At 65.0% G+C, this 57,671-nt stretch carries 44 protein-coding genes and 1 tRNA gene (1 of these 45 only partly in view); 16 read left to right on the forward strand and 29 right to left on the reverse strand.

The window, feature by feature from the left end; genetic code table 11:
• Nucleotides 1–72: 72 nt before the first annotated feature.
• The 4 genes from preA to HNQ40_RS03990 form a co-directional block, all read right to left on the reverse strand.
• Entirely contained in the window at nt 73–1,230 is a 1,158-nt protein-coding gene (gene preA / locus HNQ40_RS03975; RefSeq protein ID WP_184676587.1) for an NAD-dependent dihydropyrimidine dehydrogenase subunit PreA, read from the reverse strand.
• A gap of 20 nt (nt 1,231–1,250) precedes the next feature.
• The gene (locus HNQ40_RS03980; RefSeq protein ID WP_184676588.1) at nt 1,251–2,672 is read right to left on the reverse strand and encodes an aspartate aminotransferase family protein; all 1,422 of its coding nucleotides are present in this window, start codon (nt 2,670–2,672) and stop codon (nt 1,251–1,253) included.
• Between the two features lie 16 nt (nt 2,673–2,688).
• Nucleotides 2,689–4,413: a uracil-xanthine permease family protein gene (locus tag HNQ40_RS03985; protein ID WP_184676589.1), complete on the reverse strand. Its 1,725-nt coding sequence runs from the start codon at nt 4,411–4,413 to the stop codon at nt 2,689–2,691.
• Between the two features lie 198 nt (nt 4,414–4,611).
• On the reverse strand, nt 4,612–5,484 hold the full coding sequence (locus HNQ40_RS03990; RefSeq protein ID WP_184676590.1) for a nitrilase-related carbon-nitrogen hydrolase: 873 nt from the start codon (nt 5,482–5,484) through the stop codon (nt 4,612–4,614).
• Between the two features lie 114 nt (nt 5,485–5,598).
• Between HNQ40_RS03990 and HNQ40_RS03995 the strand changes: the two genes are divergently transcribed.
• Both HNQ40_RS03995 and HNQ40_RS04000 read left to right on the forward strand, forming a co-directional pair.
• Complete coding sequence (locus tag HNQ40_RS03995; protein WP_184676591.1) at nt 5,599–7,098, forward strand: CoA-acylating methylmalonate-semialdehyde dehydrogenase; 1,500 nt, start codon at nt 5,599–5,601, stop codon at nt 7,096–7,098.
• A 65-nt stretch (nt 7,099–7,163) separates the two neighbouring features.
• On the forward strand, nt 7,164–8,324 hold the full coding sequence (locus HNQ40_RS04000) for a 5-(carboxyamino)imidazole ribonucleotide synthase (RefSeq protein ID WP_184676592.1): 1,161 nt from the start codon (nt 7,164–7,166) through the stop codon (nt 8,322–8,324).
• A 63-nt stretch (nt 8,325–8,387) separates the two neighbouring features.
• Here HNQ40_RS04000 and HNQ40_RS04005 read toward each other — a convergent pair whose 3' ends face one another.
• From HNQ40_RS04005 to HNQ40_RS04040, 8 genes are read right to left on the reverse strand one after another with little or no spacing between them, the layout of a single operon-like run.
• A complete protein-coding gene (locus HNQ40_RS04005; RefSeq protein ID WP_184676593.1) occupies nt 8,388–9,497 on the reverse strand; it encodes a glycosyltransferase family 4 protein in 1,110 nt (369 codons plus the stop codon).
• Nucleotides 9,497–10,207: a class I SAM-dependent methyltransferase gene (locus HNQ40_RS04010; RefSeq protein WP_184676594.1), complete on the reverse strand. Its 711-nt coding sequence runs from the start codon at nt 10,205–10,207 to the stop codon at nt 9,497–9,499. The genes HNQ40_RS04005 and HNQ40_RS04010 overlap by 1 nt, the downstream gene beginning before the upstream one ends.
• Nucleotides 10,204–10,836, reverse strand: coding sequence for a class I SAM-dependent methyltransferase (locus HNQ40_RS04015; RefSeq protein ID WP_184676595.1), 633 nt, complete (start codon nt 10,834–10,836; stop codon nt 10,204–10,206). Before HNQ40_RS04015 ends, HNQ40_RS04010 begins: the two co-directional genes overlap by 4 nt.
• Entirely contained in the window at nt 10,833–11,489 is a 657-nt protein-coding gene (locus tag HNQ40_RS04020; RefSeq protein WP_184676596.1) for a class I SAM-dependent methyltransferase, read from the reverse strand. The genes HNQ40_RS04015 and HNQ40_RS04020 overlap by 4 nt, the downstream gene beginning before the upstream one ends.
• A gap of 48 nt (nt 11,490–11,537) precedes the next feature.
• Nucleotides 11,538–12,179 carry a class I SAM-dependent methyltransferase gene (locus HNQ40_RS04025; RefSeq protein WP_184676597.1) on the reverse strand — a complete coding sequence of 214 codons (642 nt, stop codon included), beginning with the start codon at nt 12,177–12,179 and terminating at the stop codon, nt 11,538–11,540.
• Nucleotides 12,151–13,422, reverse strand: a complete 1,272-nt coding sequence (locus HNQ40_RS04030; protein ID WP_184676598.1) for a DegT/DnrJ/EryC1/StrS family aminotransferase — start codon at nt 13,420–13,422, stop codon at nt 12,151–12,153. Before HNQ40_RS04030 ends, HNQ40_RS04025 begins: the two co-directional genes overlap by 29 nt.
• 2 nt (nt 13,423–13,424) lie before the next feature.
• A complete protein-coding gene (locus HNQ40_RS04035; protein ID WP_184676599.1) occupies nt 13,425–14,627 on the reverse strand; it encodes a glycosyltransferase in 1,203 nt (400 codons plus the stop codon).
• A 24-nt stretch (nt 14,628–14,651) separates the two neighbouring features.
• Entirely contained in the window at nt 14,652–16,904 is a 2,253-nt protein-coding gene (locus HNQ40_RS04040) for a hypothetical protein (RefSeq protein ID WP_184676600.1), read from the reverse strand.
• A gap of 167 nt (nt 16,905–17,071) precedes the next feature.
• Between HNQ40_RS04040 and HNQ40_RS04045 the strand changes: the two genes are divergently transcribed.
• The 3 genes from HNQ40_RS04045 to HNQ40_RS04055 all read left to right on the forward strand — a co-directional run bounded on the left by HNQ40_RS04045 (nt 17,072) and on the right by HNQ40_RS04055 (nt 22,929).
• Nucleotides 17,072–18,115, forward strand: a complete 1,044-nt coding sequence (locus tag HNQ40_RS04045; protein ID WP_184676601.1) for a PfkB family carbohydrate kinase — start codon at nt 17,072–17,074, stop codon at nt 18,113–18,115.
• A gap of 84 nt (nt 18,116–18,199) precedes the next feature.
• A complete protein-coding gene (locus tag HNQ40_RS04050) occupies nt 18,200–19,630 on the forward strand; it encodes an efflux RND transporter periplasmic adaptor subunit (RefSeq protein WP_184676602.1) in 1,431 nt (476 codons plus the stop codon).
• Nucleotides 19,627–22,929: an efflux RND transporter permease subunit gene (locus tag HNQ40_RS04055; RefSeq protein ID WP_184676603.1), complete on the forward strand. Its 3,303-nt coding sequence runs from the start codon at nt 19,627–19,629 to the stop codon at nt 22,927–22,929. The genes HNQ40_RS04050 and HNQ40_RS04055 overlap by 4 nt, the downstream gene beginning before the upstream one ends.
• A gap of 454 nt (nt 22,930–23,383) precedes the next feature.
• Here the strand turns inward: HNQ40_RS04055 and HNQ40_RS04060 are convergent, their stop codons facing one another.
• From HNQ40_RS04060 to HNQ40_RS04070, 3 genes are all read right to left on the reverse strand, one after another.
• Entirely contained in the window at nt 23,384–24,058 is a 675-nt protein-coding gene (locus tag HNQ40_RS04060) for a response regulator transcription factor (RefSeq protein ID WP_184676604.1), read from the reverse strand.
• Complete coding sequence (locus HNQ40_RS04065; protein ID WP_221435366.1) at nt 24,048–27,170, reverse strand: PAS domain S-box protein; 3,123 nt, start codon at nt 27,168–27,170, stop codon at nt 24,048–24,050. Before HNQ40_RS04065 ends, HNQ40_RS04060 begins: the two co-directional genes overlap by 11 nt.
• A 182-nt stretch (nt 27,171–27,352) precedes the next feature.
• On the reverse strand, nt 27,353–27,580 hold the full coding sequence (locus HNQ40_RS04070; protein ID WP_184676606.1) for a hypothetical protein: 228 nt from the start codon (nt 27,578–27,580) through the stop codon (nt 27,353–27,355).
• Nucleotides 27,581–27,715: 135 nt separating this feature from the next.
• Here HNQ40_RS04070 and HNQ40_RS04075 point away from each other — a divergent pair, with 135 nt between their 5' ends.
• From HNQ40_RS04075 to HNQ40_RS04085, 3 genes are all read left to right on the forward strand, one after another.
• Nucleotides 27,716–28,786 carry a glycoside hydrolase family 130 protein gene (locus HNQ40_RS04075; protein WP_184676607.1) on the forward strand — a complete coding sequence of 357 codons (1,071 nt, stop codon included), beginning with the start codon at nt 27,716–27,718 and terminating at the stop codon, nt 28,784–28,786.
• Entirely contained in the window at nt 28,783–29,484 is a 702-nt protein-coding gene (locus HNQ40_RS04080; RefSeq protein ID WP_184676608.1) for an NAD-dependent epimerase/dehydratase family protein, read from the forward strand. Before HNQ40_RS04075 ends, HNQ40_RS04080 begins: the two co-directional genes overlap by 4 nt.
• Nucleotides 29,485–29,613: 129 nt before the next feature.
• Nucleotides 29,614–30,729, forward strand: coding sequence for a glycoside hydrolase family 130 protein (locus tag HNQ40_RS04085; RefSeq protein WP_184676609.1), 1,116 nt, complete (start codon nt 29,614–29,616; stop codon nt 30,727–30,729).
• A 118-nt stretch (nt 30,730–30,847) separates the two neighbouring features.
• Here HNQ40_RS04085 and HNQ40_RS04090 read toward each other — a convergent pair whose 3' ends face one another.
• From HNQ40_RS04090 to HNQ40_RS04125, 8 genes are all read right to left on the reverse strand, one after another.
• Entirely contained in the window at nt 30,848–31,393 is a 546-nt protein-coding gene (locus HNQ40_RS04090) for a hypothetical protein (protein WP_184676610.1), read from the reverse strand.
• Nucleotides 31,394–31,711: 318 nt separating this feature from the next.
• A complete protein-coding gene (locus HNQ40_RS04095; protein ID WP_184676611.1) occupies nt 31,712–31,972 on the reverse strand; it encodes a hypothetical protein in 261 nt (86 codons plus the stop codon).
• 105 nt (nt 31,973–32,077) lie between these two features.
• Entirely contained in the window at nt 32,078–32,734 is a 657-nt protein-coding gene (locus tag HNQ40_RS04100; RefSeq protein ID WP_221435367.1) for a response regulator, read from the reverse strand.
• A gap of 57 nt (nt 32,735–32,791) precedes the next feature.
• Nucleotides 32,792–33,988 (reverse strand): sensor histidine kinase, encoded by a 1,197-nt coding sequence (locus HNQ40_RS04105; RefSeq protein ID WP_184676612.1) that lies wholly within the window; start codon nt 33,986–33,988, stop codon nt 32,792–32,794.
• Entirely contained in the window at nt 33,985–34,485 is a 501-nt protein-coding gene (locus HNQ40_RS04110; protein ID WP_184676613.1) for a Rab family GTPase, read from the reverse strand. The genes HNQ40_RS04105 and HNQ40_RS04110 overlap by 4 nt, the downstream gene beginning before the upstream one ends.
• A gap of 77 nt (nt 34,486–34,562) precedes the next feature.
• Nucleotides 34,563–36,407 (reverse strand): OmpA family protein, encoded by a 1,845-nt coding sequence (locus HNQ40_RS04115; protein ID WP_184676614.1) that lies wholly within the window; start codon nt 36,405–36,407, stop codon nt 34,563–34,565.
• A 75-nt stretch (nt 36,408–36,482) separates the two neighbouring features.
• Nucleotides 36,483–37,013: a hypothetical protein gene (locus tag HNQ40_RS04120; protein ID WP_184676615.1), complete on the reverse strand. Its 531-nt coding sequence runs from the start codon at nt 37,011–37,013 to the stop codon at nt 36,483–36,485.
• A gap of 204 nt (nt 37,014–37,217) precedes the next feature.
• Nucleotides 37,218–38,006 (reverse strand): sugar phosphate isomerase/epimerase family protein, encoded by a 789-nt coding sequence (locus tag HNQ40_RS04125; RefSeq protein ID WP_184676616.1) that lies wholly within the window; start codon nt 38,004–38,006, stop codon nt 37,218–37,220.
• A 95-nt stretch (nt 38,007–38,101) separates the two neighbouring features.
• Here HNQ40_RS04125 and HNQ40_RS04130 point away from each other — a divergent pair.
• Nucleotides 38,102–38,185, forward strand: a tRNA-Leu gene (locus tag HNQ40_RS04130).
• A gap of 171 nt (nt 38,186–38,356) precedes the next feature.
• A complete protein-coding gene (locus HNQ40_RS04135) occupies nt 38,357–39,328 on the forward strand; it encodes an endonuclease/exonuclease/phosphatase family protein (protein ID WP_184676617.1) in 972 nt (323 codons plus the stop codon).
• Here HNQ40_RS04135 and HNQ40_RS04140 read toward each other — a convergent pair.
• On the reverse strand, nt 39,312–44,297 hold the full coding sequence (locus tag HNQ40_RS04140) for a DUF4011 domain-containing protein (RefSeq protein WP_184676618.1): 4,986 nt from the start codon (nt 44,295–44,297) through the stop codon (nt 39,312–39,314). The genes HNQ40_RS04135 and HNQ40_RS04140 overlap by 17 nt on opposite strands.
• Nucleotides 44,298–44,400: 103 nt before the next feature.
• Between HNQ40_RS04140 and HNQ40_RS04145 the strand changes: the two genes are divergently transcribed.
• On the forward strand, nt 44,401–45,576 hold the full coding sequence (locus tag HNQ40_RS04145) for a lipid-A-disaccharide synthase (RefSeq protein WP_221435368.1): 1,176 nt from the start codon (nt 44,401–44,403) through the stop codon (nt 45,574–45,576).
• Between the two features lie 354 nt (nt 45,577–45,930).
• Here the strand turns inward: HNQ40_RS04145 and HNQ40_RS04150 are convergent, their stop codons facing one another.
• The 5 genes from HNQ40_RS04150 to HNQ40_RS04170 form a co-directional block, all read right to left on the reverse strand.
• Entirely contained in the window at nt 45,931–46,221 is a 291-nt protein-coding gene (locus HNQ40_RS04150) for a hypothetical protein (RefSeq protein ID WP_184676620.1), read from the reverse strand.
• Nucleotides 46,222–46,359: 138 nt separating this feature from the next.
• Nucleotides 46,360–46,659: a hypothetical protein gene (locus tag HNQ40_RS04155; RefSeq protein ID WP_184676621.1), complete on the reverse strand. Its 300-nt coding sequence runs from the start codon at nt 46,657–46,659 to the stop codon at nt 46,360–46,362.
• Between the two features lie 141 nt (nt 46,660–46,800).
• Complete coding sequence (gene fusA, locus HNQ40_RS04160; RefSeq protein ID WP_184676622.1) at nt 46,801–48,891, reverse strand: elongation factor G; 2,091 nt, start codon at nt 48,889–48,891, stop codon at nt 46,801–46,803.
• 369 nt (nt 48,892–49,260) lie between these two features.
• Entirely contained in the window at nt 49,261–49,986 is a 726-nt protein-coding gene (locus tag HNQ40_RS04165) for a glycosyltransferase family 2 protein (RefSeq protein WP_184676623.1), read from the reverse strand.
• The gene (locus tag HNQ40_RS04170) at nt 49,983–51,620 is read right to left on the reverse strand and encodes a hypothetical protein (protein ID WP_184676624.1); all 1,638 of its coding nucleotides are present in this window, start codon (nt 51,618–51,620) and stop codon (nt 49,983–49,985) included. The genes HNQ40_RS04165 and HNQ40_RS04170 overlap by 4 nt, the downstream gene beginning before the upstream one ends.
• Before the next feature lie 78 nt (nt 51,621–51,698).
• Between HNQ40_RS04170 and bioA the strand changes: the two genes are divergently transcribed.
• The 5 genes from bioA to HNQ40_RS04195 all read left to right on the forward strand — a co-directional run.
• Nucleotides 51,699–53,192, forward strand: a complete 1,494-nt coding sequence (gene bioA / locus HNQ40_RS04175; RefSeq protein WP_184676625.1) for an adenosylmethionine--8-amino-7-oxononanoate transaminase — start codon at nt 51,699–51,701, stop codon at nt 53,190–53,192.
• Between the two features lie 310 nt (nt 53,193–53,502).
• Nucleotides 53,503–54,954, forward strand: a complete 1,452-nt coding sequence (locus HNQ40_RS04180) for a circularly permuted type 2 ATP-grasp protein (RefSeq protein ID WP_184676626.1) — start codon at nt 53,503–53,505, stop codon at nt 54,952–54,954.
• A 159-nt stretch (nt 54,955–55,113) separates the two neighbouring features.
• On the forward strand, nt 55,114–56,106 hold the full coding sequence (locus HNQ40_RS04185) for an alpha-E domain-containing protein (RefSeq protein ID WP_184676627.1): 993 nt from the start codon (nt 55,114–55,116) through the stop codon (nt 56,104–56,106).
• 7 nt (nt 56,107–56,113) lie between these two features.
• A complete protein-coding gene (locus HNQ40_RS04190; RefSeq protein WP_184676628.1) occupies nt 56,114–57,100 on the forward strand; it encodes a transglutaminase family protein in 987 nt (328 codons plus the stop codon).
• A gap of 42 nt (nt 57,101–57,142) precedes the next feature.
• On the forward strand, nt 57,143–57,671 hold the 5' portion of the coding sequence (locus tag HNQ40_RS04195; RefSeq protein WP_184676629.1) for a glycoside hydrolase family protein. The gene runs 488 nt beyond the window's last position; 529 of the gene's 1,017 nt are visible here — the first part of the coding sequence; the start codon lies at nt 57,143–57,145; the stop codon falls past the right edge of the window.

Consider the following 57,671-nt stretch of genomic DNA (forward strand, 5'->3'; position numbering starts at 1 on the left):
AACTCGGATTATCCCGTAAACAAGGGGAAGATCAAGGGTGAATTCGCCGCGACGCCATGAGCCACGGCTCGCTTAGCCGCTGACCAGATCATCCGACTGTTGGACGAAGTCGTCTCCGTCCCACTTGTCGTCGACGGTGATGCCTTCGCGTTCCGCTTGCTTGGCGGCGGCTTTGGCGGCGACGGCGGCGCGTTTTTCGGCTTGAGCCTTGGCTTGGCGGGCGACGAGGTCGGCGTGGGTGGTGAAGTAGGGCAGGGCGTGGCCCTTGAAGTCGTCGATGGTTTCGAAGCCGTGGGTTTCCATGAAGGCGAGGAGGCCTTCGATCATGGGCTTGACCATCTTGTAGCCCATCTTCATGACGCCGGTGCAGACCTGGACGGTGTCGGCGCCGAGGAGGATGAACTGGGCGGCGTCTTCGCCGGTCTCGACGCCGCCGATGCCGGAGATGGTGCGGGAGCCTTCGAACTCTTCGCGGATGAGGGTGGCGATCTCCATGACCATGCGGAGGGCGATGGGGCGGACGGCGACGGAGGAGTAGCCGCCGGGGGTGGTGTAGCCCTCGACGGTGGGCATGGGGCGGAGGGTTTTGAGGTCGACGCCGATGACCGAGCGGATGGTGTTGATGGCGGAGATGCCGTGGGCCCCGGCGCGGAGGGCGGCGCGGGTGGGGTCTTCGATGTGGGTGACGTTGGGGGTCATCTTGGCCCAGACGGGGGTCTTGGCGGCGGCCATGACCCAGCCGGTGACCTCTTCGAGGATCTCGGGGTCTTCGCCCATGGCGGCGCCCATCTTGCGCTCGGGCAGGCCGTGGGGGCAGGAGAAGTTGAGCTCGAGGCCGTCGACGCCCGCGGCTTCGCAGCGCTCGACGATCTCGCACCACGCGTCCTTGTTGTACTCCTCCATGATCGAGGCGATGAGGACGTGGTCGGGGTACTGGTCCTTGATGGCTTTGAACTCGTCGAGCCATTGGTCGAAGGGCGTGGTGGAGATGAGCTCGATGTTCTCCCAGCCGAAGACTTCTTTCTTGTTGACGCCGGTGAGCTTGCCGTAGCGGGGGGCAACGTTGATGACCTTGGAGGCGTCGAGGCTGACAGTCTTGGCGATCATGCCGCCCCAGCCTTCGTCGAAGGCTTTGCAGATGACTTTCTTGTTGGTGCCGGGCGGGCCGGAGCCGATGACGAAGGGGTTGGGGAACTTGATGCCGTCGACGGTGGTTTCGAGGGTGGGCATGGGGATTTACTCTCTTCTCTTTAGTGTTTGTTCTGGGCCGTGAGTGCTTCGTCCAGGACGGCGACGATGAAGTCGGCGTCGTCTTGGGTGATGCACATGGGGGGTTTGAGGCGGATGGTGTTGCCGTGGAGGCCGCCTTTGCCCAGGAGCAGGCCGAGGGTCTTGGCGTGTTCGACGATCGATGCGCACTCTTCCTTGGCGGGGGCTTTGGTGGTGCGGTCTTTGACGAGTTCGACGCCGAGCATGAGGCCCAGGCCGCGGACTTCCCCGATGAGGGGTTGTTTGTTTTGCAGTTCGAGCAGGGCGTCTTTGAGGTAGGTGCCGACGGTCAGGGCGTTTTCCTGGATGCCTTCTTCGTCGATGACTTCGAGGGTGGCGAGGCCCTGGGTGACGGAGATGGGGTTGCCGCCGTAGGTGTTGAAGTGGACGCGGTTGGCCATCGTCTTCGAGATGTCGGCGGTGGTGGTCATGGCGGCGAGGGGGGCGCCGTTGCCGATGCCCTTGGCCATGGTGATCATGTCGGGCTGGACGTTGAAGTTTTGGTGGGCCCAGTAGTGGGTGCCGGTGCGGCCGAAGCCGCCCTGGACTTCGTCGGCGATGCAGATGCCGCCGTGTTCACGGACGATGTCGTAGACGATCTGGAAGTATTCGGCCGGAGGTACGACCGCCCCGCCGACGCCCTGGATGGGTTCGCCGATGAACGCGGCGATCTCGCCGGAGGTCTGGTACTCGATGACGTTCTTGACGTCGTGGGCGCACTTGAGGTCGCAGGACGGGTACTCGAGGTTGTAGGGGCAGCGGTAGCAGTAGCCGGGGTGGGTGTGGGCGATGCCCGAGGGATTGTTGGATTTGAAGCGCCAGGTGCCGTGGGCGGTGAGGCCCATGGTGTTGGCGGTGCCGCCGTGGTAGCCGTTGCGGAGGGCGATGACGTCGTGGTTGCCGGTGGTTTCGCGGGCCGAGAGGATGGCGATCTCGTTGGCTTCGCTGCCGGAGTTGGTGAAGTAGGTTTTGTCGAGGGGTTGGCCAGTCGTACCGGAGGTCTGGGGCATCTTGCTCGCGAGCTTCTGGGCGAATTGCGCGATGGTCGGGTGGAGGTAGATCGTGGTGGTGTGCTGGAGCTTGTCGGTCTGGGCCTTGACCTTGTCGATCACGGACGGGTGGCAGTGGCCGACGGAGACGGTGACGATGCCGGCGAAGGCGTCGAGGTAGCGAGTGCCCTTCTCGTCGTAGACGTACTGCATCTTGCCCTCGACGATCATCATCGGCTCGGCGTAGTAGGTCAGGATGCCGGGCGAGAGATATTGGTGGCGCAGCGCGATGACTTCGTCGCGCGTCGGGCCGTCGTAGGGCGCGGGCTGGTGGTCGAACTGCGGCAGCCGGATCGTGCGCGGGGGGTCGGCGTTGCTGCCGGGGTTACTTCCGGGGGTGTTGAGTGTTGTCATAGAGCACCTCTGCTGATTAGTCGGTGAAGACCGACGGTTCATCCGGTCGAGATTTTGCTGCGGGCTCGGCGGGAGAGACGGGTGCGGACGCCACGGGTTCGTCGGCGTCCACGTCATCCGCCTCGGGGATCATGGTCGAGGGCACGCGCGGCCCGGCTTCGAGGCCGCGCTCGGCTTTGGTGCCGGGGATGAGGTTGTCGAGCACGATGCCGAGCACCGCGGCGACGCCCATGCCGTTCTTGCCGATCGCGTTGATCACGTCGGCCACGGCCCGCCAGCGATCGGCCGTGGCTTCAGTCGAGATACCGGCGAAGTACGCGTTGACCGCCTCGACGCCACCGTTGTTGAAGTAGTGCGGCAGACTTAAGCCCATGAAAAGCGCGAAACCGCCGATGAACAGATTGCGGTCGCTGGTGAGGTCGGCCCGAGCGAACTGGCGTACACCAACGGCAGCGATCAGGCCGAACATCGCACAGTACAACCCCCCCACCACCGGCGTCGGGATCGCCGCGGCGAGCGCACCGAACTTGCCGAACAACCCGAGCAGGATCAGCAGCACCGCGCCGATCTGCACGACAAACCGCGAGCCAACTTTGGTCAGGCCGACGAGCCCCACGTTCTCGGAATACGACGTTGAGCTGAACCCACCGAACACGCCGGTGAGCCCGCACCCCACGCCCTCGAAGCCTATGCCCCGGCTGATTTCGGCAGGCGTCGGGTCGGCGTTCGCGGGGTCCTTCACCGCCATCTGCTTGACCGCGTGGTAGTCGCCGAAGCTCTCGATCATGGAGGCGAGGTAACCCGCCAACACCGCCACGATGAACACGGTCTTGAACTCGGGCATGCCCCAGGGGAACACGATGTTGCTGGTGCGCACCCAATCAGCCTGCGCGAACGCCGAGAGGTCGGGTCGCGCCGGGTGCGGATCAATCGCCGCGCCGTCTTCGGCGATGCCCGCCCCGGCGAACACTTCGAGCCCCGCCAAAGCCGAGCACACCGCGACCGCCCCGAGGATCGCGATCAGCATCGGGAACATGCGGAACACGACGCTGAGTTTCCCCAGCACAAACGAGCACAGGATGATGAGCACGATTGTCAGGATCGACACCGGCCAATAGCTCGCCGCCACCGGCGCCCCCGCCTGATACAACGCCAAGCCGATCAGCATGATCACCGGGCCCACGACGACGGGCGACAGGATCTTGCGGATCAAACCCATCAGCCCGCTGAACCCGATCGCCATCTCGATCAACGCCCCGGCGATCACCGCCCCGGCGATGTTGCGCATCGCCGCAGCGCCGTTGTCTTGCCATTGCGTGAGCTGCGCGTTCGCCGCTTCGACGGACGTGCTTGCCGCGGCCCAGTCGATCGGGGTCGCTTCGAGCGTCGCGGCGATGATGCCGAAGAACGCCGCGAGGAAGGAGAACGACACGCCCTGAATGATCGGCAGCCGTGAGCCCAGCGTGGACTGCAGCAGCGTGGCGATGCCCGAACACAGCATCACGCTGGTGATCAGCATCGCGGTGTTGAGCATGCGCTGATCACGCAGCGTCTCGGTCAGCTCGGCCGACAACCCCTCGGGGATCGGCCAGAGCACCGGGGCAAACAGCAGCGGCACCGCGACCGTGGAGCCGAACATGGTGAGCACGTGTTGCAGCCCGAGCACGATGGCTTTGGGCAGCGGCGGCTTGTCATTCAGGCCGTAGAGCAGGGTCGAGGTTGATGAATGCGGGTGAGCCATGGGGATCGCGCCCGAGAGACGGGCTTGTTTTTACCATCGGGTAGCAGGCCGACAGGCGATTGGTTTTTCGCGGTTCGTGAGGTCCGGGTCAAGTAAACCCCAAGACCTACCACAGGGACACGGAGGCACAGAGAAGAAGACTGACACTGGGTTCGCCTTGGCTCAGTGCCTCTGTGTCTCTGTGGTTCAACAAACCACTTACTGAGCAACGATCGCGTCGTACGTGTCGGGCCGACGGTCGCGGAAGAACTGCCAGGTGTTGCGCACCTCGCGGATCATATCCAGGTCCATGTCGGCGATGACAATGTCGTCGTCGACCCGTTTCTCGCTCTGGGCGATGAACTGGCCGCGGGGGTCGCAGAAGTACGACTGGCCGTAGAACTCCCCGATGTTCCAGGGCTCTTCACGCCCGGGGCGATTGATCGCACCGACGAAATACTGGTTCGCCACCGCGTGGGCGGGCTGCTCGATCTTCCAGAGGTATTCGCTCAGCCCCGCAACCGTTGCGCTGGGGTTGAACACGATCTCCGCGCCGTTCAGGCCGAGGCAGCGTGCGCCATCGGGGAAGTGGCGGTCGTAGCAGATGTACACGCCGACCTTGCCAACCATCGTGTCGAAGACGGGGTAGCCCATATTGCCCGGGCGGAAGTAGAACTTCTCCCAGAAGCCGGGGTTGCAGTGGGGAATATGGATCTTGCGGAACTTGCCGAGGTATGACCCGTCGGCGTCGATCACCGCGGCGGTGTTGTAGTACACGCCGGTCATCTCTTCTTCGTAGATCGGCACGACCAGCACCATCTTGTGCTTCTTGGCCAGCTCCATCATGAGCTTCGTGGTCGGGCCGTCGGGGATGCGCTCGGTCAGGTCGTACCACTTGGTTTCTTGCTCGGCACAGAAGTACGGGCCGTAGAAGAGTTCTTGCAGGCAAACCACCTGTGCACCCTGCTCAGCGGCCTTGGCGATGAGGTCGACGTGCTTGTCGATCATCGCCTGTTTGACCTTGGCGACCGGGGACGTGGCGGGTTCGCAGAGGGTGGCTTGGATCAATCCACCGCGGACGATTCGGCTCATAATGTTGATTCCATGGTTCTCAGCGCAGGCACAATCCTTTAACCTAGCATGGTTCGGCTCGCTTGCCTAGCTTTTTTTACTCCGCTTTCACAAACCCTCGGAGGCGTTCTGTCCATGCCCGAAACCCCCGCTGATGTCCCCGTTTTGATCGCCGGTCGATGGGAAACCCTCGCCGCCGACCGCCACACGTCCGTGTTCAACCCCTCGACCGGGCACGCGATTGCCCAGACCCCGCTGGGCGATACCGGCCTTGTGGACCGCGCGGTGGCGGCGGCCAAAGCGGCGTTGCCCGCGTGGAGCGAAACGCCGGCCGTGGAGCGGGCGCGGGTGATGTTTGCCTACCGCCAACTCGTCGAAACCCACTTCGATGAACTCGCGGCACTGGTCACGCGTGAGCACGGCAAGACGCTCGCCGAAGCGCGGGCCGAGGTGCAACGTGGGCTCGAGATGGTCGAGTTTGCCACCAGCGTGCCGACCATGCTCATGGGCCAGACGTTCCCCCAGATCGCCAACAGCGTGGACGGCGAAACCAACCGCCACCCGGTGGGCGTGTGCGTCGGGATCACGCCGTACAACTTCCCGAATATGGTGCCGTTGTGGATGTACCCGATCGCGATCGCGTGCGGCAACACGTTCGTGCTCAAGCCCAGCGAGAAGGTGCCGCTCTCGGCCGTGCGTCTCGCGGAGTTGCTGGTCGAAGCGGGCTTGCCCGAAGGCGTGTTCAACCTGGTACACGGCGACAAGGCCGTGGTCGACGCCTTGATCACCCACGACGACGTCAACGCCATCTCCTTCGTCGGCTCGACCGCGATCGCCAAGTACGTCTACGAGACCGGCTGCGCCCACGGCAAGCGGGTCCAGGCCGCGGGCGGCGCGAAGAACCACCTGATCATCATGCCCGACGCCGACCTCGACCAATCGGTGAAAGCCCTCGCCGCCTCGGCCTACGGCTGCGCGGGGCAACGCTGCATGGCGGGCTCGGTCGCGCTGGCGGTCGGCAGCGTGGGCGATGCGCTGGTCGAGAACCTGGTGGACTACGCTGGGTCGATCAACGCCGCGCCGAGCGACGGCAACGAAACCGCGGGCATGGGCCCGGTGATCTCGGCCGAGCACAAAGACCGCGTTGCCTCGGCGATCGCCACCGCTGAGACCGAAGGCGCCGACGTCGCACTCGACGGGCGCGGCGTCGAATCCGGCGACTCGTTCCTGCTTGGCCCGTCCGTGATCGACCGTGTCACCACCGACATGTCGGCCTGGAAGAACGAGATCTTCGGGCCGGTGTTGTCCGTCGTCCGGGCCGACACGCTCGACGATGCGCTGGCCATCGGCAAGGCCTGCCCCTACGGCAACGGAGCCTCGATCTTCACCCGGTCGGGCTACGCCGCGCGGCAGTTCAAACGCCACTTCAACGCCGGGATGATCGGCATCAACGTCGGCGTGCCCGCACCCATGGCCTGGCTGCCCTTCACCGGCTGGAACCAGTCCTTCTTCGGCGACCTGCACATCCAGGGCACCGAGGGCGTGCACTTCTACACCCGCCAGAAGATGACCCTCACCCGCTGGTTCGAGTCGGCCGAGGAATCCCACGCCGACCCCGTGTGGAAGACGAAATAAGCATAAGCCGCTTGCGGCTTAGCAATCCCCCTCCACGCTAAGCCGCAAGCGGCTAACCTGTGCGCATGGCCACCCCCATCCCCCAAGGTTCCACGCTCGGCATGCTCGGCGGCGGGCAGCTCGGACGCATGTTTGCCGACGCCGCCCACGCCCTGGGCTACCGCGTCCACGTGTACTGCCCGGAGGACAACTGCCCCGCCGCGCAGGCCGCCGACGAACACACCAACGCTCCGTACGACGACCTCGACGCGGTGAGCCGGTTCGCCGAATCGGTGGCGGTGGTGACCTACGAGTTCGAGAACGTCCCCGCCGCGACCGCCGCGGCCTGTGCCGCCCACGCTCCGGTCCGCCCCGGCGAGAACGTGCTGCGTGTCGCCCAGGACCGCATCCGCGAAAAAACAACGCTGCGCGAGCACGGCATCCCCGTCGGGCCGTTCGCCCCGGTGAAGTCCGAGATCGATCTGCACCAGGCGATGCAGGCCATCGGCCTGCCCGGCGTGCTCAAAACCTCCGGCGGCGGGTACGACGGCAAGGGCCAACGCATCCTGCGCAGCATCGCCGACGCGACCTACGCCTGGGAAGACCTAGGCCGGGTGCCGTGCGTTTACGAAGCGATGATCGACTTCGAACAGGAGGTCAGTATCGTGGCGGCCCGCTCGGTCGATGGCGGTGTCCAGTGCTTCGGCCCGATCGCCAACACCCACCGCAACCACATCCTGGATGTGTCGGTTGTGCCGTCGGGTGCCCCCGAAAAAGTCGAAGAACAGGCCGTCGCCATTGCGACCCAAGTGATGAACGGCCTCGATGTCGTCGGCGTGTTGTGCGTCGAGTTCTTCCAGACGCGCGACGGCCGCATGCTCGTCAACGAACTCGCCCCCCGCCCGCACAACTCCGGCCACCTCACCATCGAAGCCTTCAACGCCAGCCAGTTCGAGCAGCAAGTCCGCACCATCTGCGGCCTGCCCGTCGCGCCGCTGGAGCGCAAGAGCCCCGCAGCGATGGCGAACCTGCTCGGCGACCTCTGGCCGGCCGAGGGGGGAGACCCGGACTGGTCGGCCATCGACGGCGAACACATGCACCTACACCTCTACGGCAAAGCCGCAGCACGACCGGGTCGAAAGATGGGCCACCTCACCGCCCTCGCCCGCACCCCCCACGAAGCGATCCGCGACGCGGTCGAAGCGCGGACGCGTCTGGCGCCCCGTAACCCGCTGTCCCCGGATTGATCCGCGTAAGCCGTTTGCGGCTTAGCGCGAAGAAGATGTCAACGCTAAGCCGCAAGCGGCATATCACGGATCGACGAGCCGCCGATACAGCGCGTCGTATCGCTCGACCGTTTGCGAGATATCGAAACGCGATTCGATCCACCGCCGCCCCGCTTGTTGAAGTTGGGCTCGCTCGTCAGGTTTGAAGTTGAGCTTCGCGTTCATCGCATCTGCTAGCGCGGTGGCGTCGCGTTCTTCAACCACGAACCGCTGCGCCTCGGACGGCAATGCCTCGGGGTTGCCCGAGTGACGGGTCGTGATCACCGGCGTCCCCACCGCTTGGGCCTGCATCAGAACCATCGGACACCCTTCCGCGTCCCCGTCTTCGGCCACACGGCTGGGCGTGACCAACGCCGTCGCGTGACGCATCGCCTCCGCAAGCGCGTCGTACGGAACTCGGCCCACGAATTCCACCGCCGACGCCAAACCCAACGATTCCACCAACTCCCGAAGCCTTTGCTCCTCGACCGGATCGCCGGAACCGATCAATTTGAGTGTCGCCTTTACCCCTCGGCCACGGATTGTCGCCATCGCCTGGATCGCGTCGTCGGGTGCTTTCTTGTCAACGAATCGGCCCACAAAAAGAAAGGTCGCGTTACACGGTTGAGGCTCATAGACCCAGCGCGGCAACTCGATGCCCAGCGGGATGACCTCCACTCGATCAACGGGCACGGCGCACGCCCGCAGCGTCTGCGCCATCGATTCGGAAAGCGCCACAAACGTTGCCCCCCGTTCACCCATCCAGCGATAACGCTCGGCCCAACACGGGTCGCGCAGCAGACGCGAAACGTCGTACCCATAAGTTGTGATCAAGGTGGGCACACCACGGTGGAGGTAACGCGCAGCGTGGAGCGCACGCGGGCCGAAGTGGCCGTGGACCAAGTCGAAAGATTCATCGATCGCCGGCGGTTGCTCCGCGATCGCCCGCATCTGCGCACCGATGTCCTCGGCCGGCTCGACGTGGATGCGCTCCAGCCCCAACACCCGCTGCGTCACCTCGGGCGCATCGTCAGCAATCGTCTCTGCGGCAAACGTCATGTCGTGCCCCCGCTGCGCTAACGCCAAGGGCACTTCGAGCATCGTGCGTTCGGTCGCCGCCCCGAAGATGTTGTAGAGCTGCAACACCTTCGCCATCAGGCCTCCTTGTTTTTGTGAGCCACGACGAGGTACAGGCACGCCCACTTCTCCGAACGGTCGAGCTTTTCGAGCAGCATCCCCGCCACCTGAAAACTGCCGGCCAAAAGGTGCGTCAGCTTCAGCCAGCGCATCGGGCCGCGGTGGAACTTGAAGACGTGGTACGACGCCATGGTCGCTGCGGTGGTCCAGAACGTGCCGATCGGCTCGATGCGGTCGAGGGTGAAGCCCGCCTGGGTGAACAGATGTTCGAGCCCGAACTTCGTGAAGCGGTAGAAGTCGCGCGGCTCGTCGTGCAGGTGCCAGAACATCGGCACGCTCACGACCGCCGCCCCGCCGGGTTCGAGCACGCGGGCCCATTCACGCAGCGCCGCGGCGGGTTCTTCGACGTGTTCGAGGTTGGACGTGGACAGCAGCGCATCGAAGCTGCCGTCTTCGGCCGGAATCTCGGTCGCGCTGCCGAAGAGATCAACCTGCGACGCGTCGTAGGCTGTGTCGGGGATGTCCAAGCCGAGGTACTGCTCAACGTATTGCTCAAACACCGGCCGATGCGGCATCACGCCGCAGCCGATGTCGATGAGTTTCTTCCGACCCGCCAACTCTGCTGCGGCGGCGGCCAAGCATTCGTCGTGGATCGCCATGACCAGCGCGTTGCGCACCCGCGCTTCGCGGAAGAGGTATCTCAGGAATCGTCGGGCGACAGCGCTCACGCGGGTTTGTATCCCCGGCACGTGGCGGTCGCACAAAGCCGATCGGGGCGGTTGAACAGATTCCAAAGCAGATGGCAGCCCGGCCACTTCATCGGCGCATCCATCGAAACCACCCGCTCAAAACCAACGGCTTCCAAAGCGCCTCGCAGTTCACTGGGAACGTAGAGGTGTTGATCCGTCGCGTCCCGCCCGCGCTCGGCGGGGTTGTGCCGGCAGGGCGAGGCGATGTAGATCATGCCGCCGGGCCGGAGGACGCGCAGGGCGTCGGCGAGCGCGGCCCGGCCACGCTCCACTTCGAGGTGTTCGATGACCTGGTTCATCACGATCGACTGCACCGAGGCGTCGGCTTCGGGAAGCGGTTCCCCGAGCGTGTGTTGGGCCAGCGGCAGCGCGGGCACACGGCGGTGACCGATCGCCACCGCGTCGGGCGAGCCTTCGTAGCCGCGGCAGTCCAGGCCCCACTGCTGCGCGAGTTCAACGAGCAGGCCGGTGCCTGCCCCCAGGTCCAGGACCGGGCCGGGCGTGCTGTGTCTAAGGACATGGGCCAGGATCGGGGCGTAGAACGACGCGTCGCGGTCGGCGTACCAATGCTCGAAGTATTCGCGATCGCCGATGCCCGGCGCGGTCATGGGGCCGGGTCCTCGGGGGTGGGCGTCGCTACGAGGCCGGCGGGCGGATGGGGACGGCCCGCGAAGATCGACATCGTTTCGCCGAACTCTTCGTAGCCGCCGAGGTGCTCGAGATCGATCTCGGGGAACATGGTCAGGTGATCTTCGACGCTGCGGAAGAACCAGTGCGGCGCATCGGGTGCGTCGGTCGTGTTTTCGATCAGCACCAGAATCCCATCGGGCCGGAGCACGCGGTTGAGTTCGCCGAGGGTGGCGGGGAGCTCGTCGTCGGGGATGCCGCCGAGCACGCCGAAGACGAACAGGAGGTCGATGCTGAAGTCGGGCGTCGGCAGGGTGTGGTCGGTGAGGTGAGTAAACTTCACCCGGCCCGAGCCCTGAGCGAGATCGATCAGTTCGCGGGTCGGATCGACGCCCAGCACACGGCCGGACACACGCTGGGTGAGCAGCGGCGTCAGCCGACCGGCCCCGCAACCGAAGTCCAGGGCCGTGACCTCTTGGCCGGTTAGCAGCGGATCGACGCGGTCGAACACCTCGTAGAAGTGTTTGTGGGTGACTTCGTCGATCGCCTCGGGCGGGTGCTTGATATGCAAGACCGCTCGCGTGCCCAGGCGGGCAGCGCGGTCGTCCCAGTATTGCTTTCGTGAGTCGGGCAAAGCGGCGACCTCCTTGTCGCGTCGAGCCGGTCGAACAGGCGGACTCGATCAGCCCGCGTCGTCCCCCATCATACGGCCCATGAGCACCGACATCCGATGGGCATCCTCGACGCCCTCCGATTTGTTCTCGAGGTGGACCGCGTCGCGTTTCCACTGCATCTGCGGAAACATCTCCCGGTACGTTTCAACATCGCGGTAAACGTGCTGGCGGGTATCGGGCAGGTCGGCGGTGTTTTCGATCAATACCAAGAGGCCGTCGGACTTGAGCACCCGGACGATCTCGCCGACGGCGCGGTCGAGCAGACGCCCGCGCAGGCCGCCCAGGGCGTGATTGGCCAGGACGAGGTCCATGCTGCGCGGCGGAGTGGGCACTCGGCCGTCGGGGATGTGGATGAAGCGGACCCCGGAGGAAGGCGTGGCCTCGTGGATCAGGGGCAGGCTGGTGTCCACTCCCAGCACGTCGCCGTCGACCAGTTGAGCAAGGTCCTGGGTGAATCGTCCCGCCCCGCAATAGAAGTCCAGGGCCTTGGATTCATCGCCGCGCAACTCTTCGCGGATGAGCGAGAGGGTCGTGCCCCAGCGCGGGTCGGTCAGCTCGGACGAGGGGTCGATGTAGACCTTGTCGTTGAGCAGATCGCGCAGGCCGAACTTCGGGGATTGTCTACTCCAATAGGAGATCGGGACGCTCATCAAAGAACTCCTTGACCACAGACACGACGTCGCGGAGGTCGCGTTCGGTCAGCCCCGCGGTAAGCGGGAGGCTGAGCGTGCGTCGCCCCAGGTCCCGAGCCTGGGGCTGTGCGTCGGGCGACCAACCCAACGATGTCTGATACCACGGGTGCTCTGCAACGGACAGATAATGCACCCCGATGCCGATGTTCTGCTGCAAGAGGAAGTCCAGCAGCGGGTCCCGGTCGGCGTCGTCCCCGACATGCACTGTATACAAGTGGCGTGCGTGCGTCTCGTCAGAATCCGATTCAGACGGCAAATTTAAGGGCACACCCGCGAGCATGTCGTTGTAATTTTTCCATACGAGCGACCGCCTCTCGAGGTTCGTTTCAACCCGCGACAGCTGGTGAAGCCCCAGCGCCGCGGCGAGGTCGGTCAGGTTGTACTTGAAGCCCGGCTCGACCATCTGATAGTGGCGGAAATGGGGGCTGCCGTCCGGTGCCTGGCGGAAGCGGGTGTAGGCGTCGCGGGAGAGGCCGTGGAGGCTGAGCGTGCGGGCCCGGCTGGCGTCCTGCGGGTCGCGGCAGAGCAGCATGCCGCCCTCCCCGGTGGTGACGTTTTTGGTGGCGTAGAAGCTGAACGCGGCGAATCGACCGAAGGTACCCGCGGGCTTGCCGTGATACGTCGTCTCGATGGCGTGGGCGCAGTCCTCGATAATCTCCAGCCCGTGACGATCGGCCAGCGTGACCAGCGCGGTCATGTCGCAAGGCCGACCCGCGAAGTGCACCGGCAGGATCGCCGCGGTGCGCGGCGTGATCGCGGCGGCGACCGCGGCGGGGTCCAGGTTCTGGGTCACCGGATCGACATCGGCCAACACCGGCGTCGCGCCCACGTGCAGGATCGCGTTGACCGTGGCGCAGAAGGTCAGGGGTGTGGTGATGACTTCGTCCCCCGGGCCGATGCCCGAGAGCTTGAGCGCCAGATGCAGCGCCGCGGTACACGAGTTCACACCCACGGCCTGCTCGTCGTCGAGCCCCTTGTACGCCGCAAACGATTGCTCGAACGCGGCGACGCGTGGCCCCGTGCCCAGCCACCCGCTCTCGAGTACCGCCTGGACCTCGGCCATCTCCTCGGGCCCGATCACCGGCTTGCCGAACACGAGAAAGTCTTCACGCGGGCTCGGCGGAGCTTCGGTCGTGTTCACCTGGATCGGCTCGGTGAGTTTCAACGCGGGCCGGGCGGGATGGCTGAAGTGTGCGGTCATGGTCAGGCGACGAGTTTCTCCACGGGCGCTTCGGGCACGCCGCCCAGGGTCTTGGGGTACCACAGCGTGAGCAGCGGGCCGGCCCAGCGTTCGCGCAGCTCCGCAACGCGTGCTTCGACGCGCGCGGGGTTCACGTTGGACAGGATCACGCCCTCATTCCTGCCGCAGAGCGCCTCGCGGTCGGGGAGCACCGGAACGCCGCGGTAGGTCCCGCCCGCCAGCGCGGGGTGGTTCTCGGCGATGGCGGACACGGTGAGCCCGTTGCGTTGGGCGGCGCGGAACGTGGCGTAGAGGTTCTTGGAGTGGTCGGCAATGACGACCCGGCGGATTTCCTGTTGCTCGGCCCATGCGCCGACACGCTGCTTCTGCAGGCCCCATTGCATCACAGTTTCGAGCGTGGCGGGCGACAGCGTTTGCCGGCCGGCGGTGCGTTCGCGCTGGGCCCACTGGCGGGCCTCGGCGATGGCTTCGGACATCGCGCGGTCGTGGCCGTGGTGGCGGGCGAACGCGGCGTAGCGTTGCGTGAAGTCCTTGCGGTAGGCACGGCGATAGGCCGGGGGGAAGAACCGCTCGACGAGGATCAGGTTGTTGCGCAGGTCCATCTTGAACGCGAGCTCGGCGCTGCGTCCGCCGGCGTGTTTGTCGTGGCGGTACACCACGTCTTCAAACCGCGCCACCTGCCAACCCGCTTCCCACAGCCGGAAGCTCAAGTCGTATTCGCCGGCCTTGCGGAAGAACTCGCGGCGGAAGCCGCCGACCTGATCGAGCGCGGCTTTGCGCATGCACACCGCGCCGCTGAGCATCACGCCCGGCAGCGCACACGCTTCGAGCTCACCGCTGGGCAGCACGCACCGCCCCACCACCGCCGCGAGGTCGGGGTGGGCGTCGAGGTGGGCGATCGAACGCGTCACGGTCTGGGCGTCGGCGGGGTAGCTGTCGTCGTCCAGGAGAATCACCGCCCGGCCGCGGCACTGCGAGAATGCCAGGCTTCGTGCCCAGACACCTTCGTTGGTCTCGCGACGCAGGAGATTGACCTTGGGGAACTGCTCGGCAATCGCTTCCGCAGTGCCGTCGGTCGAGGCGTTGTCGACGACCCAGGTCTCCCACTGCGCTTCGGCCAGCGGTGTGCTGCGTTCCAGGATGCCGAGCGTGCGCAGCAGCGTGTCCCGGCGGTTGTGGCTCACGATGACGTAAGACAGGTCCATGGCGAAGCTCCGAACGGAGATGAGTCAGGCGGCGAATGTGAACGAAGACGTGATCGTGGATGCCGCAGAAGGGTTGTCGGGGAAGAGGTCCGGCGGCTCCTCGGCGATGAGTTGGCCGATCCGAGCCAGGGTGCGTCGCAGCCCCGCGGTGTACGACAGCCGGTGCTCGACGCTCTCGCGCTGCTCGGTGGCCACGCGGCGACGCAGCGCGGCGTAGTCGCTGTAGGTCTCCAGGTGTTTCCGGAGCGAGTCGGCGTCGTGGAAGCTGACCTCGTCTAGCTTGGGCAGCGATTCGCCCTCGTGGTTGAGCAGTTCCGCCCGTTGGCAGCCACGCAGGAACTCGACCATGTCGACGGGCGTGCCCAGGTCGGCCAGCCCGCCCGCTTGTTTGAGCAACGCCTTGAGCTCGTCACGCTTGGAACCCGCGGCTTCGAGGGCTTCGTTCACGGTCTTCGCCTCGGGGTCGATCAGGCCCAGTAGCTTGGGGATCAGGGTGTCGCTGGGGTGTTGTCGGATCAGGAAGAAGCCGCCGGCGACCAGGCCGTCGAGCAGGCGTTGGTGGAGGCAGAAAGACGGAACGATCTGCAGGTTGATTTTGCTCTGGCGGGTGAGTTCTTCGAGGTCCGGGCCGTAGGCGACGGGGCCGCGGGCGTAGGCGGCGAAATCGGGGTGGTCCTGCCAGCCCTGGCCGTAGAGCGCGAACGACAGGCCGAGATCCTCGGCGGCCTGGGCGGCCCAGCCCAAGGCCTGCTGCCGGTAGAGCGCGTTGTTGAGCGGGTGGTACAGGGTGTTGACCGCCAGCGCGCGGTTGGCCGCGCTGAGCGTTTGGTTTTGCTTTCGGGACACACGGTCCACGATCCGGCCGACGTCGCCCATCGCGGGCAGCGATTCGCCGGCCTCGTAGCGCTGCACCATTTCGTCGGCACAGGCTTTGAGCAGCGGGCTGTCGAGCGCGTCGATCAGGTCGGCCGGGCGCTGCGAAGCGTTGGAGACGTAGACCAGATCGTCGCCGGTGCTGACCCACTTGTCCGGGCGGGCCGGCGGGCGGGTGAGCTTGGGCATCTCGACGATCTGCCGGGCGGGGTAGCCCCACTGCCGGGTGTACATCGGGCCGACCATCGACAACACGAAGTCGCGAGGGGTGATCGACGCGCCGGCTTTGCGGGTGGTGAACCGGCTGAGTTGGTCTTGAACCCAGCAGACAAACGGCAGCCGTTCGGGGAAGGGCGTCAGGCAATGGGCGCGGAGCTGGTCGATGGTGAACACCAGGTCCGGCTTGAACGTCGCCAACGCGTGGCGGATCGCCGAGCGGGTCAGACGGTGGGTGTCGCCGGGCTCGATCAGCGTGCGGGTCCGCCAGCCCAACCGTGCGAACGCCTGCTCGCAGTCGGCGGTGGAGTATTTCAGGACGGTGGTGAACCGGCAGGTGATCAGCAGCACCTTGGGCCGGGTCGCGGTGCCGACGGTCAGCGCGTCGCATTGGAAATCGCTGTAGTGCTTTTCGATCTTCCTGGCCCACTTGGCTTCGCATGCCTCGTAGTAGGCGTGGCAGCGTTCGAGGATTTCGCCGATCGCGGCCCGGGGGGCTTCGCGCCCGAGCTTGATCACCGGCAGGGGCAGCATGCGGTTGCGTCGCATGTGGATCTCGAAGTCCAGCCAAGCCCGCTCGCCGACAAACCACGTGAACCGCGGGTCGGTGATCGGGCTGTCCGGGCCCGACCAGTCGTGGACCATCAGGCTGGCGGTGAGCAGGTGCGGGTCGGGTTCGGCGATGTAGATCGCCTGCTGCATACCCAGGCCGAGCGTCGGCTTGGCGTCGGCGAGTTTGGAGATGAGGTAGCCGTCGATCACGTCGGCGAAGACGATCGCTTTGCCCGCGTTGATGTGTTCAGCCAGACGCTGCATCGCCAGGTCGGCCGCGGCGCTCGGATCGGGGTTCGTGCTCAGCGGGACCGGGGCCGCGGCGGGCGCATCCGGATCGGCACACGCCGGAGCCAATCGGCCCGAGGCGGTGGGCACCAGCGGGTAGCGTTTGAGCGTGCTGAACAGCCCGGCTTGTTCCAGCGTGGTGAGGATCTCCGGCCGGTGCACCTGCAGCGCCCGGAGGTTGCGGGACAGGCAAAAGGGGATGGCGACATTGAGGTTGGACGGGTCGTATCGCTCCAGAACCTCGGCCGCGGCGGCGTACCCCCCCTGCTGAATCTGGGTCCAGGCCCGGTGGACAGCGGCGGCGGGCGGAGTGCCCTCGGGGCTGCTACCGGAAGACGGCGATCGCATGATCGTGTTCATAAGAACCTAAAACTCTTTCAAACATCGGCTTACGCAGGTGCTACGGGTTCCCCGCCGACCCCAAGGTTATCGGCGGTTCCCCCACCGGGGCGACAAAAATCCCCTACCCCCGGTTCTCACGGCCGAGCCAAGCCGATGCCGATAACCCCTTTAGCATGGCCGACGCTCCGCGACCTCCCCGACTCTCCGATGCCACCCGACACGACGACGCCACCCTGCTGGCCCGGGCGGTGCCCGCGGTCGAGGGCCGACGCATCGCGGTGGTGGGCGATGTCATCCTGGACTGCTACCGCTCGGACGGTGGACGCTCGCACTGCTTCCCCGGCGGGGCCGGCGTGATCGCGGGTCACCTTCGTCGCCTGGGAGCGCAACCCGTTCTGGTGACGCAGCTCGCCAACGACGGGAACGCCCGCCAACTCCGCCGAGGCCTCGACGATCTGGGGATCGAGGTGCATGCGGTTCCCACGGACGCCGCCCAGCCGGTCCGGACTCGCCGGGTCCAGGGCCATCGCATTACCGCAACGCCACGCCAGGAGCTGATCGAATCCCCCCCGCCCGTGACGACCGGGCGGATTGCCGGGGCCATCACCGAACGCCGGCTGGACCTGGACGCGGTCATTTTCGCGGATTTCGGCCACGGCACGGTTACCCCCGAACTGCTCGACGGCGTGCTGCCGATCCTCCGGCCCAGCACCCCGGTCCTGACCGGCGACGTCAGCGGCCCCCGCGCCAGCCTCCTGGCGATGCGGAAGTTTGACCTGCTCACGCCGACCGAGCGTGAGTTGCGTCGGCTCTCGCCGAGCCCTTCGCCGCTCACCCCGCTGGATGCCTTGGGCAGGCGGTTGGTGACTGAACTCGACCTCAAACACCTGCTGGTCACCCGCGACGCCTCGGGCTGCGTCCGGTACAGCTCCAACGGCACCAAGCGGGAACAACCCAGCCTCGCGTCGATGTACCAGACCCGGGTCTTTGATGAAGTCGGCGCGGGCGATGCCCTGCTCGCCGCGGCCACGCTGGGGCTTTGTAGCGGGCTCGGGATCCGTTCCAGTGTCCGCCTGGGCCAGATCGCCGCCGCCGCCGCGATCGCACAAATAGGCAACGCCGCGATGGGTTGGGAGCGTCTGCACCGCGTGATCGCCCCCCAGGCCACCTCCGCCGCCTCGTACCCCGCACAGGCAGCCTCCATGCCCGCGGCGTAAAATATACGTTTGAAACCTGAACCGGCACCCCGGCGTAACGACCTATAGTCAGAGGCCGTACTTCTGTCATGAACGCGCTCATCTATGTCTGACCACGAAACCCCCGACCACACCGTCCCCGAAACCCGGGACGAACCACGCCCCGAACGCCAACCGATCCCGCGCGGCCCCAACCGCCTGCTGGCGTTGACTTCGCGCCTGGTCGTCGCGGTGCTGATGCTGGGAGCCGCGATCGCGATCTTCTTCCTCATGAGCTCGACCAAGCCCGTGGTGCAGGAAGTCGATCCCGCCGCCACCCGGCAGACCGTCATCGTCTTCGAGGCCCAGCGCGTGCCCGTCCAGCGGCAGTGGCGCGGCTACGGCACCGCCGAGGCGCTGTACTCCGCCGACGTCCCGTCCCGGGTCACCGCGACGGTCGAGTCGATCCCCGTCGAGGTCCGCCCCGGGGCCGTCGTGACCAAGGGTCAACTGCTGGTCCAGCTCGACGCCTCGGATTTCGAGCGGCAACTCGATATCGCCCAGCAACGCATCGCCGAACTCGACGCGGCGCTGTCGCAGCTGGATGTGGAATCCGATCGGCTCGAAGAACGCCTGGTGCTGGAAGACTCCGACGTCGCCATCGCTCAGACCGAGTACGACCGTCAGGTGCGTTTCCAGGAACGCAACGTCGGCACCCAGCAAGACCTCGACACCGCCGAACGCAACCTCATCACCGCCAAGCGTAACCAGCTGCTGACCCGCGAGGCGGCCGACCTCATCGGGCCGCGCCGCCGTTCGCTCGAGGCCCAGAAGGCTTCGCAGCAGTCGCAGGTGAACCTGGCCGAGCTCAACCAGCAGCGCACCACGATCCTTAGCCCGATCGACGGCGTGCTCCAGACGATCGACGTCGAAGTCGGCGAAAACCTCGCCGCGGGGCAGACCATCGCCCGGGTCGTTTCGCTCAGCCCGATCGAGGTGCCGATCCAGCTGCCCGCCTCGTCACGCATGTCGGTCAGTGTGGGCGATCGTGTCATCCTCGAACCGACCTCCGGCCCCGCGAGCCTGATCGACGGCCTGGGCTGGACCACCACCATCGCCCGCATCGCCCCTGAGCAGGACGCGACCACGCGCACCCTCACCGTCTACGCCGACCTCACCGACGAAAACGGCAACGCCCGCTTGCCCGCCCCGGGCATGTTCCTCGAAGCCACCGTCGCCATCGCCGATGTCGAAGACCGCTTCGTGGTGCCGCGCCGCTCGATCCGGCAGGGCCGCATCCAGGTCGCCCAAGACGGCGAGGTGGTCAGCCGCGCCGTCCAGGTCGCCTACACCTTGTCCGGCACGCATTCGGGCTTCGGCCTGCCCGACGACCAGTGGGCGGTCATCGATGATGTGCTCGAAGACGGCGACCTGGTGATCGTCAACGCCGCCACGCGTATCGCCGACGGCACCCTCGTCGATCCCAAGCCGGTGAACGAAACCGTCAGCAAGGCCTCGGCCCAGCAAACGCCCGAGGAAGGCGAGGCCACGCCATGAGTCTGGCTCGCTTCGGCGTCCGCAACCCCGTGCCCGTCAACCTGCTCATGACCGCGATCCTCATCGCGGGCATCGTCGCGGGCCTGTCGCTGCGCCGCGAGTTCTTCCCCGAGCAAGACCCCGAGTCCGCCACGCTCACGCTGCCCTACCCCGGCGCAACCCCCGAAGAGGTGGAAGACGCCCTGGCGATCAAGGTGGAGAACCAGCTCATCGACCTCGACGAGGTGGACGAGCTCAGCGTCACCCTCGCCGAGGGCGGCGGCGGGATGACGATCAAGTTCCGCGAAGGGATCGACGCCGAAAAAGCACTCGACGAAGTCGACCGCGCGATCGACACGCTGCAAGACCTGCCCGACGAGAGCGAGGAGATCACCACCCAGCTCCTCGAGCCACGCCTGCCGGTGATCCGCGTCGCGGTGTTCGGCGACCTCGAAGAGTCGGTCATGAAAGACGTCATCCGTGGCGTCCGCGACGACCTGCTCACCCTCGAAGGCATGGGCGAGGTGCTCATCGACGGCGTGCGCGACTACGAGATCCGCGTCGACGTCCGGCAGGACGCGCTGCTCCAACAAGGCATCGCGCTGCCCGAGGTAGCCGACGCGGTCGGCGCCTGGATGCGCGAAATCCCCGGCGGCACCGTCAAAAACGTCGGCGGCAACGTGAAGGTCCGCACCATGGGCGTCGCGGAGCGTGCCGAGGCGATCCGCCAGATCGTGGTGCGCAGCTTCCCGGATGGCCGAACGATCGCGCTGGGCGACATCGCCGAGGTCAGCGAGGGCTTTGTCGACGACCAGATCATCAACCGGTTCAACAGCCGAACCACCGACGCGCCCCCGCAAGACGACGCGATGGGCGAAGAGCTGATCGGCAAGCCCGCCGCGATGCTGACCGTGTTCAAGGTCGGCGACCAGGACATCGTCAACATGGCCAAGTCCGTGCGGTCCTACGTCAAGGGCCGGCAGGGCAAGCCGTTCGACGGCACGGCCCTCGAAGTCCGCTTCGGCTCGGACCGTTACGACGCCTACCTGCTCGGGTTGAACTCACCCACCCCCCTGCCGCGCGGGGTGTCCGTCTCGGCGACGTCGGACCTGGCCCGTTTCGTCGAGGGCCGGCTCGACCTGCTCACCCGCAACGCCGGCTACGGCGCGATCCTCGTGTTCGCCACGCTGCTGGTCTTCCTGAACTGGCGCGTCGCGTTTTGGGTCGGCGTGGGCCTGCTCACCGCGATCCTCGGCACGCTGGTTCTCATGTCCGCGATCGACGTCACCCTCAACCTGCTGACCATGTTCGGGCTGATTGTCGTGCTGGGCCTCCTCGTCGACGACGCGATCGTGGTCTCGGAAAACATCCAGGCGCGACACGACCGCGGCGAGCCGTCGTTCGAGGCGGCAGTGGGCGGAACCAATCAGGTGAGCTGGCCGGTGGTGGCGACGGTGCTGACCAGCATCGTGGCGTTCCTGCCGTTGTCGTTCATCAAGGGCAACATCGGTGACCTGCTGGGGGCGCTCCCGATCGTCGTGGCGTGTGCGCTCATCATGTCGTTGATCGAGACGCTGCTGATCCTGCCCAGCCACATGGCCCACAGCCTGGTCCACCGCGACCGCGCTTTGGCCGACCAAACCAAACCCCACCGCCTCGCCCGGGCGATCAAGCGTTTTGAAGAAAAACGCGACTACGTCATCTTCGAGAAGGTCGTCCCGGCCTACGCCCGGCTGCTCAAGTTCTCGCTGCGTTACCGCTACCTCGCCATCGTCGCCACGTTCTCGGTGTTCATCGGGACGATGAGCCTCTGGGCCGGGGGCCGGGTGGTCTTCGAGTTCCTGCCCAACAACGACGCCGAGACGCTGGTCGTCGACCTGCGTATGCCCATCGGCACGCCGATCGAAGACACCAACGCCGCGGTCGCCGCCGTCGAGCAGGCAGCGTTCGGGCAGCGCGAGGTGCAGTCGGTCGCCTCGGTCGTCGGGCAGCGGTCCGACATCGACACCGGCCAGGCCGACGGGGCCTCGACCCACGTCGCGCAGATGTTCATCGAGCTGTACTACGTCGAGCTGCGGGACCGCGAATCGTCGAAGGTCATCCAATCCATCCGCGACGAACTGCAAGGCAAGCTCGACGCGGTCGACCGGATCAACTTCTCCGAGATCTCCGGCGGCCCCTCCGGCCCGGGCATCACCGTGCGGGTGCGCGGCAAAGACGGCAACCAGATCGACGCCGCCGTGGCCGACCTCAAGACCTTGCTCGCGGGCTTCGAGGGCGTGGTGGATATCAACGACGACAACGACCTGGGCCAGGCCGAGCAGCGCATCGTGCCCCGCCCCGCCGACATCCGCAGCGTCGGCCTTACGCCCGCCGACGTGGCGCTGCAGGTCCGCGGGTTCCTCTTCGGCATCGACGCGCACACCTACGCCGACCAGCAGGAAGACATCGACGTGCGGGTACGCGTCGACGAGCGCACCCGCCGCGACCTGGGCGCCATCGAAAACGCCTGGCTGGTCACACCCACCGGCTCGCTGGTCCCGCTGTCTGAAGTCGCCGACATCGAAGAGGCCACGACCTACTCGACGATCAAGCGCGTCGATCGCCAGCGGACCGTCACCGTCACCGCCGAGACGATCCCCAGCGTGAGCACCGAAGACGTCACCGCCGCGATCGACCTCGACGAGGTCCGCAAGAAATACCCCCAGCTCACCATCGAATACGCCGGCCGACAGGAACAAATGGGCGACGCGTTCGGCTCGCTGCCGCTGGGCATGGGCGCCGCCTGCCTGATGATCTACGTCATCCTCGCCTGGCTGTTCTCCAGCTACTTCCAGCCGTTAACGGTCATGCTCATCATCCCGTTCTCGCTCATCGGCGTGGTCTGGGGCCACCTGCTGCTCGGCTACAACCTCACGTTCCTCAGCCTCATCGGCATCGTCGCGCTTTCGGGCATCGTCGTGAACGACTCGCTGATCCTCGTGGAGTTCTTCAACCACGAACGCCAGCGAGGCATGGCGATTCTCGACGCCCTGATCGCCGCGGGCCGGGCCCGCCTCCGACCGATCCTGCTCACCACGATCACCACCGTGCTGGGCCTGACCCCGTTGATTCTCGAGCAGTCCTTCCAGGCCAAGTTCCTGATCCCCATGGGCATCAGCATCGCCGCCGGCCTGCTCTCGGCCACCGTGCTCATCCTCGTCGTCCTGCCCTGCTGGATCCTGATCTTCGACGACATCCGCCGCGGCGCGTACTACCTCTGGCACGGCCGGGCGAAAGAAAAGGCTTCGCCAAACTTGTTCAGCGAAGCCTCAGCTTGATTATCGATTTGGTGCCGTAGGTCAGGTCTTCGACCTGACATGGCAGTTCATTGGCAATGGTGTCAGGTCGAAGACCTGACCTACCGAACCATCTACGAAGGGTGGATTTCGGAAGCCTAGAAGTATTAGCCCAAGTACTTTGACCTGTCTCCCAAAACTCGAAACTTCATCCCAAAGAGCCTAGCGAGCAGATTCTGCTTACCTTGAAGCAAGCACATACAAACATGTACGCTCCAAATGCAAGCCGCAACACTAGACACCAAAACTTGCCAACTTGGTTTAAGTGAAATCGACACCCCCTGCCAACCATCCTCACTGAAATAATGAGAAGCGGCAGAATAGATAAGCCCAACAATTAAAAACACACAAAGGAATTCAAAAAGAAATCTAACACCTATCCAAAAAGGATTTTGCTTAGGTCTCAAATTTGATTCCATGTCAGCCCCCGAAAAAATCACTCGCCCTTACGCATCGCCCAATGGATCGCGTGGCGCGTGAGTTCGCTGCCGTTTTTCAGGCTGAGCTTGGTCTTGATCTTTTCGCGGTAGGTCTCGACCGTCTTCACCGACAAGTGCAGGCGGGCGGCGATGTCGCGGGAGGACAGGCCGTCGCCCAGGAGTTCGAAGACCTCGAGCTCGCGGTCGGACAAGGTCGACACCGGCGACTGGGCGGGCGACTCGTTGGTGGCCACGCGGTTGAGTACGCGGGCGGTGGCGCTGGGGCTGAGGTAGATCTTGTTGTCGAGCACCTGACGGATCGCGGTGATGATGTTTTCGGTGGCCTGTTCCTTGCGGAGGTAGCCCGAAGCACCGGCACGCAGCACGCGGTCGGCGTAGAGCGCTTCGTCCATCATGGAGACGACCAGCATCTTGATGTTGAGCTCGGCGGCGCGGATCTGCTTGATGAGTTCCAGGCCGTGGCCGTCGCCCAGGGACAGGTCGATCAGCGCCAGGTCGGGGCGGACTTCGCTGAGCACGTCCAGCGCGGTGGACACATCGGGCGCCTCGCCAACCACATCGAACTCGGGCACATCGTTGATCAGTTCGATCAGGCCACGACGGACAATCGGGTGGTCGTCCACGACGACGATCCGTGCGGTGGCTTGGGTGGTAGAGGCATCAGATAACATAGTCTTCTCCGGTTTCGTCTTGCGGACGAGGGGGGGCACCCGCGGGCAGGTGCAGGGTCTGGCTTGGCCGCGAGCACACAATCATGGTGCCCGCGTCGGGGTAAGAATTAATCGTCATTGTAGCGCCGATGGCCTCGGCGCGGTAGCGCATAATGTTCAATCCCAGCCCCGATTCCGGTCCGCTGGAACGTTCTGGAACAGGCGGGATGCCAACGCCGTCGTCTTTGACGGTGAGGGTCAGGGCGTCGTCGCTCTGGCCGAGGATGATCTCGATGGACGAGGCCTGGGCGTGCTTAGCGGCGTTGTGGGTCGCTTCCTGAGCGATGAACAGCAGGTGGTTCGCGGCCTCTTCGTCGAGCTCATCGGGCGTACGGCGGCAGTGGAACGTGACGGGCAGTTGGTGAACCAGTGCCGAGCGCTCGGCGAGGCTTTCGAGTGCCGTCTCCAGTTCGTCGGGGGCGATACGCTCGGAGCTGAGGCCGCTGATGAGGCGGCGCACCTCGGAGTTGGCCTGCCCGACCATGCCGGCGAGTTCGGCGACACGCTCGGCTTCGGGGATGCTCTGCGACTCGAGGCGGCGACGCAGGCTTTCGCTGAGCATGTTGATGCCCGTGAGTTGCTGGGCGAGGGTGTCGTGGAGCTCGTGCCCCAGCATCCGCCGTTCGCGTTCGGCGTGGGTGACCTGGGCCTGGGCGAAGACGCGTTGACGGTTGGCGCTGATGTCGGTCAGCGACAGCAGCACGCGCGACAGGTCGGGCTTGCCGTTGGATTCGGGGATGACCACGCGCAACAGCACGTCGATCATCCGGCCATCCAGCGTGCGGTAGCGGGTTTCGATCTCGCCGGAGGTCTGCCCGTCCCAGATCATGTGGAGCTTCAGCAGCAACGCTTCGAGCGGCGGACGGAATCGCCCCTGCCTCACCGCCTCGGCAAACTGCTCGGTGCCCGTCGATGCAAACAACGCGCAGGCCCCCTGATTCACACTGAGGATGCGTGTCTTGCGCATCACTTCACCGATAAACTCGGGGTTGGAGGCCATGTGGGCCGAGAGGTCCGCCACGTCCAGCTCGCGCAGCTCATCGAACGCACGGCCGACCGCGGTGAGGTCGTGTTCGATCACGCCGACCGGGACCCGTTCGAACAATTCGCGGTATCGCCGCTCGCTGGCGGTGAGTTTCTCGGAGGTCTGTTTCAGCTCGGTGACGTCCATCGCGATCACGATGACCCCGACCGGTTTGCGGTCGTTGTCGAACAGCGGGACCTTGTCGGTTCGGATCCATCGCTCCTTGCCGTCGAGCGTCGGCATCCTTTCGACGTATCCCAGCTTGGGCTGCCCCGAGCGGATGACTTCCAAGTCGTCTTTGTAGAACGCGTCCGCGGTCTCGGGGTAGAGCTCGGCGGAGTGTCGGCCCTCGATCTGGTCGGCGGGCAGGCCCTCGGCATCGCACACGGTCTTGTTGACCCGCAGGATGCGGTTCTGGGTGTCCTTGTAGAACACAAACGCCGGGATGCCGTCGAGGATCTTCTGGTTTTCTTCTCGCTGGCGCGCGATCTCTTGCTCGTTGCGTTTACGGGAGGTGATGTCCCGGGCGCTGATGGCCACGCCGTCGCCGACGCGCACGACCTGCTGCTCCATCCAGCCCGCCTGGATCCCTTCTTCCGCGGCATCGAGCGGGAATTCCCGGCTGAACCCTTCGCCGGTCCGGACCACCTCGCGGTAGGCCCCGAAAAAGAAGTCGCTGCGGTTGACCGGCAGCAACTCGCAGAGTCGCTGGCCGATGACCTCGTGCCGCTGGCGCGACACCATCTCCGCGCCGCGTTGGTTCAGGTCGGTGAACACAAAATCGATGATCTCGCCGTCTTCGCCGCGGAGCGCATCGAACAGGAAGAAGGCGTCCATCCCCGCCTCGGAGGCGGCGCGGTATCGCTCTTCACTTCGCATGACTTTCTGGTCGGACAAGACGCGTTCGGTCACGTCTTCCACGAGGCCGACCAGACGAACGACGTTGCCGTCGTCGTCGTGCACCGGGTACCCGCGGTCCCGCACCCAGCGTTCCTCGCCGGTCGGCCGGATGATGCGGTACGTCAGGTCGAACGGCTCGTCGTCGGCGGCCCGGAAGACCTTCATCACGTGCGGCTGGTCTTTGGGGTGGACCGATTGAATCCACTGCGTGGAATCGTCCAGGACGACCTGCGCGGGTTTGGCGAACACTTTCTCGAAGGCCGGACTCAGGTAAATGATGTCACGTTTCTTCCAGTCGAAGATCCAGAACACGCCGTCGAGGTGGTCGGCCAGCTGGTTGAAGCGGGTCTGGCTCTCGTGCAGGGCTTCCTGCGTCCGCTTGATCGGCGTGATGTCACGGCCGACGGATTGCAGCTCGATGATCTCCCCGTGTTGGTTGAAAAACGCCCGGTCGGTCCACGACTGCCAACCCATGGATCCACCCGGCAACAGAGCCGAGTGTTCGTCCGTCGCGGTATGGAAGTCCGGCGTGAACGAATTGATCTTGTTGAATACGGCCGGCCATTCCTCACGGGGCACGAAGTCCAGAAACTTTCGGCCCAAGAGCTCTTCACGGGTCTTGCCGAGGTAATCGCAATACGACTGATTGACAAAGGTCAGGGTGGTGTCGGGGAGGTAGCGGCAGATGAAGTCGACCTGGTCTTCCACCACCGCGTGGTAGCGGGATTCGCTTTCCAGCAGCGCACGGTCGGTGCGGAACTCCGCGGTGACATCGTGGCGGGTCAGTAGAACCCGGCGTTGCCCGTCGGACTCGTGATAAGCCCGGAGTTCGATCCGGACCCACCGCGTCTCGTGGTGCTCGGCCGCCCCGCAGGAGTAGTGCTGGACAAACTCGTCACACTGTCCCCCCACCACGTCCCGCATCCCGCCGGTCAAGGCCTCGGTGTCCACGCAGCCGTTGGAACACGACGAATTCAACGCCTCAAAAAGGTTGACGCCCGCTTCGGCTTTTCGCACCAGACCAAAACAATCGTCCGCCGCTTTAATCCACGCCCGGTTCACCGCGAGGATCACCCCCTGGTCGTCCAGGATCAGCGCCGCCGAGGGCAAGGCGTCGATCACGCCAGCGGTTGGGATGGAACGGGTCATCGACATGCTTGGGGTCCGAGAAGATGGGGGCTAGTCACCCCAAATGTTGGTTTCCGAAGGGCTGGCCGAGAATCGGCGGCGAGATGCCTCACTCCATAGTTTAACTCGACCATCCCACATCCCATGCTGAATCGGGTTTCGAACTATCGGACGGATTTGGAACAAGCGGAGAAATCCCCCGTTCAGATCGGCGTCTTAAACCCCATCGCCCGGACCACGCACCAGCCCGCCCAGCCTTCGAACAGCATGAACCCGCCGCCCAAGACGGTGCCCGCGACAACGAACCACCACCAGCCCTGTTCCAGCACGCCAGCCATAACCAGCCCCGCCAACACACACGCGATCCCGAGCGTCAGGAACCCGCCCACTAACCGATACGCCTTGCCTTTCGCATTGATGTTGCACTGCATACTGAGAGTGTACGCCACGCGTTTCATCCCGGCATGCACCTCTTGTTCTGATCGCGTTAAACGGGTTGGAACGTTTCATGTCGAACGAATCCCCGCGCCGCCGAATCAACCCAACGAGGTTGCTACACTCGGCTCATGCTCGACCGTCAATTTACCCAACGACTGCTCAGCCCCACCGACATCAGCGCGTCGCGTGATGACCTGAAAGTCATCGGTGTATTCAACCCCGGCACCACCCGACTGCCCGACGGCCGCATCGTTCTGATGGCCCGCGTCGCCGAGTCGCCGACCGAGCAACGCGAAGGGTTTCATGCCCTTCCGTCGTGGAACGGACAAGGCGAACTCGACATCGAGTACCTCCCCGAAGACCAGGACATCCTCGTTGATCCGCGCAAAGTCGTTCGTGCCGCAGACCAACTCATGCGGCTCAAGTTCGTCAGCCATATCCGCACGTTCGTACTCGACGAAGCCGGCACCGCCATCACCGGCGAACTCGCCTCGCTGTATTGCGAAGGGCCGTACGAAACCTTCGGCGTCGAGGACCCCCGCATCACGCTCATCGACGGCACGTACTACATCACCTACGTCAGCGTCAGCGAACACGGCGCCGCGACCAGCCTCACCACCACCACCGACTTCCAGAGCTACGAACGCCACGGCGTCGTCTTCTGCCCCGAAAACAAAGACGTCATGCTCTTCCCCGAGAAGATCAACGACAAGTTTGTCGCGCTGCATCGGCCCAATACGTTCCAGCGGTTCTGCAAGCCCGAGATGTGGCTGGCGAGTTCCGCCGACGCCAAGGCGTGGGGGGATCACCGCTTTGTATGGTCCGGACAGTTCGCCTGGGACAACGACCGTATCGGCGCGGGTGTGCCGCCGGTGAAAGTGCAGACCCCCGACGGCCCCGCTTGGTTGGAGGTCTACCACGGCAGCCGACGCGCCACGAAGAAAGGCGAGGTCGGCGCCTACATGGCCGGGCTCTTGCTGCTGGATTTCAACGATCCCACCAAGGTCTTGAAGCACACGCCCGAGCCGATCATGGGTGCTCAGGAAGACTGGGAAATGCAGGGCTTTGTTCCGAACGTGGTCTTCCCGACGGGGATCGTCGAGGACGGCGAGCGGTGGCTGGTGTACTACGGCGCGGCCGACACGCACGTCGGGGTGACCGCATACCGCCTGGATGACCTGATGGAGGCGTTGCGATGAAGACCGTGGCGGTGACGGGAGCGAGTGGAGCGATCGGCCGGGCGCTGATGCAAGGGCTGAAGGACGTCTACGATCTTCGGCCGATGTCGAGATCGATCAACGGCACGGACCTCATGAACCCCGAGGGGCTGGAAGAGAAATTCCGGGGATGCGACGCGGTGATCCATCTGGCCTGGGGCTACGCCCGGGAGAGCGAGGTGCCGGGCCGGTCGTCGCTGAACAACATCCTGATGCACCGCAACGTGATCGATGCGACGAAGGCGGCCGGCGTGAAGCGGGCGATTATGGCCAGCTCGGTCCACGCCGACTTCTTCTACGACTGGATGGGCCCGGGCCTGCTGGGGCTCGACCGACAGCAGCGGGCCAACGGGCTCTACGGCGGCCTCAAGCTGCTCATCGAAACGCTCGACGAAGAGGCGGCCGACGAGAACTACCGCATCGCCGACATCCGCTACGGCGGCGTCACCGACGACGGCCAGCCCCACCCGACCGACACCTGGGAACGCCGCGTCTGGCTGAGCCACCCCGACCTCTGCGCGATGGCGAGGGCCATCCTCGACCACGACGACCCGCCGGCCTACGCCAAGCTCTACGCGGTCTCGGACAACGAGCACCGCGTCCACGACACCGCCAACCCGTTCGGCTGGGTGCCGCAAGACGCCGCCCCCGTCGACATACGTGACGACCTCGCTCCGTGATGTCACGGAAGCCCTTTCCGCGCACGAAGCGTAAGCGAGTGCAAAACGTTTCCAACGCCGCCACCCGCCAACGCTTCGTGCTCGGATCATGACTCTTCACCAAAAACAACCCCCGGGAATTGACCCGCCATGCCCGACCCCCTGCCCCGCCTCGAGACCCGCTGCCTGATCCGCCCCGCCGACCTCCCGCCCTCGCGGGACGATTTCGAGGTCGTAGGGACGTTCAACCCCGCCGCTGTCCAGCTCGACGACGGGTCGGTGGTCATGCTGGTGCGCGTCGCCGAGCGCCCGACCGAGACGCGCGACGGCTTCGTCGCCTCGCCACGCTACAACGACCTGGGCGAGATCGAGATCGATTGGATCGACGCCGACCTCGTCACCACGAACGACCCGCGGATGGCGATCTTCAAAGACACCGGCTTCAAGCGGCTGACGTTCATCAACCACCTGCGCGTCGTGCGTTTCGCCAGCGACGGTGTGACGATCACCAAGGTCGGGCCGATCGTCGACTACCGCGCCGACCACGCGACCTTCGGCCTGGAAGACCCACGCATCACACGGATCGGCAGCGTCTACGCCGTCACCGCCGTCGGCGCTTCGCACCACGGCGTGTGCACCGTGCTGCTGACCACCACCGACTTCACCCACTTCGACGACCTGGGCATCATCTTCTGCCGTGAGAACAAGGATGTCGTGCTCTTCCCCGAGAAGATCGACGGGCACTACGTCGCGATCCACCGGCCGACCGGGAAATTCGAGGTGACCCAGCCGGAGATGTGGCTGGCCTATTCGCCGGACCTGCACTTCTGGGGCGACCACCAGCCGCTCTGGGGATCGGGCGACGGCGCAGCGAGCGTCGGCGGATCGTCGGGCTCGTGGGACGACGGACGGATCGGCGGCGGCGTGCCCCCCATCCGCACCGAACGCGGCTGGCTGAAGATCTACCACGCCTCCTGCAAACCCGGGCCCGGCGAACCCATCGGGGTCTACGCCGCCGGGGCGCTGCTGCTGGACCTCGATTGCCCGACGCGCGTGCTCGCCGCGTCTCCCGACGCGTTCATGCGGCCCGAAGAAGACTTCGAGAAGATCGGCTTCGTCAAAGCCGTCGTCTTCCCGACGGGCTACGCCATGCAGGGCGACGACATTCAGCTGTACTACGGCGCGGCCGACACCAACGTCGGCGTCGTGCGTTACCGGCTTGCAGACCTTTTGGATTCACTGGTGCCCGTCGGCACCCCCGCCTGACAGGCATCTGCGCAGCGCATAAAAATGCCGCTGACACTCAGTGGTGCCAGCGGCAAGACCCTCCTGCTGCTGTTGGATCGATACAACAGCACTCAGAAGACAAGTTTCGTATTCGGGCTTACCCGCCCAGGCCCTTGAGCAGATCGCCCGCGCCTTGCGCCTTTTCGAGAAGCCCCTTGAGGCCTTCGATCTGGTCGGCGTAGCCCTCGGGGAGTTCCATGCCTTCGAGCTTGCTGATCCATTGGCTGGCGGTGTCGTAGTTCTCTTCGCCGATGAGGTCTTTGACCTTCTTGATCACGCCGTCGAGCTGTTCGCTGTTGAGCGACATGCCTTCGGTCAGGCTGTCGAGGGTGATGCCACCCGCATCGGCCTCGGAGTTGGAATCGGTCAGCTCGTCGAGCTTCTTCTTGCCGGCGTCGACGGCCTCTTCGACTTCCTTCTTGCCGGCCTCATAGGCGTCGGCACCGGCCTCGGAGATTTCCTTGCCGGCGGCCGCGGCGTCGTCCTTCAGGGCGTCGAGGGCGTCGCCGGTCTTGTCGGTGGTCACCTCGGCAGCGTCTTTGACGGCTTCGGTGGCTTCGGCGGTGGCGTCCTTGGCTTCTTCACATCCGACCGTCAGGCCGGCGGCAAACAGGAACGCGATCGAGAGAGATTTCATTTTCATCGGGGGTCTCCAAAACAGGGGGAAGGCGAGATCGGTCTGAAAATTATAGTTGATCCGCTCGCCAAGCCCGACAACGCCAAACCGAAGCGTTGCGGCATTGATGGATTCCCCGAGTTCTATCAGGAAAAAAAGAGCGACACGGCGACAGTGTCGCCGCATCGCCCCGGTTCCTCGAGCGGGGCCGGGGGATTCCACCGCGTCGAGGAGGGTCAAGGACGGGTGCCAATGCTCAACACACGGCTGAGGCCTTGGCGAAGTTCGCGTTACCCCTCATGGGTTTAGTGCGTCCTTGACCGACTTTGAAAATACGGCGTACACCTAACGCGTACTATCAGGCAATGCCTGAGTTGAGGGGTGGATATCCCCGACGATGTCTGCGGACGCGTGGCGGTAGGTCGGGGGGATCGGTTCCTGAGACGTGGACTCGGGCGACGAGCAGCCGGTGGAATACGCAACCGCACCCAGCAACAAACCCAAGCAGCAAACAAGACGCAGGAGACGCGATAGGCGGCGCCGACGCTGCATCCGCAGCATCTGCTGCAGCTCAATAATCTGAAATGATGAATAGATCGAACTCATGAATCCAACATAGAACAGCGCTCCCCGCCAAACGATCGGGCAAACCCCGAGATCGTTCTCGGAAAAATCTCCGGTATGCCGATCACTTCCACGCGCCGGATCGGCTCAATCGTCCAGTTGGGTCAGCCCCTCACGGATCGCGAACTTGGTCAAGTCGGCGATGCTGTTGGTGCCCAGCTTTTGCATGATGTGCTGCCGGTGAGTCTCGATCGTCTTGACCGACACGAACAGATCGCTGGCGATCTCCTTGGTCGAGCGTCCCTCGGCCATGAGCTGCAGCACCTCGCGTTCACGCGGCGTGAGCGACTGGAACTGCTCCGAGCCCTCCGAGCGGTCGTCACGCACGTAGTCCCCCACCACGACCTGACCCACCGCCGGGCTGACGTAGGTCTTGCCCTGCAGCACCATGTCCATGGCACTGCGGAGCTCTTCGAAAGCCGAGTCTTTCAGCAGGTATCCCGAGGCCCCGGCCTGGAACATCCGCCGGACGTAACGCCCATCGGACTGCATCGACAGCGCCACCACCTTCACGCCGGGCACTTCGTTGGTCACCTGCTTGGCGGCGTCGATCCCGTTGAGGTCGGGCATACCCACGTCCATCACCAGCAAATCGGGCTTGAGCTCACGGGCCAGCGACACCGCGCTGCGTCCGTCGCCGGCTTCCCCGACCACTTCATAGCCGTCCAACGCTTCGATCAAGGCGCGGACCCCATCCCGGACGATCTTGTGGTCGTCCGCCAAAAGAATTCGGATGTTCTTCAAGACACAAACCTATCCATACAAGCCTCGGCGGCTCGGGCCTCCCCGGCCGCCCCTAGTTTAATCAGATTTCAGCGGCACGCTGATGATCGACCGCGTTCCTTGCCCGCGGCCCGCGTCATCCTCCGTGCCCGGCGTGCTCGTCACCCGGAGACTGGCCCCGAAGGGTGACAGCCTTTCCCGCACGCTCAGCAGTCCGAATCCGCCCTTTCCGACCCGCGGACGCCCGAGTTGTTCGACGTCAAAACCGCGGCCGTCATCTTCCACGACCAGTTCCATCTGCTGTTCCAAACGGCGGGACGACACCTTGAGCCGGGTCGCCTGGGCGTGTTTGAGCGTGTTGGTGATCAGTTCGCGGACCACCTGAAACAGCAACACCGCAAGATCAGTTTCCAACGGCTTGGGCTGGCCGTCGTCTTCAAACGTGCAAACCAGCGGGGCGTGTCGCTCGCCGGTCTGCTCAACCAATGTCGACAGGGTTGGGATAAGTCCTAGTTCGTAGAGCATCGGGGGGCTGAGTTCGAAGGTCAGGCTCCGCGTGGCGTCGATCGCGTCGGCGAGCAGCCCGATGGTGTCCTCCAGCCGATTTTTCGACTCGGGGTCCGAACACCGGGCCGTCTCGCTGGACACGCGCATCTTGGCGACCGCCAGGAGTTGGCCGACGTGGTCGTGCAGCCCGATCGCCAGCCGGTGCCGTTCACGCTGCTCCGCCAGCGCCACCTCGGACGCCAACGCCCGGAGTTGCTGGTTGGACGCGTCGAGCTCGGCCGTGCGCTCCGCGACGCGTTGGCGCAATTGTTCTTCGACCAGTTGCCGCACCGCGAGCTCCCGGTCCGTCGCCAGCCGGCGTTCACGCGCAGTCTGCAGGATGCTCTGAGCCGGAGAAAACTCCAAGCCGACCCCCGCAATCACCAACACCCCCTGGCCCGCAACCCGCAGCGCGACCGCTTCTAGCTGACGGTCAGTCCCGTCACGATCCGGCTCGGCCCAGACCTCGGACCGCAGCGTCGCATCGGCCGAGTCTTCCGGCTGACTCGCCCACCAGTCGCGCGCTTCGTCGAGGAAGAAATCGAGAAACGTGAAGTGCTGCGTCGGTTCGCAGGGCTCTTCGATCGCGCAACCAAACCGCTCGGCCCAATCCGGCAATCGGCCGACCCAGACAAAGCGTTCATCGCCGACCGGCGCATCGGGGGCCTGAGCGATGACCAACAGGCCCATCGTGTGAACCACACCGGAGAGAAGTGATGCGTCGTTCAAGCCAGCACCCCGCGGGCCAGTTCTTCGAACGCCTGATTCACCGCGTCGCCGGTCTTGGCGCTGGTGTGGAGCGTGGCGAGCGCCTTGTCGCGCAGCCCCAGGAAATCGCTCGAGGGCTCGCCGATCGCCCAGGCGTCGGTGAGGTCGGCTTTGTTGAGCACAAGCACAAACGGCAGCTCACCCACCTCGCGGATCACCCGCTCGTGGAGCATCTTCGCGGTCTCCAGCGTGTCGGGCCGGGTGCCATCAACGACCAAGAGGTAGCCGGAGCTGCCCCGCAGGTAACGCATCTGCACCGACACGAAATCGTCTTCACCCGCCAGGTCCCAGAGGATCAGCGAAAGCGATCGGCCGTCGAGGTCGACGGTCTTCTTGTCGATCTTCACGCCGATGGTGGACTGATAGACCTCGGAAAAGATGCTCTTGACGTACCGCGCAACCAGGCTGGTCTTCCCGGTGGCGAAGGCGCCGAGCATGCAGATCTTGCGTGATTCCATGACGTGACTTTCGTCAAAACCCAGCCGACATCGTACCCATCAAACCGGGCACGTCGAGCCGTTGTCCTGAGACGGCCTCACGGCCGGGCGGCCAACTCCACCTCGAACGTCACCCGGCGGTTGCGCTGCTGGTCGGCCAGGGGCATCGTGTCGGGCACGATCGGCTGATCCGCCGCCATGCCCACCTCGACCATGATCGGCGGCGCCTGCATCCGTGAACGGATCATCTCGGCGACCGCGGCGGCCCGGGCCTGACTGAGTTCGAGGTTGCGTTGAGGGTCACCCGACAGGTCGGTGTGGCCGGTCACGATAAGTTTAAGCTCCATGCCGATGGCGTCGGCCGCGGCCTGAGCACCGGACACATCTTCGAGCAACTGCGAGGCCATGACCTCTTGCCCGTTCAAGTCCAGCGTGCTGCCCGAAGGCATATCGATGACACACGCCTCGATCCGACCGGCAAACACCTCGAGGTCTTCCATGTCCCGGTCGACCAGACCCGAGTCGTCGAACGAGGTCATGCCCGCCGTGACGAGTTGCGCCGAAAGCGAAAGCGTCCTTTCGATCCACGCGTGCGGTGCAAGGCCCTCGGCAATCAGGACCGAGCCTTCGGTGCGCAGGGTCACCGAGGCCGGAGGATCAAGCAGCTGCTCCGCCTGCTCCAACAACGTCGGCGGTTCGGGATCGAGCGCAGGCTCAGGTAGCGGGGACTCCTGGATCTGCACCGTGGGGTAGTGCTCCCAACGCTGGCTGACTTCTTCCGGATCGATCCCCGAGTTGGCCAGGATTTCGTCGGGCAGGTGCGCAGCATCCGGGCTGACCAAACCGCGGACCTCGGACCGGCCCCACCAGTTGTGGTCGTCTTCCACCAGCATGATGCCCCGCGTGCGTTCGAGCTCGTAGACGTAGCCCGCCCATTGCCGATTCGACAACACCCCCGCGAGGACCGCCCAGAGGACCAACCCCAAAACAACCGCCACGAAGATCAGGAACGCGGGAGACACCTTGCGTTTGGCCCCGGGCTGCGCCGCACTGACCAGGCAACGCTGGAGTTCGGGTTCGACCACTTCCATTTCCGAATCGTCGCCGGCAAACGTTTCGAGAAGCTCGCCGTGACGCAGGTGGATGTCTTCGAGCACCTGCTGGAACACCTCACGCAGCTCCGCCGGGGCCGAGCCCCGCACCGCCCCAGCGAGGATTGCGTGGGGCCCGCGCTCGACCCAGACCGTCACGCCGCCGACCTGCATGGTGCGTAGACCCGCCTGATCATCGGTGTTGAACGAATCGCGGACAAACTCGGTGATCGCCGTGAACATGCCCGAGACCAGCTGCTCGTCGCGCGTTTCCACGCCGTCCGCCGCGACGTGTTGCATCAACAAGCCCGACTCGGTGTGGATCAGAAACACCTGCTCCACGCGGTAACGCAGCGTATTCAGCAGCACGACCTCCGCGAACGGCTTGCCGGTCCGTGCCGCCTCCATCCGCCACTTCAACGACTTGATCGACAGGCTGTGCTCGAGCGTCTGGTTCAGTGACTGGACCGCACTGGCCAGGGCTTCGCTCACCGCCTTGCGGATCGCCGGGCCGATGACCGGGAACACCGCGTCGATCATGGGCTGGGGGTTGTTCTTGACCGAGGTTTGGATCGCCTCTTCCACCGTGCCCGACAGCGCACGGCCGAGTTGATCGTCCTTCTGCTCGCGCAGCGTAATCGCCTGAGGCAGGAGCTCGGCGATGTCCTGGGCCTGCGCACGCGACGAGGCGAGGGTCTCGCGCAACTCGGCGAGCTCTTCTCGCTCGGGCCCAATCAACAACTCACGCAACTGAGCCAGCGTCTCGGCGTCACCCAACGGGCTGGGCGAGGACTGGCCCGGGGACTCCGCGGGAGACTCGGATGTTTTCGCGTTGTCGGACGGGTCATCCATAGGCGGTGCCACCCCTAACCATCAAGATCGGGCCAGCCCCTGACCGCTGCACCCATGAACCCCTTAGCTGTCGACCTACTCTTCTTCAGCCACCAGCGTGTCGGCCAAATGACGCAGCACCTCGGCCACCTCATCCCGGCTGGTCAGTTCGCTGCGGAGCTGGGTCATGGCTTCGGTCAACACCTCGGTCTGGCGCTGCTCGCTCCGGGCCAACTCGTCACGGATGGCTTTGGCTTCCTGGGCGATCTTGGCTTCCAGCGACTGCTGCGCCGCGGCGGCGGCGGATTCGAGTTCGGCGAGTCGGCCGGTGAGTTCAGCTTCCACCGCCTGGACGTGTTCGGTCCGCTCGGCAGCCTCGGCTTCCACCGATTCGCTCAGCGTGTCGATCTGCTTCTGCAGCTCGGAACGCAGCGACGCGATGGCTTTGTCCTGGTCCTTGCGGAGGGTGTCGATCTCCTTGGACAGACGTTTCTCGATGCCGTCAAAACGCTTTTCGCTCTGCCGGGCCTGAGTGCCAAACAGGATGTCGCGGACTTTATCGAGGCTCGCGGCATCGGGGTTGTCGTTAGATGGATTCGCCGAGTTCTTGCTGGTGGATTTAGCCATGGAAGGTCGGTCAAGAGGATAGAGTCAGGTGAACACAGACCTTACATCGGCCAGCACCTGGAAGCGAATGAGTATACCGGGTCCCCCCCAACACTCCATCGGTTCTGAACTTTTCGCAAGGATTTCCCCACGATCACCCGCAGATGCACACGGATGCGGCTTTTTGCGAATGAAAAACGCCCCACGTAACCGACACGCCTAGGGCTAACCCTTAGCGTTCACCGAGTTCAGCCATTGGCGCAGGGTCTGCGCATCCGCCGCGAGGTTGCCCGGGTCGTTGTCACGTACGAACTCCAGCAGTGCAAACATCTCGCCGCCCTCCGCCAGACGCGGACAGGTCATCGCCTGACGCAGATACGTCGGCCACATCCCCTGGCCCTCGGCCAACGCGTGACGCTCGACGGTTTCCACGTCCCACTGGAACACATGCACCCCCACCAAGCGAGGCAGCGCCGTCTCCATGTCTTCCAGGCAATCCGCAAACGCCATGCGCTGGTGCGGCTGCCAATAGGTCTGAAACGCGGGGTGGTCCACCGCGTCGAACAAGGCCTGCGCCGACTCCGCGGTGTCGGTCAGCGTTTTGCCGTGCCACTCGCAGGCGATGGTGATGCCCGCCTGATCCGCGACCTCGGCGGCGCTGCGCCCCGCATCCGCCACGCGTTTTCGCCAGTCCGCGTCTGCGTCGGCCGAACCCTTGTTCCCGCACCACACCCGGATGATCTTCGCGCCGAGCTCCGCGGCGGTGTCCACCGTCTTCTGCCACTCGTCCAGTTCGTTCACCCCGAGCCAGTGGTACGACCCGTAGGCCGCGACTTCGAGGCCGTGGTCGCGGGTGAGCTCGGCGACGTGGGCGGCGGTGCCCAGTTGGCCGACGGGCACATGGATGTCGCTGCCCCACTCGATGCCCTGGAGCTGGGTCTCCGCCGCCCAGTGGCAGACTTCCTCGGCAGACAGTTGGCGGAACGTGATGGAAACCAGACCGGGACGGATCATGCGTAAACTCCTGGGTGGCGAGATACCCCAGTCTAGCCCGGCGGGTCGGCTTTGCGTTGTGCGCGACGAGCCGTAAACTGTGCGATCCGAGACACGCCGGAGTGGCGGAATTGGCAGACGCGGTGGATTCAAAATCCACTGGTGGCAACACCTTGTGGGTTCGAGTCCCACCTCCGGTATTTTTAAGTCGTTTCAGATGATGGGTTCTTTTCGGGGTATTTGATCGAGTTGCGTGATTCCGTTTAGCCGATCGCCTGCGCGGCGAGCGGCAGGTGCTCTGCCCCTGCACCCCGGAGGCAATTACGAGATTACCGAACCTTGCGAAACGCGATGGGGTAAAGATCGAGAGCATGCGGCGACGATTCAAAATCTTCCGGCGAATCCTCTGTGCTCTTCTCGTCGCCTTGGCGGTGATCTTTGGGCCCTACCTGACGTCCCGGGCGCTGTCGCCGTTCCGTGTGGTGAGCAGCTACGAAGTGACGCCCTCTGTTGACGCCACCCCTACGGAACCCACCGCCCCGCTGCGTGTCGCCTGCTACAACATCGCCCACGGGCGCGGGCTCGCCCAAGACAACTGGTCCGGCGGCACACCTGACGAGAGGATTCAACGCCTCAACGACATCGCCGAGCTCTTGAAAACCCTTGATGCCGATGTCGTGATACTCAATGAAGTGGACTTCGACGCGAGCTGGAGCAACCACGTCAATCAGGCCGAGTTTCTCGCCGAGGCCGCGGGCTACCCGTACGTGGCCGAGCAACGCAACCTCGATTTCCGGATGCTGTGGCGCACGTGGAAGTTCGGCAACGCGGTGCTCTCGCGTCACCCCATCACACGAAGCGAAGTCATCGACTCCCCCGGTTTCTCGAACGCCGAAACCCTGCTGGCCGGGAAGAAGCGTGGCCTGGCCTGCACGATCGATTGGCACGGCCAAGGCATCCGCATCCTCGCCTCCCACCTCTCACACCGCAGCGAATCCCTACGCTCTCGCTCAATCGACCTGCTCATCGCCCCGCCGGACCTGCCCACGATCATCGCCGGCGACCTGAATTCCACGCCCACCGGCTTCCCCCGCAGCAAGCCCTCCGAAGACCACGGCAACGCCATCGACAAGATCGACGCTTCGGGCCTGTTCGCCCGGCGGCCCGTCGATCCACCGACCGACCTGGCCGAGTTGACGTTTCACGCCGAGAAACCCATCAACGTGATCGACTGGATCATGATCACCCACGACCTCGCGTTCGAGGACTACCGAGTCATCGACTCGCTATTGTCCGATCACCGCCCGATCGTGGCGGACCTGATCCTCAGCCCTGAGCAATGAAAACCGCGCCTTCGCGCTCTTCCAGAATCCCTCGGCCCAACAACGCTTCAAGCTCACGTTCGATCACTTCGCGCAGGTTGCTGCGCGTGGAAGCGAAGCCCAGCAGGCGGGAGGATTCGATCACCGCGTCTTCTTTGCTGACGCCGATCGCGACGCGGGCCACGCTCTCGAGCGCAAACCGCACCTCGGCGGGCGGCAGGAACTCGGGCTTGCGTAGGCCCGGCGACTCGACGTCCGCCCGGCTTCGCACCTGCGACACCGTCGACACGCCGGGCAACGAGTAGAAGCCCAGGCCGTTCTCCAGCTTGCCCGCGTTCACCGCGTCGGCCAGGGCCGACTCGAGCAGCCGGGTGACCTTGCTGGTCATGCGGTCGACCTTGTAGATGTCCGCGGCGCGACGCATGACCTCTTCGCCGTGCACCGGCTCCTCGATCTCGACGACCTTGGTCACCAGCTCGATCAGCTGGAAGTTGTCGAGGTCCTCCAGGTCTTTGCGCGGCACCTTCTTGAAGCTCGCCTCGACGTACGGCCCACTCGGGATACCCGCAAAACGGTCGGTTTCCTGTTCGGGGTCAACCGCTTCACGCTCGATCACCGGGCGAGACTTGGCGGGTTTGCTGCCCGACTCGGCCTGACCCGCACGTGCCGATTCGACCGCGTCGAGGATCTTCTGCAGTTGTTCGTGCGGACGGTTGAACCAGTCGATCGACCACAGGCGGTGGATCGACCAGCCGCGCATCTTCAGGATGAACTCCCGGCTCGAATCGCGTTCCCGGGCTGAGCGACACGCCCCGTAGCCCGGGCCATCGAGCGTGATGCCCAGAAGATATCGGCCGGGCGTCTCAGGATCGACGATCGCGAGGTCGACGTAGAACCCCGCTTCGCCGACATGGGCCTCGACGGTGTGGCCCGCCTCGGTGAGCGCATCGGCCACGCTTTGCTCGAACACGGACAGGTCGCCGAAGCGCTCGGGCGCTCGGCCGTCGAATGTGCCGGTCTGGGCGTAGCGGAGGAACGTGCGGAACGCGGCGGGGCCACGCTTGCTGACGCGCGAAAGGTCGATGTCGTCGGCCGTCATCGAGCTGAAGACTTCGAGGCGTTTCTTGGCCCGGGTGATGAGCACGTTGAGCCGGCGCTCGCCGCCATCGTTGGACAGCGGGCCGAAGTTCATGGTGAGATTGCCCTCTTCGTCCGGGCCGTAGCCGACGGAGATGAAGATCACGTCGCGCTCGTCGCCCTGGATGTTCTCCAGGTTCTTGACGAAGAACGGCTCCTCGGTGTCCTCGGCGAAGAAGCCTTCCACATCCTTGTTCTTCCGCCGCAGGTGTTCGATCTCGTCGAGGATCGCGTCACGCTGGCGGACGCTGAACGCCCCGACGCCCAGGGTTAGCTCGGGCGTCTCGGTAGCGTGACGCATGACGGCCTCGGCGATGGTCTGGGCCTCGACGCGGTGCGTCGCGGTGCCGCCGCGGTCGAAGTGGCCCTCGGTGATCTTGTGGAATCGCAGGCCGAGGTCCTCGGGGTCGCGGCGCGGACTGGGGATGACGAACAGGTTGCTCTCGTAGAACTCGCGATTGCTGACCGCGATGAGCGAGGGGTGCTGGCTGCGGTAGTGCCAACGCAGCATGGCGCTGGGCATGTTCTGGGCGGTGCACAGGCCCAGGATCGACTCGAGGTCGGAGGTGTCGAGCTCGGTGTCGTCGGTTTCGTCTTCGTCGCCGCCGGAGGTCATCGCGTCGAAGAACCGCGTCGGCGGGAGCTGTTTGTCATCACCGACGACCACGATCTGCTGGCACCGGCTGACGGCACCCAGCGCATCGACCGGGCGGACCTGCGAGGCCTCGTCCATCAGCATCAGGTCGAACTCGAGGCCGCCGGGCTCGAGGTACTGGGCGACCGACATCGGGCTCATCATGAAGACGGGCTTGATCGCCTGGATCGCGAGGCCCGCTTCGCGCAGAAGCCGCCGCAGGGGCAGGTGCCGGCGTTTCTTCTGGAACTCGCGTCGCAGCAGGCCGACCTGGCCGACCTCGCCGCCGCCGCGGGGCAGGCCGTCGTGGTGGGCGGTGGCGACTTCGTGGCGGGCAAGGGCGAGGCGGTCGCCGTCGAGCTTGCGGAACTGTTCGAGGGTGTGTTCGTGGCTCTCGCCGGTGAAGCGGGCGAGCTCGGGGTGGGCCTCGAAGGTGTGGCGGAGCAGGGCTTCGTAGTACGCCATGTCGAACGCGTGGGCGGCGTCGGCCGGGGCGCGTTCGCCGTCGTTGAGTTGTTCGACGAGTTGGGCCATGCCCAGCGCCTGGGCCGAGGCCCGGCGGTCGCGGACGCTGATCCAACGCGTCAGGCCGTCGGGTTGCTGCACCCATTCTTCAATACGTTTCGCCGCGAGGCCCAAAGCCACGTCGCTGACCTGCTCGACTCCGAATGCTTCGTTGAGGTCGAGCTGGACCGGGCCCGTCGCCGCCTCAAACGCCCGCCCCGCCGAGGCGACCGCGTCGTCGGCTTCATCCGCCAGCCCCGTCAACGGTGAAACGTCTTCGATCTTCGCCACCAGCTCCCGGCAGCGTTCCGCGTCGCCCTGTTCGTCGTTGCGGCGGTTCCAGCCGTGGAGCTTGCCCAGCGCATCCCAGTCGGACGCTTCGCCGCGCCACATCGTGCCGAAGGCGTATCGGCCGATGGCGTCGTCGCGCTCGATGGCTTTCAGGGTCTTCTGCGCTTCGAGCAGTTGGTCGACCAGCTTCAGGCGTTCTTCAAGCGGCTTGGGCGGCGGGCCGGTGAGCACCGCGGCGAGCTGGCGTTTGGCGCGTTTGTACGCCGGGTTGAGCCAACGCAGCCACGACTTGCCGAAGCTCGCCAGGTCCAGCCGGGTCTGCGTCAGGTCGGCGGACCAACCGGCGTCGTTGACCTTGCCGTCGAGCTGCTTGCGCACGGCGGTGAGGTTCAGGCCGTGCTCGACCAGCTCGGACAGTGCGGTGGCCTGCTGGGCCCAGACCTCGTTCTGGATCGCCTCGCGGTCGAGCATCGGCACCGCGGCGAGTCGGCGGGCGCGGCTCGACAGCGTCTGCGTATGCCCGGCCGTGGTTTGCGCGTCGTCTTCCAACGCATCCGCCAGCGCCCGCGCCTTGGTCTCGGCCCCGCGCAGCGACGCGGCGGCGCTCGGCAGCTTCTCGACCAGCCGCTGGAGGTCCATGGGCAGGATGCTGTCGATCGACGCGCCACGCCACGGGTGCTCGCCCGGCGTCCCCACCGTTTCGACCTGCTCGACAAACTCGCCCAGCGTCTGCCGGGCCGACTCGGCCTGGGCCGCGGTCCAGGCCGCGGGGTTGTCGAGGGTGAAGTCGGCTGGGGACACGCCCGCCGCGCGCAGCCGCACCAGCTCGCCGATCGCGTGGTACGGCGTCTCTTCCGACTCGCCGATCTCGGTATGCAGCGCCTTGGCGTGCTCGTTGAGCGTGTCGCGGGTCGAGGCGAGCTTCTCGAAGTAGGCCTCGGTGGCTTTGTGCTTCGGGCCGCCCAGGGCCAGCGTGTGTTCCAGGTCGTCGAGCACGGCACGCTTGCGGGCTTTGTGGGAGTGCAATTCGAGGCACATGTCGCCGATGCCCACGTTGGTTAGCCGGCGTTTGACGACCTCCAGCGCCGCCATCTTTTCGGCGACGAACAACACCTTCTTGCCCTCCTTCACCGCCGCGGCGATGAGGTTGGCGATGGTCTGCGACTTGCCGGTGCCGGGCGGGCCCTGGACGACCATGTTGCGGCCCTGCCGCACGCCCTCGACGGCGATGGCCTGCGACGTGTCGGCCGGGACAACGTGGATCATCTCTTCGGGGCCGATGACCGTGTCCAGCATCACGTCCTCGGGCACAACCGGCTCGTGGTCCTGGAACCCGCTGTCACCGAGCAGTTGTTCGAGAAGCGGGTGCTCGGCGAGCTCTTTTTCGTCCTGCCAGTTCTCCGGATCGAGGTCGCGGTACATCAGGAATTTCGAAAACGAGAAGAACGACAGCACGATATCGTCGCCGAGCACTTCCCAGCCGTCGATGCCTTCGACGAGTTGGCGGACCTCGTCGATGTAAGTCGAAGGCTTAAAGTCGTCATCGAGTTCGGGAACCTCGGGCAGGTCCAGGCCGAACTCGGCCTTGAGCTTGGCCTGGAGCGAAAGGTTCGTCGTGATCTCGCTGTCGTCGTAGGTCAGCGAGAAGCGGGTACGGGCGTTTTTGCGTTCGAGGTGGACCGGGACCAGCAGCAGCGGCGCGTGGCGGGCCTTGTCCGGGCGCTCCTCCTCGTACCACTTGAGGAATCCCAGGGCCAGGAACAGCGTGTTGACGCCCTGCTCCTGCTGCGACGTGCGGGCGTCGTAGAACGTGCGAAGCAAACGCTTCTGCAAGTCCTCGGCGTTGAGCATGGTCTGCAGCTTGCGGTCGGTCAGTCGGGCCGGGTCGATCTCGGGGGCGTCTTCTTCATCCTCGGCCTCGCCTTCCGCAGCCTCCTCCACGGACGCAGACTCTTCTTCGGAATCCCCCGCTTCCGCATCGCGGAAGATCGCCCCGGCGGAGCCTTCCTCGACCTCGGGTAGCGATTCCACCTCGGCCTCGGGCTCCGGCTCGGCGGGTGTTTCGACGGGCTCGACTTCGCTTTCTTCCTTCTCGGGGGCGGGCACGAACGACAGCGCGTTGCCCTTATCCACCAGCAGGTGGAAGACCGCGTCGGACTGTTCATCCACGATCTCCAGCGCACGTGAACGCTTACGCCGACGCGGCGTGTTGAGCAGGCGGTTGCGGGTGGAGAGTTCCAGCAGGTCCTGCCGGGCGGCGTCGAGCCGGCGGACCAGGGGTGAGGCCGTGGGGGCCTCGGCCTTCACATCCAGGAGCGACGCGGGAACGGCTTCCGGCGTATCGGCCGAGGCGGCATCCGCCGGGGTTTCGGGAGAGGGGTCTGGGGCGTTTTCCGGGGGCAGGGCGTTGGCATCGTCGGTCACGGCAGGCACTCCATGGGCGGTGGAACATCCGGGCCCCCGCCCGGTCGCTTTAGCATATCGCAGGTCAGCCGGGGCGACGCGGTTGTCGGTAGACTGTCACGCCGTGGAGAACCTCAAACCCATCGTGTTCACTGTGTTCGAGCCCAGCGGCGACGTGTTGGCCGCCCGCCTGATCGAAGAGATCAAGCTGCGTCAGCCGAGCCGCCCCGTCGTCGCGTTCGGCGGGCCGAAGATGGAGGCCGCCGGCGCCGAAATCCTCGAACACACCACCGCCCACGCCAAGATGGGTTTCGGTGCCGCCAGCGAAGCGAAAGAGCTCTTGCGTCGCAAAGCGGTGCTCACCAGCTGGCTCAAAGACAACGAGATCGCGGCGCTGGTCCCCACCGACAGCCCCGCGGCCAACTGGTCGATGTGCAAGGCCGTCCGCAAGACCCACCCTGAAGCGCCGATCGTCCACCTGGTCTGCCCCCAGATCTGGGCGTGGGCGACGTGGCGCATCGTTCGGCTGCGCAGGCTCACCGACCACGTCATGTGCCTGCTGCCCTTCGAGCCCAACTGGCTGGGCCAACGCGGGGTGAACTCCACCTTCGTCGGCCACCCGCTGTTTGAAGCCACCGACGACACCCCCGACGCGCAAGACCTCCTCGACACCGACGGCCAACCCCTGCGCGACAGCGAAACCAAACTCGCGCTCCTACCCGGCTCACGCCCCAAAGAGATCGAACGCAACTGGCCCACCATGCTGCAGGTCTACGACCAGCTGCGCCACCGCGTGCCCGACCTGTCGGTGGTCATCGCCGCGGCCGACGCCGCCCGCGCGGATCAGGTCCGCCAGCACTGCCCCGGCGGCCGGATCCCCAGCGGGATCCAGACCGTGGTCGGCGAAGCCTCGGCCGTGCTCGACTGGGCCGACGCCGCGCTGGTGGTCTCGGGTACCGCCACCCTTCAGGCCGCCTCACGCCAAACCCCGATGGTGGCGCTCTACAACGGCAACATGAAGCTCTGGCACTCCGTCGGCAAGCTGCTGATCAAGGCCCGCACCTTCGCGCTGCCCAACGTCATCACCGAGGCGATGGAGCTGGGGCGGATCGTTCCCGAGTTCATCCCCCACGACGGCCGCCCCGAACCCCTGACGACCGCGCTCACCCCCCTGCTCAACGACGCGAACGCCCGGCAGAAGCAGCTCGACGGCTTCTCCTCGCTGGCCGACTTCTTCCGAGACGTGGAATTCCGCCACGCCGCGGCGGATGTGCTGTTGGAGCAGATTCAGGACGGCTGAAGCACGCGGCATTCACCCCGAAGAGTCTCGTTTATTCTCCCCTCCCTTGAGGGAGGGGCAGGGGGAGGGTGTGGAGCGCTCGCAGCCATTAGCCGTAGACGGCACCCTCCCCTCACCCCTCCCTCAAGGGAGGGGGATAAAACCAGCGCTACGGATGGATTACGAGCGCTCCAAACGACTTCATCGGGTGCACACCACGCGCAAAAAGTAAGAGGGCGACCCGAATGGGCCGCCCTCTGTGATTAGCTCCGAGGCGTAGTGTGGGGTGGGCTTGAGTCGGTGGCGGGCCGGAAATTCGGAGCGGCCTGCCGGGTGCCCGCGTCACGTGCCGCGGGCGGGAAGCTCAAGCTGATCTCACTTCTTCTTCTTGGTCACACGACGGGTGACTTTCTTCTTAGCAGCCTTTTTCTTGGTTGCTTTCTTCTTCGTGGCCTTCTTCTTGGTGGCCTTCTTCTTGGTCGTCTTCTTCTTGGCGACCTTCTTCTTGGTTGCCTTCTTCTTCGCGACCTTCTTCTTCTTGGTCACTTTCTTCTTAGCAACCTTCTTCTTGGTTGCCTTCTTCTTGGTCACCTTCTTCTTGGTGGCCTTCTTCTTCGTAGCCTTTTTCTTCGTAGCCTTCTTTTTAGTGGCTTTCTTCTTTGCCATGGCGGTTGATCCTTTCAAGACGCCGTTCGGAGCTTAGATAACTTTAACCGTCGATGCGAAATCAAGTCAACACTAAAACACAACGACGCGCGATAAATATCGGCGCGTCGTCGACCAAGACTTGAATGAATTCATCGGTTAGCGTGAAGAACCCGCTTTAAACAACATGATCAGCGCGACGTAGATCACGATGTAGAACAGCAACAACACGATCGCACCCAACGCGTAACGAAACATCCCGATGCACGCGAACACGCACAGGCCCGGGATAAACACGCACACCCTCTGCGCGGCGTTGGGTTGAATCTTCTCCGCCTCTTCAGCGCTGAGCGCTAATGCGCGGTTGGCGGTGAAGCGGGCGCGCGGCAACAGGGCCATCCCGCCGATGAGGAGCATGTAGTAGAAGTATTGGTTTGCTAAGAAGTCGGTTGTCCACATCGCGGCATCATACACGCGTTACCGAAGCGTGAGCGAAACACGACATGTGCTGCTCATGCCAACAAAAACGCCGACCCACTACGCCGTGGGCCGGCATCACGTTATCTGGATGGCGCAAGCAAACACTGCTTGATCAAGGGTTTAGTCGTCGTGCAGGTCGGGCTTGAAGTCGCGTGCCAACTGCTCACGCAGATGCGAAGGCACCGGCTCGTGGCCCGCGGACTTGAGCGTGTAACTGCCCAAACCGCCGGTCATCGACTTGAGCTGCGAGGGGTACAACCCCACCTCGGCCAACGGCACGACCGCCGTAATCAACGCCTGATCATTGGAGAGGAAGTCCGTCGAGACCACTCGGCCACGCTTGCCCGACAAGTCGCTGGTGATATCACCCAGGTGCGCGTTGGGCGCGGTGATCTCCAGCTCCACCATCGGCTCAAGCAACGTCGGCTTGGCCTTGAGCACGGCATCGAGGAACGCACGCTTGCCCGCAGTCACAAAAGCGATCTCTTTGGAGTCGACCGCGTGGTATTTGCCGTCGGTCACACTTACTTTGAGGTCCTGCAAGGGATAACCCGCGAGTGCACCGGTTCCCATCGCCTGGCGGACGCCTTTTTCGATGGCGGGGATCAGCGGTTTGGGGATCGATCCTCCAAAAGTCTTGTCTTCGAAGACAAAGCCTTCGCCACGCGGGGTCGGCACGACTTCGAGGTGGACCTCGCCGAACTGCCCCGCTCCGCCGGTCTGTTTCTTGTGGCGGTGGTGGCCTTTGGCTGAGCCCTGGATGGTTTCGCGGTAGGCGACCTTGGGCGTCTGCGTGTCGACATCGACGTGGTGCTGGTTGTGGAGTTTTTCCAGGAGGATGCGCAGGTGCAGGTCCCCGAGGCCGTGGATCACGGTTTCATGGGTCACCGGATCGCGGGTGACGCGGAACGTGGGGTCTTCTTCCTGCAGTTTGGTGAGTGCATCGGCGATCTTCTGCTCGTCGCCGCGCTTCTTGGGCAGGATCGCCAGGCCCGCCATGGGCTCGGGCATGTCCAACGGCCGAAGATGCAGGTTGTCCTCGTCGTGCGAATCGTGCAAAACCGCGTCGAAGTGCAGCTCATCGACCTTCGCCAGCGCCACGATGTCGCCCGGCACAGCCTGGTCGCACTCCACATGCTCCTTGCCCTGAAGCTTGAACAGGTGGCCCGCCTTGATCGGCTTCTTGGACTCGCCGGTGTTCGGGTCGTCGATAAACAGCTGCGTCTGCGGGGTTAGCGTGCCCTGGTGGACGCGCAGCGCCGCCAGCTTGCCGACGAACGGGTCGATGCGGACGTTGAACACGTGGGCGAGCACGTGCTCTTCGGCATCAGGGATCGGGTGGATCTCTTGGTCGGGGTCCAGATCGACCTCGCCCACCCGGCCGCGCACGAACGGCCGCGGGTTGCCCTCGGTGGGGTTGGGCGCGAGGCCGACGATCATGTCCAAGAGCTCGTTCACGCCCGCGCCGTTGGTCGCCGAGGTGAAGCAGATCGGCACGAGGTGGCCCTCGCGCAGCGCCTGCTCGAACGGCGCGTGGAGCTGCTCGGGCGTGACGACGTCGCCCTGCTCGAGGTAGAGGTCCATCAACGCGTCATCGACTTCGACGACCTGTTCGATGATCGCGGTGTGGAAGTCCGAGACGGGGCCGAGGTCGGAGTCGCCCTCGGCGTTCTGGAAGCAGTCGAGGACGGAAGCGCCGCCCTCGGCCGGGAGGTTCAGCGGCAGGCAGGCCTTGCCGAAGGTTTTCTGGATGTCGCCGAGCAGCGCGTTGAGGTCAACGCCCTGGGCCTCGGCGTCGATCTTGTTCACGACGATCATGCGGCAGAGGTTCTGGTCGGCGGCGCGTTGCATGAGCTGCCGGGTCACCGGCTGGATGCCGGACTGGGCGTTGATAACCACGGCGACGGTCTCGACCGCCGGCAGGATACTCACGGTCTGCCCGATGAAGTCGGGAGCGCCGGGCGCGTCGAGGAGGTTGAGGTGTTTGCCCCGGTAGTCGGCGTGGAGAACGGAGGCGAAGAGCGAGTGGCCGTGGTGGTGTTCTTCGTCGGTGAAGTCGCTGAGCGTGTCTTTACGGTCGATGCTGCCGGGCTGGTTCACGACGCCGGCCTTCTGGAGGAGCGTCTCCACGAGAGTGGTCTTCCCCGCTCCGCTGTGACCAACAAAGGCGAGGTTACGCAGATCGGGTGTCGAATGGGTGGCAACAGGCATACCAAACGCTCCTTTCGGGATGTCGCCGTGAGGACCACGGCCGGTGAGAGAGGGAATCGAAACCACGGCCATTGTAGATTCGGCCGTGCGAATCCCGAAGCGGTTTCCGCTTCAGGTCCTGTGATAGAGCGCATCGAAAAACACTTCAAGCCGCATAAAAAGCGTGCTGAATACGTAAGAACCAATCTAATTCGAGTGGTACGACGGGAGGGCGAGGCTCCCGCCGAGCCGCGTGCCAGAGAAATATCGCGACGGGTGGCCGGGGCTGAGGCTTGGTGAAGCCCCGGAAGTGTTGGCATGAACCTGCGCCTTGGTCACGCGTTCCGGGGCATCGCGGACTCTGCCCCGGCCACCCGACATCGGGGCGGGTCAATCGAGGTAGTCGCCGATCGTTTTCTTCGGCCCGGCGCCCCAGGTGTTGTATTTCACGATGCACCACAGCGCCCGGAAGCCGTCGCTCATGCCGATCTTCTTGCCTTCGTCGTAGGTCCGGCCCGAGTAGCTGATGCCGACCTCGTAGATGCGGATGCCGCGGATGTTGGCGAGTTTGGCGGTGATCTCCGGCTCGAAGCCGAAGCGGTCTTCGACGATGGTCATGTCCTGGATGATCGGGCGCTTGAAGACCTTGTAACACGTCTCCATGTCGGTCAGGTTCAGGTTGGTGAACATGTTCGACAGCACGGTGAGGAAGGCGTTGCCCATGCGGTGCCAGTAGTACAGCACGCGATTGGCGTCGCCGCCGGCGAAACGCGAGCCGTAGACGACGTCGGCCTTGCCGTCCTGGATCGGCTTGAGCAGGCGGGGGTATTCCTGCGGGTCGTACTCGAGGTCGGCGTCCTGGATGATGACCACGTCGCCCGAGGCGGCCTTGAACCCGGTGCGGAGGGCAGCGCCCTTGCCCTGGTTCTTCTCGTGGTACATGACGGTGCAGTCTTCCTGCTCCTCGTAGCCCTTGAGGATCTCGCGGGTGCGGTCGGTGGAGTAGTCGTCGACGAGGACAAGCTCTTTGTCGATGTCCACCGCACGCACCTGACGGATGATCTCGTCGAGGGTGTCTTGTTCGTTGTAGATCGGGATGACGACGCTGATTTTCATCGCGGGTTCTCGGGTTGGGGCTCGGGCGGTGTCAGGGTATCGGACAATTCGGTCGGGAGCCCGTCGACGTCGGGCGGCGGGCCCGCGGGCGTGGGGGCCGGGGTGGGGTCGGCGGTGAAGTCGAAGAGCGTGGCGGAGGTGTCAGAGTTCTTCCCCGCCGTGATCTCGTCGAGCTGCCGGCCCTGCTGCTTGGCGAGCAGCAGGACGAAGTTGATCTCGTCGACGCCCTGCCGGCCGATGGCGTGGGACATGAGCAGCCAGACGCGGGGTTGGCCGTCGAGGGCGCGGATTTCATCGACCGCCCAGTGGCGCTGGCCGTCGACGAGCTGGGTGTACTGCACCACCGCGGGGGCGAGGTCGAAATCGTCAGAGCGGGCTTGCAGGAAACTCACCATGTACATCGCCCCGCGGTCGACCCAGACGACGTCGCCGGGCTGGACGCGTTCGGCGAGTTCAAGCATCACCGGCTCGAGGTCGTCGTCCACCTCAACCGACCCCGCAGTGAAGATCGGTCCAGACACGACCGCTAAGGCCAAGACGACCGCCAGAGTCCGGCCGTGCCTGCCCTGCTCGTTGATCCACGCCAGGCCCATGGTCATCGGGCCGATCAAGAGCGGCAGCGCGAAGAGCACCTGCCGATCGCCGTAGGGGTAGTGGCCCAGGAACGACATCAACCCCAGCGTGAGCCAGCCCAGCACGATCGCCCAGGGCAACGCCCGCCGCGACACCGCCGCGGCCCAGAGCCCGAGCCCCCACAACACCAGGCCGAGCTGATGCAGTTGCAGGTCCACCGGGTGGATGAACACCCCGCCGAGTTGCCCGAAGATTTTGTGGGGCAGGCGCGGGTTGAGGCGCAGGTAGAAGTTCTTCCAGTAGTCGACCAGGTAATCGCTGCCGCGGTACTCGCTGAGCACCAGGGCGTACTGCCCGAGGAAGCTGCCGACCCACAGCACGCCGACGCCCAGCACCGCCGCGACCATCCCCGGCCGTTTCCCGCGCACCGCCAACACCAGCAACACCACGCCGCAGCCGGCCAGCACCATGACCGCCGTCACCGCCAGCCACGTCGCCAACGCCCCCACCACCGCGAAGACCAGCAGCCGAAACCCGCTGAGCCCGCGTTTGGCGATCCAGCCCATCACACCAAGCAGCAGCAGCGCGACCATGAGTTCGACCGTGTACTGCTTGGTCTGCTGGGCGTAGTACGCCGTGGACGACCCCGCGGCGAACACCGCCATCCCGAACCACGCCGGCCAACCGCGCACGAGCTGCCGGATCAAGATCCAGAACAGGAACATCGACGCCACCGCCGCCGCCATCGGCACCGCGCGGAAGCCCAGCTTGTCGTCGCCGATCCACCCGATGCTCAGCTTCACCAGATACAGAAACCCCACCGGAGCCGCCTGCTCCTGGGTCAACGGCTGGGTCAGTTCGCTCCAGCTGCGCGACAGGATGTTTTCGAGCAGCCGGGCTTCGTCGATGAACAGGCTGTGCTGGGCGAGGTAGGCCTTGACGCACAACGCCCCGCCGACCGCGGCGATGAGCATCCCCACCGCGTCGCGCCACCACGGGCCGGCGGGCGCGGTCCGGGCGTGGTCCGCCTGGGCGTTCTGGGTGTCTTCCCCTGGTTTCATCTAAAATCCCGTGTCCGTGGGTGTTTTCCCCGCGCCGCGTCTCCAACGCGACGACCACACTATACCGACTCGCCCGCCATGCCCGATCCGAATCCGCCCCAGCCCAGCCTCGCCCAGCTCGACCACGACCACGTTTGGCACCCGTTCACGCCCATGCGCCAGTGGTGCGAGAAGCCCCCGCTGGTCATCGAGGAAGGCGACGGCCCCTACCTCACCGACACCGACGGCAACCGCTACATCGACGGCGTCTCCAGCCTCTGGTGCAACGTCCACGGCCACCGCGTCCCCGAACTCGACCAGGCCATCCGCGATCAGCTCGACAAGATCGCCCACACCACCCTGCTCGGCCTCGCCAGCCCGCCGAGCATCGAACTGGCCAACCGCCTAGTCGATCTCACCGCCTCAAAACTCAACCCTCAAACCTCACCCCTCAACAAGGTCTTCTACACCGACGCCGGCGCCACCGCCGTCGAGGTCGCCTTCAAGATGGCTGTGGGCCACTGGCACCACCGCGGCCAACCCCAGAAGACGCGATTCATCGGCCTCGAAGGCGCGTACCACGGCGACACCGTCGGCAGCATGTCCGTGGGCTACTCCGACCTCTTCCACCGCGCGTTCCAGAGCATGGTCTTCCCCGTCGATTGGTTCCCCGCGCCCGATGCGCTGCGTCCGCCGCATGGGTTCAAGGCGGTCGGCCGAGGCTGCGACAACGTGGAACACGCCTGGCCCTCCGAAGACCCCGGGCTGAGCGAAGCGCTGATGGATTACTGCCTCGGCAAGCTCGAAGATTTGTTGAAAGCCCAGGCCGATCAGACCGCGGCGATCGTGATCGAGCCGGTCATGCAGGGCGCTGCGGGCATGGTCTGCCAGCCGCCCGGCTTTGTCGGACGCGTCGCGGCTTTGGCAAAGCAGTACGACGTGCTGCTCATTGCCGACGAGGTCGCGGTGGGCTTCGGGCGCACCGGCAAGATGTTCGCCTGTGAGCACGACGGCGTGTCGCCGGACATCCTTTGCCTGGCCAAGGGATTGACCGCGGGCTACCTGCCGCTGGCGGTGACGATGACGACCGATGCGATCTACGACGCGTTCACCGGCGAACCGGATGAGAAGAAAACCCTCTACCACGGCCACACCTACACCGGCAACCCGCTCGCCTGTGCCGTCGCCCTCGCCAGCCTCGACCTCTTCGAGCAGCCGCCCGGCGAATCGGTGTGCTCGGACCTGATCGAGCACATCAACGTCTCGGCCGAGTTGATCCGCGAACGCCTCGAACCCCTGCGCGGCTGCCCCCATGTTCGCGACATCCGCCAGCGCGGCATCATGGTCGGCATTGAGCTGGGGCCCAACGCTCATCTCGATGCGGCTGCCGACCAACCCGAAGCCTTCGACTTCTCCAAGCCCCAGGGCCACCGCTTCTGCGACGCGATGCGCCGGCACGGCATCATCATCCGCCCGCTGGGTAACATCCTTGTGCTCATGCCCATCCCCGCCACGCCCCACGACGTCATCAACCGCCTGGTCGACACGGTCGTGCAGGAGCTGATGCGGCAGGCCCCGCTCCCCACCGCCTGATCCCGCCCCACCTCGCTGCCACGGTCTCATGCAACCGGGTGGACGGGGCTGAGGCTTTGCGAATCCCCGGAAGCGTGCTCCTAAACCCTCACCTCGGTCCTTCGTTCCGGGGCATCGAAGACTCTGCCCCGGCCACCCCGCTGATCGTCCAATCGGTTTTTACGGCAAACCAACATCGGCTGGCACCACCTTTGCCTTACTATTAACCAGCACCGCTTGGCGGAACCGTGTGCGCCTTTTTTGGGCAGTCTGCCTCAGATTTCGAGGCCGACGCCCATGTTTTCGCCACGCCTGCTTGAAACCGACTCACATGGATCTCAACGGCTACTCCACCACCGGCTTCTACGACGAACTCATCACCGACGCCGGCCAACCCCGCCCCGCGGCCATCCCCCTCATGGACCGCCTGTTCGAACTCGAACAGGGCGAGATCCAGCAACGCCAACGCGCCGCCGAGCGCGCCCTCTTCGAGTCCGGCACCACGTTCAACGTCTACCACGAAGAGCAAGCCACCGAACGCATCATCCCCTTCGACGTCGTGCCCCGCATCATCGAATCCGATGTCTGGGACCGCGTCGAAGAAGGTCTGAAGCAGCGCATCCAGGCGCTCAACCACTTCCTCACCGACATCTACGGCCCGCAGCACATCCTGCAGGACGGCACGATCCCGCGTGAATACGTCGACCTCGATAACCCGACGTTTCAGAAGTGCATGACGCTGCACCCGCCGCGCGGCGTGTGGTGCCACATCAGCGGCATCGACCTGGTCCGCACCGACGGCGATGAGTTCTACGTGCTCGAAGACAACCTGCGTTGCCCGTCGGGCGTGTCGTACGTGTTGGAAAACCGCCGGGTCTTGAAACAGACGTTCCCGCGTGTGTTCGGCAGCCTGCCGATCCGGTCGGTGGACGACTACGCCGAGAAGCTGTTGGCGACGCTGGAGCACCTCGCGCCGCGGGGGATCGATCGCCCGCAGACCGTGGTGATGACGCCGGGCATCTACAACTCGGCCTACTTCGAACACTCCTACCTCGCCCAGCAGATGGGCGTGCCCCTGGTCGAAGGCAGCGACCTGATCGTGCACGACGGGTTCGTCAAGATGAAGACGACCCAGGGCCTGCAGCGCGTGGACGTCATCTACCGCCGGATCGACGACGACTTCATCGACCCGGGCTGCTTCAACCCCGACTCGGCCCTGGGCGTCCGTGGCATCATGGACGTGTACCGCAGCGGCCGGGTCGCCTTGGCCAACGCCCCGGGCGCGGGCATCGCCGACAACAAGGTGATCTACGCGTTCGTGCCGAAGATGATCGAGTACTACCTCGACCAGGAGCCGATCCTGCCCAACGTCGAGACGTTCCTCTGCGGGCGTGAAGCAGACTGCACGTATGTGCTGGACAACCTCGACCAACTCGTGGTCAAGCCCGCCAACGAAGCAGGAGGCAAGGGCATCATGGTCGGCCCCCACGCCAGCCAGGCCGAGCGCGACGCGTACGCCGAGGTCATCGCCAAGGACCCGCGCGGCTACATCGCCCAGCCGACGCTGTCGCTGTCACGGGTACCCACGGTCGTGGACGAACAACTTGAGGGCCGACACGTCGACCTCCGGCCCTACATCCTCTACGGCAAAGACATCCACGTGCTGCCCGGCGGCCTGACCCGCGTGGCCCTCCGCAAGAACTCCCTGGTCGTGAACTCGTCCCAGGGCGGCGGCACGAAGGACACCTGGGTCTTGGCCCAGAATGGACATGCAACCGAATAAATTTAGCCCCGGGTCAATGCCCCGGGGTGCCGCGGCATACGACGACACATGACACCAACACATTGAACACTGCAGCCAACGCCTCGATCGTAAACCGCCCCTCCTTCACCCCGATGTCCCAACCTAGCGCCTAACGACTAATCCCTAGCGCCTACAACAATGCTTCTCTCACGTGTCGCCAACTCGATCTACTGGATGACCCGCTACATCGAGCGGGCCGAGAACATCGCGCGGTTCATCGATGTGAACCTGCAGCTCTCGCTGGACCAATTCACCCCCTCCAGCGACCCGTGGGGACCGCTCATCGACGTCACCGGCGACCGCGCCGCGTTCGACGAGCTCTACGACTCGACCACCCGCGCCAACGTGATGCGGTTCCTCACGCTCGACCGCCGGTACCCCAACTCGATCGCCAACTGCATCGCCCTGGCCCGGGACAACGCCCGCACCATCCGCGACATCATCACCTCCGAGATGTGGCAGCAGATCAACGCGATGCACATCACCGTGAAACGCGCCGCGGACGACGTGATCCGCGAGGATCGGCCAGTCGACTTCTACCGCGCGGTCAAAGAAGGCTGCCTGCTCTTCTCGGCCAACACCGACGCGACCATGAGCCACAACGAAGGCTTTGAGTTCTGCAAGCTCGGCCGCATGCTCGAGCGGGCCGACAAGACCTCGCGCGTCATGGACGTGAAATACTTCCTGCTGCTGCCCGACGCCGAGGACGTCGGCGGGGCGCTCGACACCGTCCAGTGGGCGGCGCTGCTGCGTTCGGTCGGCGCTTTGGAGATGTACCGCCAGGTGCACGGCGTCATCACGCCGGGCAACGTCGCGGCGTTTCTCATCCTCGATCGGCAGTTCCCCCGCTCGCTGACCCATTGCCTCGAACAGGCCCAGGGCGCACTCGTCCACATCACCGGGCCCCACAACGGCCACAGCACCGCGGTGCAACGCTGCGTCGGCCGGCTGCGCAGCCAGTTGCAGTTCAGCCAGATCGACGAGATCATCGACTTTGGTCTGCACGAATACATCGACGACACGCAGACCCAGCTCAACAAGATCGACGAAGCGATCGACAAAGCCTTCTTCCGTTTCACGCCGCCTGCCGAGGACATCTTCGCCCAGCAATCGGCCCAGATGCAGCAGTAGCCCCCCCATGACAACACCCGTCCCCCCGATCGAACCCGGCGACCTCGCTTCGCCCGGTGCGTCCATCCCCGGCTCTCCCCCCGACACCAGCCCCGCGATCCGCCGATACCGCATCACCCACGAAACGCGCTTCCAGTACTCCGCCCCCGTTAGCCTCGACCAGACCGTGCTCCGCCTCCAGCCCCGCACCAGCGTGCTCCAGCACCTGCGCGACTTCACGATGACCGTCGACCCCAAACCGGCGCGGCACACCCACGGCATCGACCTGCACGGCAACATCCGCCACTGGCTCTGGTTCGACCAGCAACACTCCGACCTCACCATCACCACCGAGTCCACCGTCGACTGCCTGCTGCACGACCCGTTCGATTACATCATCGTCGACCAGGGCGCGACCAAGCTGCCCGCCCGCTACGCCGAGCCGGTCAAGAGCGCCGCGGCCCACTACCGCCAGCGCGACGGCCTGCACCCCACTGTCGACGCGATGGCCCGCGAGATCATGCACCAGTCCGATCGGCAGACGGTCATCTTCCTGGGCAACCTCGCAGCGCACCTGCAGCGCACGATCCGTCAGGTGTTGCGCTACGAAGGCGAACCCTACTCCCCCATCGAAACGCTCGAGCGTGGCGAAGGCGCCTGCCGTGACTCGGCGGTATTGTTCATGGACGCCTGCCGATCCGTGGGATTAGCGGCGCGGTTTGTTTCGGGCTACGCCTGGGATGCGCAGCAGCAGGACCAGCGCGAGCTGCACGCCTGGGCCGAGGTGTACCTCCCCGGCGCGGGCTGGCGGGGCTACGACCCCACGACCGGGCTGGCGTGCGCCAACCGCCACATCGCCGTCGCCGCCTCGCCCACCCCCGGCTACGCCGCGCCGACCACCGGCACGTTCACCGGCCCGAAAGTCGATTCCTCGCTGGACTACAACATCCACATGACCGTCGAAGAACGCGCCGCCAACGAGACGCCCGAAGGCGCGACCTTCGCCTGGCCCTAAATCACGGTTACGTTTTACGAATTTACGTGATAAAGTACTTTAATGAAGACGACTTCCACGTCCCCCGGCCGGCTCTCTGCCGGGCAACGCCTGCACCCCCTGCCCCGCCACGCCAAGTTCATTGATGAGGGGTTCTACATCTGGGGCGCTTCGGTCGTGCGCACCGACGACGGCACGTACCACATGCTCTACGCCCGCTGGCGACGCGAACTCGGCCACGACGCCTGGGTCACCGATTCGGAAATCGCCTACGCCACCGCCGACAACCCGCTCGGGCCCTACACCCACCAACACGTCGCCCTGCCCCCGCGCGGCGACGGCCACTGGGACGGACTCTGCACGCACAACCCCACCGTCTGCGAATTCAACGGCAAGTACTACCTCTACCACATGGGCACCCACGGCCAAGACCTGCCCGATCCACAACAAAAGTACTGGGATTTCCGCAACAACCAGCGCATCGGCGTCGCCGTCGCCGACCATCCTGCGGGGCCCTGGGAGCGCTTCGATGAGCCGCTGATCGAGTGCCACCCCGGGCAACACGCCGGGGTGTGTTGCGCTAACCCCAGCG

It is taken from the genome of Algisphaera agarilytica, from assembly GCF_014207595.1.
In the GTDB taxonomy this organism is placed as follows: Bacteria; Planctomycetota; Phycisphaerae; order Phycisphaerales; family Phycisphaeraceae; genus Algisphaera; species Algisphaera agarilytica.

Excerpts from the sequence above, each read along its gene's own strand:
- preA (WP_184676587.1), bottom strand. The coding sequence starts at position 1,230 with ATGCCCACCCTCGAAACCACCGTCGACGGCATCAAGTTCCCCAACCCC.
- HNQ40_RS03980 (WP_184676588.1), bottom strand. The coding sequence starts at position 2,672 with ATGACAACACTCAACACCCCCGGAAGTAACCCCGGCAGCAACGCCGAC.
- HNQ40_RS03985 (WP_184676589.1), bottom strand. The coding sequence starts at position 4,413 with ATGGCTCACCCGCATTCATCAACCTCGACCCTGCTCTACGGCCTGAAT.
- HNQ40_RS03990 (WP_184676590.1), bottom strand. The coding sequence starts at position 5,484 with ATGAGCCGAATCGTCCGCGGTGGATTGATCCAAGCCACCCTCTGCGAA.
- HNQ40_RS03995 (WP_184676591.1), top strand. The coding sequence starts at position 5,599 with ATGCCCGAAACCCCCGCTGATGTCCCCGTTTTGATCGCCGGTCGATGG.
- HNQ40_RS04000 (WP_184676592.1), top strand. The coding sequence starts at position 7,164 with ATGGCCACCCCCATCCCCCAAGGTTCCACGCTCGGCATGCTCGGCGGC.
- HNQ40_RS04005 (WP_184676593.1), bottom strand. The coding sequence starts at position 9,497 with ATGGCGAAGGTGTTGCAGCTCTACAACATCTTCGGGGCGGCGACCGAA.
- HNQ40_RS04015 (WP_184676595.1), bottom strand. The coding sequence starts at position 10,836 with ATGACCGCGCCGGGCATCGGCGATCGCGAATACTTCGAGCATTGGTAC.
- HNQ40_RS04025 (WP_184676597.1), bottom strand. The coding sequence starts at position 12,179 with ATGAGCGTCCCGATCTCCTATTGGAGTAGACAATCCCCGAAGTTCGGC.
- HNQ40_RS04030 (WP_184676598.1), bottom strand. The coding sequence starts at position 13,422 with ATGACCGCACACTTCAGCCATCCCGCCCGGCCCGCGTTGAAACTCACC.
- HNQ40_RS04035 (WP_184676599.1), bottom strand. The coding sequence starts at position 14,627 with ATGGACCTGTCTTACGTCATCGTGAGCCACAACCGCCGGGACACGCTG.
- HNQ40_RS04040 (WP_184676600.1), bottom strand. The coding sequence starts at position 16,904 with ATGCGATCGCCGTCTTCCGGTAGCAGCCCCGAGGGCACTCCGCCCGCC.
- HNQ40_RS04045 (WP_184676601.1), top strand. The coding sequence starts at position 17,072 with ATGGCCGACGCTCCGCGACCTCCCCGACTCTCCGATGCCACCCGACAC.
- HNQ40_RS04050 (WP_184676602.1), top strand. The coding sequence starts at position 18,200 with ATGTCTGACCACGAAACCCCCGACCACACCGTCCCCGAAACCCGGGAC.
- HNQ40_RS04055 (WP_184676603.1), top strand. The coding sequence starts at position 19,627 with ATGAGTCTGGCTCGCTTCGGCGTCCGCAACCCCGTGCCCGTCAACCTG.
- HNQ40_RS04060 (WP_184676604.1), bottom strand. The coding sequence starts at position 24,058 with ATGTTATCTGATGCCTCTACCACCCAAGCCACCGCACGGATCGTCGTC.
- HNQ40_RS04065 (WP_221435366.1), bottom strand. The coding sequence starts at position 27,170 with ATGACCCGTTCCATCCCAACCGCTGGCGTGATCGACGCCTTGCCCTCG.
- HNQ40_RS04070 (WP_184676606.1), bottom strand. The coding sequence starts at position 27,580 with ATGCAGTGCAACATCAATGCGAAAGGCAAGGCGTATCGGTTAGTGGGC.
- HNQ40_RS04075 (WP_184676607.1), top strand. The coding sequence starts at position 27,716 with ATGCTCGACCGTCAATTTACCCAACGACTGCTCAGCCCCACCGACATC.
- HNQ40_RS04080 (WP_184676608.1), top strand. The coding sequence starts at position 28,783 with ATGAAGACCGTGGCGGTGACGGGAGCGAGTGGAGCGATCGGCCGGGCG.
- HNQ40_RS04085 (WP_184676609.1), top strand. The coding sequence starts at position 29,614 with ATGCCCGACCCCCTGCCCCGCCTCGAGACCCGCTGCCTGATCCGCCCC.
- HNQ40_RS04090 (WP_184676610.1), bottom strand. The coding sequence starts at position 31,393 with ATGAAAATGAAATCTCTCTCGATCGCGTTCCTGTTTGCCGCCGGCCTG.
- HNQ40_RS04095 (WP_184676611.1), bottom strand. The coding sequence starts at position 31,972 with ATGAGTTCGATCTATTCATCATTTCAGATTATTGAGCTGCAGCAGATG.
- HNQ40_RS04110 (WP_184676613.1), bottom strand. The coding sequence starts at position 34,485 with ATGGAATCACGCAAGATCTGCATGCTCGGCGCCTTCGCCACCGGGAAG.
- HNQ40_RS04115 (WP_184676614.1), bottom strand. The coding sequence starts at position 36,407 with ATGGATGACCCGTCCGACAACGCGAAAACATCCGAGTCTCCCGCGGAG.
- HNQ40_RS04120 (WP_184676615.1), bottom strand. The coding sequence starts at position 37,013 with ATGGCTAAATCCACCAGCAAGAACTCGGCGAATCCATCTAACGACAAC.
- HNQ40_RS04125 (WP_184676616.1), bottom strand. The coding sequence starts at position 38,006 with ATGATCCGTCCCGGTCTGGTTTCCATCACGTTCCGCCAACTGTCTGCC.
- HNQ40_RS04135 (WP_184676617.1), top strand. The coding sequence starts at position 38,357 with ATGCGGCGACGATTCAAAATCTTCCGGCGAATCCTCTGTGCTCTTCTC.
- HNQ40_RS04150 (WP_184676620.1), bottom strand. The coding sequence starts at position 46,221 with ATGGCAAAGAAGAAAGCCACTAAAAAGAAGGCTACGAAGAAAAAGGCT.
- HNQ40_RS04155 (WP_184676621.1), bottom strand. The coding sequence starts at position 46,659 with ATGTGGACAACCGACTTCTTAGCAAACCAATACTTCTACTACATGCTC.
- fusA (WP_184676622.1), bottom strand. The coding sequence starts at position 48,891 with ATGCCTGTTGCCACCCATTCGACACCCGATCTGCGTAACCTCGCCTTT.
- HNQ40_RS04165 (WP_184676623.1), bottom strand. The coding sequence starts at position 49,986 with ATGAAAATCAGCGTCGTCATCCCGATCTACAACGAACAAGACACCCTC.
- HNQ40_RS04170 (WP_184676624.1), bottom strand. The coding sequence starts at position 51,620 with ATGAAACCAGGGGAAGACACCCAGAACGCCCAGGCGGACCACGCCCGG.
- bioA (WP_184676625.1), top strand. The coding sequence starts at position 51,699 with ATGCCCGATCCGAATCCGCCCCAGCCCAGCCTCGCCCAGCTCGACCAC.
- HNQ40_RS04180 (WP_184676626.1), top strand. The coding sequence starts at position 53,503 with ATGGATCTCAACGGCTACTCCACCACCGGCTTCTACGACGAACTCATC.
- HNQ40_RS04185 (WP_184676627.1), top strand. The coding sequence starts at position 55,114 with ATGCTTCTCTCACGTGTCGCCAACTCGATCTACTGGATGACCCGCTAC.
- HNQ40_RS04190 (WP_184676628.1), top strand. The coding sequence starts at position 56,114 with ATGACAACACCCGTCCCCCCGATCGAACCCGGCGACCTCGCTTCGCCC.